This window comes from Psychrosphaera sp. F3M07 (assembly GCF_018860345.1).
GTDB classification, from domain to species: Bacteria; Pseudomonadota; Gammaproteobacteria; order Enterobacterales; family Alteromonadaceae; genus Psychrosphaera; species Psychrosphaera aquimarina.
In genome coordinates this window covers 115343-173013 of sequence record NZ_JAHKPJ010000016.1, presented here as the reverse complement: position 1 = coordinate 173013, position 57671 = coordinate 115343, and the positions used below count along the sequence as shown (strand labels likewise).

General features: G+C 37.8%; 45 protein-coding genes (2 of these 45 running past the window's edge). 24 read left to right on the top strand and 21 right to left on the bottom strand.

The features are described from left to right. The 5 genes from KO505_RS07785 to KO505_RS07765 all read left to right on the top strand — a co-directional run. Nucleotides 1-726: the 3' portion of a peptidoglycan DD-metalloendopeptidase family protein gene (locus KO505_RS07785; RefSeq protein WP_252731699.1), read on the top strand. It extends 573 nt beyond the left edge of the window; only the last 726 of its 1299 coding nucleotides appear in the window; its start codon lies beyond the left edge, outside the window; its stop codon occupies nucleotides 724-726. Between the two features lie 37 nt (nucleotides 727-763). Next, nucleotides 764-1936 carry an anhydro-N-acetylmuramic acid kinase gene (locus KO505_RS07780; protein WP_216054881.1) on the top strand — a complete coding sequence of 391 codons (1173 nt, stop codon included), beginning with the start codon at nucleotides 764-766 and terminating at the stop codon, nucleotides 1934-1936. Next, on the top strand, nucleotides 1937-3151 hold the full coding sequence (locus tag KO505_RS07775; RefSeq protein ID WP_252731698.1) for a diguanylate cyclase: 1215 nt from the start codon (nucleotides 1937-1939) through the stop codon (nucleotides 3149-3151). Between the two features lie 58 nt (nucleotides 3152-3209). Continuing rightward, nucleotides 3210-3896 (top strand): YoaK family protein, encoded by a 687-nt coding sequence (locus tag KO505_RS07770; RefSeq protein WP_216054880.1) that lies wholly within the window; start codon nucleotides 3210-3212, stop codon nucleotides 3894-3896. An 84-nt stretch (nucleotides 3897-3980) separates the two neighbouring features. Further along, the gene (locus KO505_RS07765; RefSeq protein WP_216054879.1) at nucleotides 3981-4847 is read left to right on the top strand and encodes a GyrI-like domain-containing protein; all 867 of its coding nucleotides are present in this window, start codon (nucleotides 3981-3983) and stop codon (nucleotides 4845-4847) included. Between the two features lie 77 nt (nucleotides 4848-4924). Here the strand turns inward: KO505_RS07765 and KO505_RS07760 are convergent, their stop codons facing one another. Together KO505_RS07760 and KO505_RS07755 are read right to left on the bottom strand one after the other, a co-directional pair. After that, on the bottom strand, nucleotides 4925-6442 hold the full coding sequence (locus KO505_RS07760; protein ID WP_216054878.1) for a tryptophan halogenase family protein: 1518 nt from the start codon (nucleotides 6440-6442) through the stop codon (nucleotides 4925-4927). A gap of 107 nt (nucleotides 6443-6549) precedes the next feature. Beyond that, entirely contained in the window at nucleotides 6550-9561 is a 3012-nt protein-coding gene (locus KO505_RS07755; protein WP_216054877.1) for a TonB-dependent receptor, read from the bottom strand. Between the two features lie 441 nt (nucleotides 9562-10002). Here KO505_RS07755 and KO505_RS07750 point away from each other — a divergent pair, with 441 nt between their 5' ends. Beyond that, nucleotides 10003-12702 (top strand): pullulanase-associated domain-containing protein, encoded by a 2700-nt coding sequence (locus tag KO505_RS07750; RefSeq protein WP_216054876.1) that lies wholly within the window; start codon nucleotides 10003-10005, stop codon nucleotides 12700-12702. 143 nt (nucleotides 12703-12845) lie between these two features. On the opposite strand, the gene KO505_RS07745 is transcribed toward KO505_RS07750, so the two are convergent. Genes KO505_RS07745 through KO505_RS07735 form a run of 3 tightly spaced genes read right to left on the bottom strand, consistent with a single transcriptional unit; the run spans nucleotide 12846 to nucleotide 15317 of the window. Continuing rightward, a complete protein-coding gene (locus tag KO505_RS07745) occupies nucleotides 12846-12998 on the bottom strand; it encodes a DUF5989 family protein (protein ID WP_216054875.1) in 153 nt (50 codons plus the stop codon). After that, nucleotides 12998-13405 (bottom strand): SxtJ family membrane protein, encoded by a 408-nt coding sequence (locus tag KO505_RS07740; protein WP_216054874.1) that lies wholly within the window; start codon nucleotides 13403-13405, stop codon nucleotides 12998-13000. The genes KO505_RS07745 and KO505_RS07740 overlap by 1 nt, the downstream gene beginning before the upstream one ends. A gap of 43 nt (nucleotides 13406-13448) precedes the next feature. Beyond that, a complete protein-coding gene (locus tag KO505_RS07735; RefSeq protein WP_216054873.1) occupies nucleotides 13449-15317 on the bottom strand; it encodes a carbamoyltransferase in 1869 nt (622 codons plus the stop codon). A 206-nt stretch (nucleotides 15318-15523) separates the two neighbouring features. Between KO505_RS07735 and KO505_RS07730 the strand changes: the two genes are divergently transcribed. The 5 genes from KO505_RS07730 (at nucleotide 15524) to KO505_RS07710 (ending at nucleotide 25179) form a co-directional block, all read left to right on the top strand. Beyond that, nucleotides 15524-17356, top strand: coding sequence for an SGNH/GDSL hydrolase family protein (locus KO505_RS07730; protein WP_216054872.1), 1833 nt, complete (start codon nucleotides 15524-15526; stop codon nucleotides 17354-17356). A gap of 2 nt (nucleotides 17357-17358) precedes the next feature. Beyond that, complete coding sequence (locus tag KO505_RS07725; RefSeq protein ID WP_216054871.1) at nucleotides 17359-19215, top strand: tetratricopeptide repeat protein; 1857 nt, start codon at nucleotides 17359-17361, stop codon at nucleotides 19213-19215. Between the two features lie 244 nt (nucleotides 19216-19459). Beyond that, on the top strand, nucleotides 19460-23680 hold the full coding sequence (locus KO505_RS07720) for an alpha-1,6-glucosidase domain-containing protein (RefSeq protein ID WP_216054870.1): 4221 nt from the start codon (nucleotides 19460-19462) through the stop codon (nucleotides 23678-23680). A 181-nt stretch (nucleotides 23681-23861) separates the two neighbouring features. Next, nucleotides 23862-24563, top strand: coding sequence for a VC0807 family protein (locus KO505_RS07715; protein ID WP_216054869.1), 702 nt, complete (start codon nucleotides 23862-23864; stop codon nucleotides 24561-24563). Nucleotides 24564-24666: 103 nt separating this feature from the next. Continuing rightward, nucleotides 24667-25179 carry a hypothetical protein gene (locus tag KO505_RS07710; RefSeq protein WP_216054868.1) on the top strand — a complete coding sequence of 171 codons (513 nt, stop codon included), beginning with the start codon at nucleotides 24667-24669 and terminating at the stop codon, nucleotides 25177-25179. A gap of 39 nt (nucleotides 25180-25218) precedes the next feature. Here KO505_RS07710 and KO505_RS07705 read toward each other — a convergent pair whose 3' ends face one another. Further along, nucleotides 25219-25443 carry a DUF2798 domain-containing protein gene (locus KO505_RS07705; RefSeq protein ID WP_216054867.1) on the bottom strand — a complete coding sequence of 75 codons (225 nt, stop codon included), beginning with the start codon at nucleotides 25441-25443 and terminating at the stop codon, nucleotides 25219-25221. 218 nt (nucleotides 25444-25661) lie between these two features. On the opposite strand from KO505_RS07705, the gene KO505_RS07700 reads away from it, so the two are divergent. From KO505_RS07700 to KO505_RS07670, 7 genes are all read left to right on the top strand, one after another. After that, nucleotides 25662-28151, top strand: a complete 2490-nt coding sequence (locus tag KO505_RS07700) for a TIM-barrel domain-containing protein (RefSeq protein ID WP_216054866.1) — start codon at nucleotides 25662-25664, stop codon at nucleotides 28149-28151. 149 nt (nucleotides 28152-28300) lie between these two features. Further along, complete coding sequence (locus KO505_RS07695) at nucleotides 28301-29836, top strand: PAS domain-containing methyl-accepting chemotaxis protein (RefSeq protein ID WP_216054865.1); 1536 nt, start codon at nucleotides 28301-28303, stop codon at nucleotides 29834-29836. Between the two features lie 192 nt (nucleotides 29837-30028). Continuing rightward, nucleotides 30029-31483, top strand: coding sequence for an MFS transporter (locus KO505_RS07690; RefSeq protein WP_252731697.1), 1455 nt, complete (start codon nucleotides 30029-30031; stop codon nucleotides 31481-31483). Between the two features lie 202 nt (nucleotides 31484-31685). Then, nucleotides 31686-32273, top strand: coding sequence for an NADPH-dependent FMN reductase (locus tag KO505_RS07685; RefSeq protein WP_216054864.1), 588 nt, complete (start codon nucleotides 31686-31688; stop codon nucleotides 32271-32273). Between the two features lie 106 nt (nucleotides 32274-32379). Beyond that, entirely contained in the window at nucleotides 32380-33600 is a 1221-nt protein-coding gene (locus KO505_RS07680; RefSeq protein ID WP_216054863.1) for a trans-acting enoyl reductase family protein, read from the top strand. A 156-nt stretch (nucleotides 33601-33756) separates the two neighbouring features. Next, on the top strand, nucleotides 33757-34785 hold the full coding sequence (locus KO505_RS07675; protein WP_216054862.1) for a LacI family DNA-binding transcriptional regulator: 1029 nt from the start codon (nucleotides 33757-33759) through the stop codon (nucleotides 34783-34785). 91 nt (nucleotides 34786-34876) lie between these two features. Continuing rightward, nucleotides 34877-35356 (top strand): glutathione peroxidase, encoded by a 480-nt coding sequence (locus tag KO505_RS07670; protein ID WP_216054861.1) that lies wholly within the window; start codon nucleotides 34877-34879, stop codon nucleotides 35354-35356. Between the two features lie 83 nt (nucleotides 35357-35439). On the opposite strand, the gene KO505_RS07665 is transcribed toward KO505_RS07670, so the two are convergent. From KO505_RS07665 to KO505_RS07635, 7 genes are all read right to left on the bottom strand, one after another. Beyond that, the gene (locus KO505_RS07665; RefSeq protein WP_216054860.1) at nucleotides 35440-37455 is read right to left on the bottom strand and encodes a methyl-accepting chemotaxis protein; all 2016 of its coding nucleotides are present in this window, start codon (nucleotides 37453-37455) and stop codon (nucleotides 35440-35442) included. Nucleotides 37456-37611: 156 nt separating this feature from the next. Further along, a complete protein-coding gene (locus KO505_RS07660; RefSeq protein ID WP_216054859.1) occupies nucleotides 37612-38421 on the bottom strand; it encodes a symmetrical bis(5'-nucleosyl)-tetraphosphatase in 810 nt (269 codons plus the stop codon). A gap of 8 nt (nucleotides 38422-38429) precedes the next feature. Then, on the bottom strand, nucleotides 38430-38795 hold the full coding sequence (apaG, locus tag KO505_RS07655; protein ID WP_216054858.1) for a Co2+/Mg2+ efflux protein ApaG: 366 nt from the start codon (nucleotides 38793-38795) through the stop codon (nucleotides 38430-38432). 2 nt (nucleotides 38796-38797) lie between these two features. After that, on the bottom strand, nucleotides 38798-39649 hold the full coding sequence (gene rsmA / locus KO505_RS07650; protein WP_216054857.1) for a 16S rRNA (adenine(1518)-N(6)/adenine(1519)-N(6))-dimethyltransferase RsmA: 852 nt from the start codon (nucleotides 39647-39649) through the stop codon (nucleotides 38798-38800). Beyond that, complete coding sequence (gene pdxA / locus KO505_RS07645; RefSeq protein WP_216054856.1) at nucleotides 39646-40644, bottom strand: 4-hydroxythreonine-4-phosphate dehydrogenase PdxA; 999 nt, start codon at nucleotides 40642-40644, stop codon at nucleotides 39646-39648. The genes rsmA and pdxA overlap by 4 nt, the downstream gene beginning before the upstream one ends. Before the next feature lies 1 nt (nucleotide 40645). Continuing rightward, nucleotides 40646-41935, bottom strand: a complete 1290-nt coding sequence (gene surA, locus KO505_RS07640) for a peptidylprolyl isomerase SurA (protein WP_216054855.1) — start codon at nucleotides 41933-41935, stop codon at nucleotides 40646-40648. Nucleotides 41936-41955: 20 nt separating this feature from the next. Continuing rightward, the gene (locus KO505_RS07635; RefSeq protein WP_216054854.1) at nucleotides 41956-44244 is read right to left on the bottom strand and encodes an LPS-assembly protein LptD; all 2289 of its coding nucleotides are present in this window, start codon (nucleotides 44242-44244) and stop codon (nucleotides 41956-41958) included. A 229-nt stretch (nucleotides 44245-44473) separates the two neighbouring features. On the opposite strand from KO505_RS07635, the gene djlA reads away from it, so the two are divergent. Further along, on the top strand, nucleotides 44474-45361 hold the full coding sequence (gene djlA / locus KO505_RS07630; RefSeq protein ID WP_216054853.1) for a co-chaperone DjlA: 888 nt from the start codon (nucleotides 44474-44476) through the stop codon (nucleotides 45359-45361). 42 nt (nucleotides 45362-45403) lie between these two features. On the opposite strand, the gene KO505_RS07625 is transcribed toward djlA, so the two are convergent. Continuing rightward, nucleotides 45404-46432, bottom strand: a complete 1029-nt coding sequence (locus KO505_RS07625) for a DUF3530 family protein (RefSeq protein WP_216054852.1) — start codon at nucleotides 46430-46432, stop codon at nucleotides 45404-45406. A 63-nt stretch (nucleotides 46433-46495) separates the two neighbouring features. On the opposite strand from KO505_RS07625, the gene hemH reads away from it, so the two are divergent. Beyond that, on the top strand, nucleotides 46496-47512 hold the full coding sequence (hemH, locus tag KO505_RS07620; RefSeq protein ID WP_216054851.1) for a ferrochelatase: 1017 nt from the start codon (nucleotides 46496-46498) through the stop codon (nucleotides 47510-47512). 92 nt (nucleotides 47513-47604) lie between these two features. Further along, nucleotides 47605-48960: a Na+/H+ antiporter NhaC family protein gene (locus tag KO505_RS07615; RefSeq protein WP_216054850.1), complete on the top strand. Its 1356-nt coding sequence runs from the start codon at nucleotides 47605-47607 to the stop codon at nucleotides 48958-48960. A gap of 76 nt (nucleotides 48961-49036) precedes the next feature. On the opposite strand, the gene KO505_RS07610 is transcribed toward KO505_RS07615, so the two are convergent. The 4 genes from KO505_RS07610 to KO505_RS07595 all read right to left on the bottom strand — a co-directional run bounded on the left by KO505_RS07610 (nucleotide 49037) and on the right by KO505_RS07595 (nucleotide 53102). Beyond that, a complete protein-coding gene (locus KO505_RS07610; protein WP_216054849.1) occupies nucleotides 49037-50230 on the bottom strand; it encodes an amino acid aminotransferase in 1194 nt (397 codons plus the stop codon). A gap of 17 nt (nucleotides 50231-50247) precedes the next feature. Further along, nucleotides 50248-50886 (bottom strand): GAF domain-containing protein, encoded by a 639-nt coding sequence (locus KO505_RS07605; protein ID WP_216054848.1) that lies wholly within the window; start codon nucleotides 50884-50886, stop codon nucleotides 50248-50250. Nucleotides 50887-51121: 235 nt separating this feature from the next. Next, the gene (locus KO505_RS07600) at nucleotides 51122-52795 is read right to left on the bottom strand and encodes a fused response regulator/phosphatase (protein WP_256447635.1); all 1674 of its coding nucleotides are present in this window, start codon (nucleotides 52793-52795) and stop codon (nucleotides 51122-51124) included. Between the two features lies 1 nt (nucleotide 52796). Further along, nucleotides 52797-53102 (bottom strand): STAS domain-containing protein, encoded by a 306-nt coding sequence (locus KO505_RS07595; protein ID WP_216054847.1) that lies wholly within the window; start codon nucleotides 53100-53102, stop codon nucleotides 52797-52799. 194 nt (nucleotides 53103-53296) lie between these two features. Between KO505_RS07595 and KO505_RS07590 the strand changes: the two genes are divergently transcribed. The 3 genes from KO505_RS07590 to KO505_RS07580 all read left to right on the top strand — a co-directional run bounded on the left by KO505_RS07590 (nucleotide 53297) and on the right by KO505_RS07580 (nucleotide 55256). Next, on the top strand, nucleotides 53297-53641 hold the full coding sequence (locus KO505_RS07590) for a stress response translation initiation inhibitor YciH (RefSeq protein WP_216054846.1): 345 nt from the start codon (nucleotides 53297-53299) through the stop codon (nucleotides 53639-53641). Between the two features lie 24 nt (nucleotides 53642-53665). Beyond that, nucleotides 53666-54472 carry a response regulator gene (locus KO505_RS07585; RefSeq protein ID WP_216054845.1) on the top strand — a complete coding sequence of 269 codons (807 nt, stop codon included), beginning with the start codon at nucleotides 53666-53668 and terminating at the stop codon, nucleotides 54470-54472. A 169-nt stretch (nucleotides 54473-54641) separates the two neighbouring features. Further along, complete coding sequence (locus tag KO505_RS07580; protein WP_216054844.1) at nucleotides 54642-55256, top strand: FKBP-type peptidyl-prolyl cis-trans isomerase; 615 nt, start codon at nucleotides 54642-54644, stop codon at nucleotides 55254-55256. Between the two features lie 73 nt (nucleotides 55257-55329). Here KO505_RS07580 and KO505_RS07575 read toward each other — a convergent pair whose 3' ends face one another. The 3 genes from KO505_RS07575 to KO505_RS07565 form a co-directional block, all read right to left on the bottom strand. Continuing rightward, nucleotides 55330-56850 (bottom strand): aminotransferase class V-fold PLP-dependent enzyme, encoded by a 1521-nt coding sequence (locus KO505_RS07575; RefSeq protein WP_216054843.1) that lies wholly within the window; start codon nucleotides 56848-56850, stop codon nucleotides 55330-55332. A 153-nt stretch (nucleotides 56851-57003) separates the two neighbouring features. Beyond that, complete coding sequence (locus tag KO505_RS07570) at nucleotides 57004-57462, bottom strand: Lrp/AsnC family transcriptional regulator (protein ID WP_216054842.1); 459 nt, start codon at nucleotides 57460-57462, stop codon at nucleotides 57004-57006. 127 nt (nucleotides 57463-57589) lie between these two features. Continuing rightward, a protein-coding gene (locus KO505_RS07565) for a DUF3379 family protein (protein WP_216054841.1) crosses the window boundary here: on the bottom strand, nucleotides 57590-57671 show its end. It continues 629 nt past the right edge of the window; only the last 82 of its 711 coding nucleotides appear in the window; its start codon lies beyond the right edge, outside the window; the stop codon is at nucleotides 57590-57592.

Below are 57671 nucleotides of genomic sequence, written 5' to 3'. Positions count from 1 at the left end.
TTGATCATGAACTTGGCAAACATATTTGCATGGGATGTGGATTTTGCGTTAGACCTAAGATCAGGCGACAGTTTTTATGCTTTAGTTGAGCAGATTTATATTGATGGTGAATTTGTTGGACACGGTGATATTTTAGCCGCTGAATTTATTAATCAAGATGAAGTTTTTACCGCTGTGCGCAATGACGATGGTCGTTATTACACACCAGAGGGGGATAGCATGCGTAAAACTTTTTTACGCTCTCCAGTGAATTTTAAATACATTAGTTCAAACTTCTCAAATCGACGTTTTCACCCTGTACAGAAAAAAATGAAAGCCCATCGTGGTGTTGATTATGCAGCGAACACTGGCACACCAGTATTTGCCGCAGGCGATGGTAAAGTAATAAAAGCCGGATACGACCGTTTTAATGGCCATCATGTCTTCATTGAACATGGCGGCGGCATTACCACTAAATACATTCATTTTTCAAAACGTAAAGTACGTCGTGGACAAAAAGTGAAACAGGGACAAGTTATAGGGTTAGTTGGTTCAACAGGATTAGCGGCAGGTCCTCATTTGCACTATGAATTTTTAGTTAATGGAGTTCACAGAAATCCTCGTACGGTTTCATTGCCAAAGGCCAATCCTTTAACGGGTGAGCAAAAACAACAATTTGTTCAATATGCCGAAGAACGTTTAAGTTTATTAAAACACAATAGACAACTACTTTTGGCGATGCGTTAGTCCTAATAAAAATTAATCATAAATAAGATGGACTTTGATGAATAACAAAACCTATTTTATTGGTTTAATGTCTGGCACAAGTTTGGACGGAATTGATGTTGCAATCGTTGATATTAAATCCGTTCAAAACTCTAAACACCACTCTATCGCACTAATAGCTTCCCAATCAGTTGCGTTACCTGACAGCATTAAGTCTCAGTTAATTCATCTATCATTTGAACAAAATGTGAATATGCAAACTCTTGGTGAAACGGGAGTCCAGCTCGCACAGTTATTTGCTCAAAGCATAAATGCCTTATTGGCTTCTCAAGGTATAGACAAGTCTCAGATAATGGCTATTGGTAGTCATGGATTAACAATCAGACATCAGCCCTATGGGGCATTTCCATTCAGTTTACAGATCACCGATCCAAGTTTATTGGCGCAATTAACTGGAATCGATGTGGTCAGTGATTTTAGAAACATGGATATCGCAGTTGGCGGACAAGGAGCGCCTTTAGTTCCAGCATTTCACCAAGCTCTATTAGGCGAAACTTCACAAGGTTGTATTGTTTTAAATCTAGGAGGCATTGCTAATATCACAGTGCTAAATCCTGGTGCGGATGTTATTGGTTATGATACTGGCCCGGCTAATACATTACTGGATGTTTGGTGTGAGAAACATACAAACAAGGCGTACGACAAAAATGGCATTTGGGCTTCGACAGGACGTGTCATTCCAGAATTATTAACTCTAATGTTAGCTGAGCCGTATTTTGCAGAGGCATATCCGAAAAGCACAGGGAAGGAGTTATTTAACTTAGACTGGTTGTTCAATAAGATTGATGAGTATCAGACTATTAGCAGTACAAAGCTTAATAAAAAGTTAATACCTCCAGAGGATATTCAACGTACCTTGTTAGAGCTAACTGTAGTGAGTGCTGCGTTACAAATTAAACAATTTACACATACACACACTTTATTTGTTTGCGGCGGTGGGGTCCACAATCAATGTTTAGTTGAGCAATTACAACAACAATTACCCGCACATCAAATTAAAGCAACAGATGAGGTTGGGATAAATAGCGATGCTTTAGAGGCAATGGCATTTGCTTGGTTAGCTTATTGTCGAGTCCATTTAATTAGCGCGAATTCCCCCTCTGTTACCGGGGCAAAAAGTAAAGTCATCATGGGAAGTTGGTATAGTGCCAAATCAAAGAAGGTTTCTTAATTGAATTATTTAGTTTCAAATTTTATTAAAGCAGTCAGCGTACCTGTCATCTTAATTTTTGCGCTGTTTTTAATTGTACAAAATGGCATGTTGGATTTAACCGTTTGGCAAGAGTTATTAACACAAACCCCAATGTTGTTATTTATTGGCGCTATTGTTGTCGCACTAAGATTTAAACAAAGTAGAGTGATTTATATACTGTTGTTTTTATTACTGAGTTGGGCTCTGTTTGTTGAAATTGACCATTTTAAATATCTGAACTTTAGTCCCTCCTTGTGGTTTTTAAGTCAGTTATTTATTTTAGTCTTGTTTACTTTTGACCAGAACAAGACTATTTGGGGACGCCACGGTTTGATTAGAGCATTGATCATTCTAGCTGTGATCTTAGTTAACTACCGTTTTAATCAATCAATCACCTTACACCAATTTTTGAACACTGAGTTTATCGCCGATCTACATTTAGGCGGCATGACTCAAATCGAACTTGTATTGTCCGTGTTAGCGTTATTAATGCTAGCGGTAAAACATATACTGTCACCAAGTAAAACCGTTTTGAATACTTGGGTGATCGCATTTTTCTTAGTGTATTTTAAATTAATAGATGCTGAGGTTTTGACTCACTTGGTTGCATTTTCAGTGTTTGGTTTGCTGTTAATTCAAGGTGTATTAACTGATTCATATCAGATGGCCTTTTCCGATGAATTAACTGGTTTATCGGCCAGAAGAGCATTATTACAATCGTCTATTTCACTTGGTAAAAAATATACCATTGCCATGTTAGATGTGGATCACTTCAAAAAGTTTAATGACACCTACGGGCATGATGTTGGTGACCAAGTATTAAAATTGGTGGCGAGCAAGATCAATGAAATTAAAGGCGGGGGTAAAGCCTACCGCTATGGTGGGGAAGAATTCACAATTGTCTTCCCAAATAAGTCAGTCAATTATGCCATTCCTTATCTGGAACAAGTCAGGGAGTCTATTGCCATTTACGCAATGACTATTAGGGACAACAATGAACGACCGGACGACAGTAAAACCGGTAAGTCACAACGTTCAAAAAACGATACGTCTAGCAAGGTTGTGAATGTCACTATAAGTATCGGAGTAGCGGAACGTGAAGGTGAGTTAAAAGACTTCGATCAAGTAATGAAACAAGCAGATGAAGCGTTATATCGTGCAAAACAAGCGGGTAGAAACTGCTTAGCTGAGTAATTTAACAATAATAGTGAATGCTTTTTTGCGTCTAATGTAATTGACTAGGGGATTGTAAATGATTTCAAAATTACCTCGTTGGGTAGAGTACGGATCATTTTTATTAGCATTAGTTGCCGGATTAGTTAATGCTATTGGATTGTTAGGTTTTAAACATCAATCAATATCACATCTTTCTGGTACAGCGACGTTGTTAGGTGTTGGTGTTGTTGATTCAACCTTTGCTGAAGTGTTTCATTTGTTCACCATTCTTGTTAGTTTTTTAATTGGTGCGGCTATTTCTGGCTACTTTTTACGAACGGGCGCATTAAAACTAGGTCTTAATTACAGTAAGTTGCTCTGCCTTGAAGCTCTATTTTTACTTGCCGCTGTCTATTTTCTCTCCAACGATTCCTTATTAGGCCATTATTTAGCATCTACCGCATGTGGTTTACAAAATGCGCTGGCCACAACTTTCAGTGGCGCCATTATTCGGACAACTCACGTAACAGGCATATTTACTGATTTAGGCATTATGTTAGGTGCTAAATTCAGAGGTGAATCATTTGATAAGAGAAAAGCATTGTTATTTATGCTGATCATTTTGGGCTTTATTTTAGGTGGCAGTTTAGGCGCTTTTTTCTTTGTTATTTTAAAATTCCAAGCGTTATACATCCCAGCATTAATATGTTTATTATTGGCGTTGTCTTACTCAATTTACAATACAAAATATGGCCGTGCGTCTTCTGAAAAACTAAATGGCTAACATTGAGCAAGCCTAGTCAAGCTCAATATGTCTTATGTCATTAACGTATAAAGCCTAAGAAGATCAAAACAGAGAACATGATAAATGGCCAATTATGAAGATAGGTTTATTACCGTTATTTCCTACATCGAAGCTAACTTAGATAGTCAGCTCGATATAGACAAACTTTGTTCTAAAGCCCATTTATCCAAGTTTCATTTCCATCGACAGTGCTCAATATTTTTTGGAATGTCAGTGATGTCTTTAGTTAAACTATTAAGACTGAAACGAGCTGCGCACCAATTGGCATATCGTGATAATAATAAAATCATCAATATTGCATTAGACAATGGTTATGAAAGTCACGAAGCGTTTTCCAGAGTATTTAAAAAGTACTTTGCCAAAAGCCCCTCTGATTTTAAACAGTTCCCTGATTGGTCTACTTGGCATAAACAATACGAACCTATACGTAAGCTGAGGACAAAGATAATGAACGCTAAAGATAAATTTCAAACTCAAGTTGTTGAGTTCCCTGAGACCTTAATTGCCGCCATGGAGCACAGAGGTGCTCCAAATTTGCTGGGGCAGACTATCCAACAATTTATTAGTTGGAGAAAAGAAAATAAGCTGCCACCAAGTAAATGTAAAACCTTTAATTTAGTTTATGACGATCCTAGCGTAACTGCTGCAGAGAAATATCGGTTTGATGTCTGTTGTTCCGTTGATAGTGCTATTGGCGCAAATCGCTATGGGGTAGTGAATAAAACAATTCCAGCAGGAAAATGTGCGGTGGTAAGGCATATTGGCAGTGATGACGCTATCGGCTCAGTAGTTGCTTATCTTTATTCGCAGTGGCTAACTGATTCAGCTTTTGAGTTAAGAGACTTTCCCATATTTTTTGAACGGGTAAGTTTTTATCCGGAAGTAGCGGAACATGAAATGATCACTGACGTATATTTGCCTATTCAATAAAAGCTTCAACTTAAGATATAACCCCAATAAATGCTGCGTTATTGGGGTAGCTTAAGTGTAAATACACTTTACCTTACTTAACGCTTTGGACGATAAGGGCAATGTTTAGCTAAATACATTTCATGACTTGTCGCATTCATGGTTATTTGTTGAAACTGTTTTTGCATAACATCAAAGGTTTTTTCAATATCCAGGTTATTTTTGTGCGTAACGATCGGGGCCATTTTTGCTGGCATTATTCCTTGACCCGTTAATACGGCCAACCAGTTATCTTGTTTGAATAAATCCTTTTCATGTACATCCAAATGACCAAACTGTTTAAACAGCTCAATTTGTTGTTTTAACGAATCAGGGATATCTAAGCCTTTACAGTGTTGCCAATATTCGCTGTCATCACGCTCAGTAGCCTTGTAGTGAAGAATAATAAAGTCTTTGATATGTTGATACTCTAGTTCTGTTTCTTTGTTATAAAGCGATTGAGAGAGCTGATCACAGTGGGTATCTGGAAAAAGTCGTATTAAGCGCATTATAGCTGATTGGATTAAGTGTAATCCGGTAGATTCTAAAGGTTCTAAAAAACCTGCTGATAGGCCAATTGCGACACAATTTTTATCCCAAAAAGAGTTTAACCTTCCGGTTTCGAATTTAATTTTATTGGGTTCAGTTAATACTTTGCCATCTACACTATTGAGTAAACAATCTAGTCCTTGTTCATCGGTCATAAACTGACTGCTAAATACATTGCCATTTCCCATACGAGTCTGTAATGGAATACGCCATTGCCAACCTGAATCATGCGCGATGGAACGAGTATAAGGTTGTAACATCTTAGTATGCGTTGATTGCACTGCGATGGCGGTGTCGTTAAACAAAAGATGAGACCAAGACTGAAAGGCCACGTTTAAGTTTTGGCGCATTAATACCGAACGTTGGCCGCTGCAATCGATAAACAAGTCGCCTTTAATTTCTTGATTGTCCTCAAGTTGTAACCCACTAATAAATCCATTAACTGGATGGTTAAATACATTAGCAACTTTACCTTCAATTCTTACCACCCCGAGATTCTCTGCATAAGTTCTTAAGAAATCGGCGTAGAGGCCTGCGTCAAAGTGATAGGCATAATCAAGGTTAGAGGCCAAAGATGTAGGATCAGAACTTGGCGTAATAAATTTATTAGACTGGCTTAAATGCCAAGCTAATGAAAACTCTTGTAGGGGGCGTTTATTACCCGTTAACTGTTGTCTCATCCAAAAATAGGGAAAAGACATGTAATCAAAGTCGGCACCAAATCGTCCAAATGGGTGCATGTATGTATGTTGTTTTTGTTTCCAATTTTCAAACTGAATGCCGAGTTTGATGGTGCCGTTACAGGCGGATAAAAACTCGGTTTCGGTTATACCTAATATACGATTGAAGTTTTGAATAGGAGGGATGGTAGCTTCACCGACACCAACGGTTTTTATTTGGTTTGATTCAACTAAGGTAATGGTACAACTTTGTTCAAGCTGCTTGGCTAACATGGCAGCGGTCATCCATCCGGCCGACCCTCCGCCTAAAATAACAATTTTTTTGATTTGATCATTTGGGTTATTCATTTTTCTACCATACTGCTTAGTGAATTAAATGATATAAAATTACAGCGTTAGATACAAAAACTGCCGCAAAGGCGGCAGTTTTTAATATTGTAAGTAAACAACTAATATTAGAACTTAGCGTTAAGACCTACGTAAAATTGACGACCAAAGTACTGTAATGTACCAGTCATCGCCTGAGTACCAAAGTATGAACGATTAGGTTCATCAGTCAGGTTGTTTACTGAGAAGATACCTTGTAACTCTTCACTGAACTGCCAAGACGCTTGATAATCAACAATCAATTCTTCTGCGAAGAAGGCTTTTTGTTCATCACCTAACGCGATTTGATTACCAACGTATTCTTCACGGTAGCGGGCATTAATTCGAGTAGATAAAGTATCATCCCAATCGAAGAATAATGCTGCAGTCCATACTCGTGGAGAAAGGAAAGGGTATGATGATTTAGAGTTTTCGCCACCTGCAACGGCAGTAAACTCAGATTCAACTTCACTTTCAGTGTAAGAGTAACTTGCGCTCACACCAAGACCTTGCCAAATACCAGGTAAGAAACTAAAGGTTTGAGTGTAAGTAACCTCAGCCCCTTTAAAGAAACCACCTTGACCATTGTTTAACAATACCGTGTAATCACCAGATACAACTGGAACACCATTGTTATCCACAGCAGGTACTTCTACGCCAGCGGCTTCAAAATTGTAATCAGGAATGGTTACACTTTCAGGGAAACTTTCGATGTCTTTGTAATAAAGAGCAAAGATAAGTGCACCTTCAGTTTCAGAGAAGTAATGCTCTAACGATAAGTCAAACTGGTTGGCATAAAACGGACGAACTTCAGGAGACGTTGCACGATTTAAGTTAGCTTTACGCAATAAATCTTCTTGGTCGATACCGTATGACCACTGTCCACTTACAGCCATGTCTCCCATTTCTGGACGAGCCATAACTTTTGCCGCGGCAAAACGTAATTGGTCATTTTCACTTAACTGTAGACTTAAGTTCATTGACGGTAAAATATCAGTGTAATCAACTTCTAATGTTGAATGTTTGTAGATAGTTCTGGCTACACCAAAATCATCATAGATTGGGTCGCCAGCGCCTTCAACTGCAGGGCTTTCAACACCAATTGCTTGTTGTGTTGAGTTAATAACACGAACACCAAGGTTACCTGATAAACCTAAACCAAACACTTCAGTATCTAAGTTAGCTTGGATATAAAAAGCAAGCGTCTCTTCTTTTATTTCGCTTTCTTGCCAAATAGTCCAGTCATAACGCCAGTCTTGACGAGCTTGAGTATCTTCGTTCGCTAACCATGTGTTTTCAATGTAATCATTATCAACTGAAATAAATGCAGGGAAGTCAGCAAAATCACCTTCTAATTGAACTACTTCATACTCGCCCGCTTGTAACTGGTATGGACGACAAGTTAATGATTCAATCGGATTACCGTTTTGGTCATAACCTAAAACATAATTACCATTACGTAAGTTATTACCGCTATTGCCAACATCACAGTAGTTGTAGGCTTGACGTTGTTTTTTGTAATTACGGTCAGACCAACGAATACCCGTTTCAAGTGATGAAACTACGGCACTATCAATCGCTAATTTAAAGTCTAAACGAGCTGAGTTCGCAGAGTTTTCTTCAATGTGTGGATACTTTTCTAAACTGCCCACCATCATACGACTTGGATCAGATAAAGCGTTCTGTATATCGTCATTAAATGAGATGCTTGGTAAATTTAAGCCATTTAACTCATAGTTAAGTACGATATCATCGGTAACAACTGGGTTAGTTGCTGATGCATCGTTAAAGGTAGCTAAACGCATAACTTCATCACGGTAGTTTGATTCACCCTCTGAGTGGGCAACGTCAATTGTCATGGTTAAGTCATCGTTAAGTATCCATTCAGCATTTAAGCCAAACGATAACACTTCACTATTGGTGGTATTGTCATCCGCTTGAACTTGCAATGTCATGGTATTAGCAAAACGTGGGTAAGGAGGGTTGTCTCTTACATCACCTTGATCACGGTAGTAAGTACCGCCAACAATAATTTCGCTATTATCACCTGATAATACTGGGTTTTCGAAATCTATGCTTGAACCGTCAAGAATAGAACCGATGCCGCTTACACGGAAACCACGGTCGATACCTTGCGAATCAAATTTTGAGTAAAAGCCATCAGCTTTTAATGTGAATGTATCATTTGGTTGATAAGTTATTGAACCCATTAAACCTTCACGTAACTCTTCACCGCCTCGGGCCATTAATTCGAAACCCGTTGGCGCGATATATTTAGCATATGCACCGGTTGCGTCTGGGTCTAAACCATCACAGTCTGTTGTAGACGTTGTTGGTGCGCCATTAAATGGCAAAATACCACATTGAGGCTGGTAACTAACAAACTGTGTAGAGATCTTAGGTTGTTGCAAACGCGCATAACCAATTGAAACACCAAGTGTTTCATCTAAGAATTTACCTTGGTAAGCAAAACTAAGACGATTACCCATAGGGTCAGCGTCTGGATGAGAGTCGGCAGCGTCGTTATAACTTAACTTGGTTTGAATAGTAAAAGTATGGTCTTGATCATTCTCTAATGCATTGGCTGTTTTTAGTTCAATTGAACCGGCAACACCTCCTTCTACTAGAGAGGCTTTTTGAGACTTGTATACTTGTACTTGATTGATTAGTTCTGATGGATATTGATCAAACTGAACCGAACGTCCACCTTGGTCAGTCACAATTTCGCGACCGTTTAATGTTGAAAATACAAAGCCACCTGACATACCACGAATATTTAATTCGCTAGATTGACCACCTGAACGTACGGCGGTAACACCTGGAAGACGTGAAATAGCATCTGCAATCGAAACATCAGGTAACGCACCCATGTCATCGGCAGAAACCGCTTCTACTACTGTGTCAGAATAACGTTTTGTATTTAGTGATTCGATTAAACTACGGCGAAAACCGCGTATTTCAATAACTTCTACTGCTGCTTCTGGCTCTACTTCTTTTTTCTTATCTTTATCATCATCTGCTGCAAAAGAAGGCATAGAAGCAAGTGTCACGCCGCTAAGCATTAGAGCAAGCGTAAGCGCACTAGGCTTAAAATTTTTCATGTGTGTTCCTCAAACAAGTTGTTGTTATTTTGTTTTGAAGAGTGTGATCACGTTTATTTTCGGACTAAACAATTTCACTTTAATTCGCGTTTATAATTTTAATTTTATTATTTTTGTAGGCAACGATGCTAAACATAGAGAAGTATGGATCAGATAACAAGTTGGAATTAACCGCATACGTATTCATACTCTGCAGAGCATAGCGCTTATATACAAACCGCGATTGCTTGGTTAAATTGCAACCGTTGAGTGAACATTTATCAACGTTATTCGGACAGGTAATATTGTATATAACTAGGCAACGATAGGTATATACAGTGTATTAGTATCAGCAGGGTTACTATTTACCAAAACTGTTACCGTTTTATTAAATGGCTAGCGGTACAATCATTTTAATAGCACATAACAACTATGTAACATTAGTTAAGTGGAGTTATTCATATGAATTTCAAGTTTACATCTTTGTCGGTTGTAGCTTTAGCTACTACTGCAGCTCTTAGTGGTTGTAGCACCGAAGAAGAAAAAATCGAAAAAGTATATCCGTTTGAGCAAGCGTCATCTACAGCTCACGGATCAAATGCAACAGGTCAAGGGCTTTGGTGTAAAGCACCAGATATAGTTCAAACTGTTGATTCAGATTTCCATCCGTTATCTACTCAAGAGATCACAGATCTTAAAGCTGTGGCGTTAGCAGCAGCAAATTCTGACAATGATTGGACGGATGCTGAAATTGCCGCATGGGAATCTTCATTTAATCCTTATACTTATGACTATGGCACAATTGACCTATACGATACGTTAGGTTTAACAAATGAAGAGATGGCTCGTCAGGCCGTAGCTAAAGAAGAGGCGCGTGCATTTAAGATAGAACAAGGTCAACAAGAAATCTTTGATGCCGAAGGTGCATTTGAAGGTGGTTTTGACGCTTGGTTTGATACTTGGTTTGCTACTGTACCTTACACAGATTATTTGGGTAAATCACAACGTTTAGATAAAGCGGCCCGTGGTAATGAACTTGCCTTATCGACTGCAAATAACGGTGAAGAAGCGTGTTATACCCCTCCTACAGAATGTCCAAATTATAAAGTATTAGACGAGTCTGGAGCTTACGATTGTATCGTACCTGAAACAAACCCTATTGCGGATGCGCCAGCGCCAATTTATGAAGCAGCAGCAAATGAAACCGTTGTTTACTTCCGTAAAAATGGTGTTCAGGATGAAGCTAATTATGCAGACATTACTATCCACGCTTGGGACAATGGTAATTGTACTTCGTACGGTGAAAGTACAGCATGGGGAACAGGTCGTGGTAGCGCAGGTATCGATCCTAACTATGGTATTTATTGGGTATTACCTCTTATCGATGGTCATTCTAGCTGCGGTAATATGATTATTTATAACAAAACATCAGGTGATAAATATATTACTCAGAATGATGGCATGATCCCACTAGGTAATTCTGGGGATGTGTTATTACATAATTTAGATAAGATCACTTATTACCAAGAAGGTTTTCCAGCTAACTTAATGGATGGCTTATATTTAGGCAATCAACATCCATATTTTGGTGCAGCTGCAGGTAAAAAGTCTTGTGGTTGGGGAACAGAATTAGATGAGTCTGGTGAGTCTTGTGTTGGTCAAACCTTATCTTGTCCAACAGGTACAACGGATGTTGGTGTAGCGCAAGTTGATATCGCTTCTAAATGTATCGAAGTGTTTAATCCGGATGAAACAACATTATTGTTACGTGGTGGCTTTAATGGCTGGGGTAACCCAACAGAAGGACAAGAGTTTGAATATTTAGGTGAAGGTACTAATAAATATCGTAAAAATTATGTTTATGGTGCTCACCCTGAAGATGCAACCGTTGAAGAAGACGGAACGATCAATTACAACTTCAAAATAGCAGACGCTGATTGGTCAGAAGCAACGTCGTTTGGTGGTGTAAAAGGTGGTGATTTACCAACCGTTGGTGGTTCAATGCAATTAACTGCTGGTAATGGTGTTGGTCAAGATATGGCACTTAAATTTGCAGAGAATAAAATCTACCAATTTAATGTTGATGCAACTGATCCAACAGCAGTACAACTGAATATTGAAGACGTTCCTGTCGCTGCATTTCCAAAAATCACATTTGGTTCGGAAGACCCTGTAGAGTTTGAATATGCACGTTCTGGTCGTTATCTTCATACTGCAACATTAGCAGCAGAAACGGTTTCTATCGTTATATCTGATGAGGCTAATGACTTTGCGTTAGGCGCTGTGACTGGCAGTGACGTTGCTTCATTAGATGTTGCATTAGCGCTAGTTAATGATGGAAGTGCGATTAGTTTTACAGCGCCAGAGGCAGCTGCATACAACATTACACTTGATTTATCTGACTTAGCTGCACCTACATTTAAAATTGAAAAAGCAAAACCACTTGGTTTAGATGCCGTGTATATTCGCGGAACAATGACTGGATGGGGTGACCCAGCGCCAGATGAAGACGAAATTGTTTACGATAAAGATTCTCGTACTTATTCTGTTGTGTATGGTTTAGAAGCGGTTACTGGCGAAGATAAACATCAGTTTAAATTTGCAAGTAAAGCTTGGGATGGCAGCACTGTTGATGTTGGTGCAGGAAACGTAACTTTCTCTGATGATGCAGAAGCTTTGCCATTAACCGGTACAGGTAATGTTGAAGTTAAGCCAACTAAGTCGACTTCTTATGAGTTCTCTTTAGACTTCAGTACCGCATCTGTTGGTGTTCTAAAAGTACAAGAAGCGCCAATTTATATCCGTGGTGGCATATACGGTTCAGGCGATTGGGCAGCTGATGACACAATGCGTTTAAACTTTGTTCCAACGGACGAGCAAAACACAACGGAAGCAGGTCATGTCTACACAAGTACAGTAACCACAACTGGAGAAGGTTTCTTCAAGATTGCTGATTCAGAGTGGGGCGATGCATTTGGCTTTAACTGGGGTATTGACCCAGATGAAGCAGAAGCTGGCAATAATGTTGTTGTGTTAGGTACGCCAATTCAATTAGCTACTGGAAACGATAGTCAAAACATCAGTTTCCCTCATCCTGCAGGACAATATGTGTTCTCGTTTGATGATGTAACTAAACAGCTAACCGTTACGGCAGCGCCATAAGTTCCTTAATGATAATGGACTTCTAGTGTAACGAGTTATTGAGTAAAAAATGAAAACCCAGCTTAAGCTGGGTTTTTTGTTTGTGTTCGTTAGCTTCTTTTTAAGAAGCTAGAAACTCGAAACTCGAAGCTCGAAGCTCGAAACTAAAACAAAGTATAGATAAACGAAGCTAATGCTGATTGTTGTGTGGCCACCACTAAAGCGCCTAATAAACTCAAAATAACTATGATAGGTAATAACCATATCTTCTTACGCACTTTTAAAAATGCCCATAAGTCTGTAATAAATTCCAACATTAAAAAGGGTACTCCAAGTTTTTCTTATCCGTTTTTGCTTCGCACTTCACGTAATTGGAAGTGGCTTTAGCAGCTAGTTTGTTTTTGTATTGTAATTGGTTAAACAGTCTTAATAACAAGCCTATTGGCATCATTAAACAATAAAAAGCCAACGATAAAATTATCCGTGTATTAATCCAACCTAAAATACCTGCAAAGGTTAACCAAACCATGGCAGGGTAATAAATCCAACTTGGTTTTATTGCCCAAAGGCTCAGTAATAATAAGGAAATAATTAACGGCCAAATTTGAAAGTTAAATGAAAATAACCAAGGTAAGGCAATTGAAAATACAGCCGGAAATGCCCAGCTCATGGTGACTGCAAATTTCTTTAATTGTGGCGTATCGTGTTTGTCTATTTTTAACATATCTGTCTCATTCTTAACTAATCCCTGATTGCTTAGCCAGACTTTAATCTTTGGCAAACTCAACCGCTTTTGCTTTTTCTATGGCATCTTGCGGCTGATCTGAGCGTTTCAAAATAATATTGTTCATGACTAGGTAATCCATTTCGGTGGCTAAAAAACAACGAATGGCATCTTCTGGAGTACATACTGGCGGTTCACCTCGGACATTAAACGAGGTATTTATTAGAACGGAACAGCCTGTTAATTGTTTAAAACTGGTTAACAATTTATGAAAATGTGGATTAGTGGTTTTATCAACGGTTTGGATTCTGGCGGAATAATCAACATGCGTAATCGCCGGCAAGGTTGAACGGTGCTGGTTTAATTTATCGATACCAAAACGTTGTTCATCTGTGGTTAATCTTAATTCTGGTTTAACGTCCGCCACCATCAACATGTAAGGGCTAGATGTTGTGTGCTCAAAATAATCTGCCACATCTTCGAGTAATACGGCAGGGGCAAATGGACGGAAAGATTCACGATACTTAATCTTTAAATTCATTGTGGCTTGCATTGTGGTATTACGCGGATCACCAATAATGGAGCGATTACCTAACGCTCTAGGACCAAACTCCATTTTTCCTTGGAACCAACCAATGACATTACCTTGTTCAATTAACTCTGCGGTTTTGTCGTATAAGACTTCTTCTTCAATAACTGTAAACTTTAGTTGTTGTAGATTAACGGCAGATATAATTTGTTCATTGTTAAACACATTGCCTAAATAAGAACCTTGCATAGCGTCATGATTAAGCATTCCAACAGGCGTTTGATTTTCAGGGCAAACTTCACGTTTGCCATCAAAAAAATGGTGCCAAGCCACAAGCGCAGCGCCTAACGATCCGCCGGCATCACCTGCTGCAGGTTGTACCCACACATTTTTGTAAGGGCCTTCACGTAAAATTCGGCCATTTGCCACACAGTTTAAAGCAACACCGCCGGCTAAACATAAGTTGTCTGAGGGCACTTGTTTATGCAGATGGTGTACGATTTTTAATACAATTTCTTCAGTCACCACTTGAATTGAACGGGCTAAATCCATTTCTTTTTGGCTCACATCGGACTCATCGTTACGTGGTTTACCACCAAACAATTGATTAAATTTGTTATTGGTCATGGTATCGCCAATAGCAAAATTAAAATATGACATGTCTAAATCAAAACTGCCGTCGTTGTGTACTGTGATTAAATTATCAAAAATGAGATCTACGTATTTAGGTTCGCCGTACGGGGCTAATCCCATTAATTTATATTCGCCTGAATTAACTTTGAAACCGCAATAATAAGTAATAGCTGAATATAAAAGCCCTAAAGAGTGAGGGAATTGAATCTCCCAAATAGGGGTGAGTGTATTTTCAATACCATGCCAAGCAGAAGAGGTTGCCCATTCACCCACGCCATCCAAACATAAAACGGCGGCATCTTTATAAGGGGATGGAAAAAAGGCAGAGCCAGCGTGAGATAAATGATGTTCGCTAAATAGCAGTTGCGGTAATTTTGTTTTTTTATCGCCGCCAGCTAATAAGCGCAATTCTCGGCGTAATACACTTTTTAAATACAGTTTTTCTTTTAACCATATTGGCATAGCCCGAATAAACGACCGTAATCCTTTAGGTGCATTTGCCAGGTAGGTTTCTAATAAACGTTCAAATTTTAATAGCGGTTTGTCATAAAAAATTATGGCATCAAGGTCGGTAATAGAACAGTCTAATTGGGTTAAACAAAACTCAATGGCAGAGGCTGGAAAACGAGGATCATGTTTGACTCTGGTGAAACGTTCTTCTTGTGCGGCCGCTATAATTTTACCGTCTTCAATTACCGCAGCGGCACTATCATGATAATAGGCAGAAATACCCAATATTTTCGATGTCATAAAATGCTCTAACTTATTATTTTTATTGGTTCTAACCATATTTATTAACATCAAAAGTATACCAGTAAAATCTTGCTTAAATAAGCCTTTTTAGATACCTTATTAGACTAATTGTTTAACAAAAAATACGGCTCATTTGTACCCTAAAAGTAAGCTGGATTTTGTGTTATTAACTTACGTGTTTTTTATATCTATTGGCCGTTATTTTGTCTAAATCGAAATCTAATTATCCACTGTTTTACCTTGTTGCTTTTTTGCTGCCATTCCTATTATTACTCTTAATTGAACTGACTCTTACAATGCTTAATGTGGGAGAAAAAATACCAGCGTTTGTAGAAAGTGACACTTTTAGCGGTTTTATGCAGCCAAATCCCAAATTGATCCAACGCTATTTCCCTGACTCAAGTATGGCTCCGGATGTCAGCCCGGATACGGTTTATTTTCATAAAGTTAAACCAGCAGATAGCTTCCGTATTGTTATTCAAGGTGGCAGTACCGCTGCTGGTTTTCCTTATGGTCGGTTTGGCTCTTTGCAAGGCATGTTACAGCAACGATTTAAACGACTTTATCCAAATAAAAATATTGAAATTATCAATACGGCCATGGCCGCAGTTAATACTTATACCTTGTTAGATATTGCCGATGAAGTTGTTGAGTTAGAGCCAGACTTGGTTTTGATATACAGCGGACATAATGAGTATTTAGGTGTTTTGGGTGTCGGTTCGAGTGTGGCTAGTAAAGGCGGACGTTTTGCTACTTTAACCTACCTTTGGTTAAAACAATTTAGGTTATATCAGTTATTAGAGTCGGTATATTTTAATTTAGTATTAAAAGACAATCCAGATTCGCAAAGTCATAACGATGTAAAAGATAAACGAACCTTAATGTCACATGTTGCTAAAGGGCAAACTATTCCATTTGAAAGCGATTTATTCCAATTGGGGGTTGAACAGTTTAAAGGTAATTTAACCTCAATAACGGATATTTACCGCGTAAATGATATTCCAGTGTTAGTGGGTAACTTGGTGAGTATTGAAAGTGGATTGATCCCATTTTCAATCAATCAAAAATTAGATCAAATAGTTCAAGAAGGATTATGTGACTTCAAGTCAGGTAATATATTGAGTTATGATTGCAAAGTTTTCAATGAATATTCAGAAGCTAAAAAGCTATTAAATGATGGTAAATTCACTGAAGCTCGCCGAAAATTCATTAAATCTAAAGATCTTGATGCGTTGAGGTTTCGGGCGCCATCGATATTTAATCAAGTGATCAAACAGTTAACTGAGCAACCCAATACCTATTTAGTGGATGTTGAAACCGCTTTTTTACAGGACTCATCTCATGGGATCATCAACCATGACTATATGCTTGAACATGTTCATCCAACCGTTAGGGGGTATTTTGTTTTAGCGGAAGCGTTTATTAGTAAAATAGTAGAGTTAGATCTGTTGCATCAACCAATTATCCCTTTTACGGTAGAGCAAGCTTGGTCAGAAATTCCAATTACCGATTTAGATAAATTGTATGGTGATGTGAAAATAGATGCATTGACTAAAGACTTTCCTTTTAATAAAGCCGAATACAAACCACTGTTATTAGATGACAACGCATTCATCTATCCGTATTTAATAGAAAAGTTAAAGGGCGAACCTTGGTTAGCGTTACAAAATAAATTGATGAAAGCTTATCAACAAAATGGGGAGCACTTACAAGCCGCTCGTGTTGCCGGAATTATTGTTGACGCATTACCTTTGTCTACTATTGGTGCGGCAGAACAAGCTAATTTGATTGCTGGTCAGTTATATATGAAAGTTCAGGATTATGGTTTAGCGCAGTATTACCAAAAAAGAGCAGTGTCATTAAATCCGACTAACTCAAACAGTATTTTGATTTTAGCTCAGAGTGCTTTTTTAAATGAAGAGTTTAAATACAGTTTAGACTTGTTAAAACAAGCCAAACAACTAGACCCAACTAACACCCATATTCAGTTTTTCATTGATAGAGTTTCGTTAGCGATTAAAGCCAGAGGACATTAAACATGGAAAATTCAAAGGCTAAAAAGCTAAGTAAAAAAGTCTGGTTGTTTAGAGGGATTATGATTTTAATCCCATTTTTATTTTTTGCGATATTGGAAATTGGGCTACGACTTGCCGGTTATGGCCAACAGATCCCTTTGTTTATGCAAAACCCATCAGCTCCTGAGTATTTGTTACCCACACCAGATGTGGTTAAACGTTATTTTGCTAAAGGTGCTGAATCACCCAATGTCACCATTGAGACTAACTTCTTTAAAAAAATAAAACCGGAAGACGGGATCAGGATAATTGTGCAAGGGGGGTCAACAGCGGCTGGTTTTCCTTATGGTTTTGGAGCCTCCATTGCCGGTATGCTTGATTATCGCTTAAAACAAACCTTTCCGGAACGTCCAGTAGAAGTGATCAATACCGCATTATCTGCAGTGAACAGTTACACATTATTAGATTTTGCAGATGAGATAATAGAGCAACAACCTGATGCCGTACTTATTTATGCAGGTCATAATGAATACTTAGGTATTTTAGGTGTTGGTTCTGCTTATACTGCAGCTAATTCCCATGGTGCTACCTTGTTGTATTTAAAGTTGAAAAATTCGCGTATTTTTCAATTAATGCAATCCATCTATTCTTCTTTCTCTTCAATTAACACAATGTCAAATTCTAAGCAAAATGACAATGTTAGAACTGTGATGGCTAAAGTAGCAAAACACAAAAATATCCCTCATGATTCGGCGTTATTTAAACAAGGCTTAAATCAGTTTGAGCAAAATATGTCTTTGTTATTAGGCAAATATAATAAGGCCGGTATACCTGTATTTATAAGTACCATTGCGAGTAATTTGGCAGATCAGAAACCTTTTAGTTCTGCCCTGTTATCAGAGGAGGAGGAACAATTAGTTGCAACTGTGCAAACTGACCCATCGTCATTTGAGTTAAAACAACGAGAGCAGCTTGAGCAACTGTCTATTAGTAATAAAAGTGCAGATGGTTATTACGCGTTAGGACAAGTTTGGCTAAAGACTCAAGAGTATGACAAGGCCAAATATGCTTTTGTTCAAGCGCGTCAGCATGATCTATTACGCTTTAGAGCGCCAATTGAAATTAATCAAATAATTGAAACCTTGGCACAAGAGAACAAGGTGTATTTAGTTGATGCCGAAGCCGATTTATCTAAAGTCGCAGAGCAACATATAATTGGTAAGTCGTTGATGATTGAGCATTTACACCCAACGATTAAAGGATATTTTGAGATTTCTAATAGTTTTTATCAGGCATTAAAGTCAACTAAAGTCTTTGGTGAATTCCCCCACCCAATCTCTAAATTTAATGCGCAACAAGAGCTACCTGTTTTTGATGCAGAAGTGGTCTGGGGCAATGCCAAAATAGCTGGTCTAATGGCTGATTACCCATTTACTAAGCAACCACAACAACCAGACTACCCTGAACTCAAAAGTTGGAGCGATAAGTTAGGCTTTGCTGCTTATAAAAAACAAGTATCTTGGTTAGATATCGCCAATCAGTCATTACAATACGCAAACAAAATACAAGATCAGTTAACAATAATTAAGGCGGTAAAATTATTGTCTGACGCCATGCCTGATAATGAATCATATGCATACCAAGCTGGTGTGACGTTAATATCACAGAAACGTCCAAAAGAGGCGATACGTTATTTAACGAGAGCCATGGATATACAGCCTAATAATACCAACTCGAGACTTGCACTTGCTCATGCTTATACTCAACAAAGCGATTATTCCACGGCATTGATCTGGTTGGATAGCGTATTAAAAATTGAACCCAACAATACAGTGGCCTTGTCGGTGAGCAAGCAAATAAAAGCCTTATCTGTGCAGTAAGTGACTGAATACTTAATAAAATTGGTTTTGTTAAAGCTCTAAATAATCGAGCAATAAATACCGATTTTTATACAGGTTCATTAGGTTATAAAATGTAACAACATTAGTCTTTACGTTAATTAATGTTGTTATTTCCTTTGATATTTTCTGAAATTAGCTACATACGTATTCAACAATCATCTTCGTCGATTCTTTTTTATAGTGCCCTTCATAAATATAAAAATAATATCAACGGGACAAAGAAATGAATGTTAATTATAAGCTGGTCAATCAGCTATGTTTTCTTATTATAACCTCGACCTTAACCGCGTGTGGTTCTGGCGGAGGGGATGATGCAAATAAACTCGAATGTGCCGCACCTAAAGTGGTATCCAGTGATTTAACTTCCTGTGTGTTACCCAATACTGCACCCGTAATTAGCTCGGTAAATTCATTAACCTTAAGTGATGATGTACAAAATGGGATTACGGTTTATAGCGCAACCGCAACAGATGTGGATGGCGATAGTTTAGTATGGTCAATGCAAGACCCTCAGAATATCTTTGCGATAGATGCTGCAACAGGTGAAGTGACGGTATCTGATAATTCAAATTTAGACTTTAGCTTAACGAACTATCAAATAACGCTTACCGTGACAGACAATGGTTCAGGCGCATTATCCAGTTCGATTGTGATCAATGTTACCGTTACAGATAGTACCAACGGTGTTATCCAGCCAAGTATTACGCCAAATGCACAACAAGGGATTATTTATTACCAAAGAGCGGATAATGATTACACTGGCTGGATATTACATGCTTGGAATAATGCAGAATGTAATGGTTATAGCGATTTTGCTGATGATGTAGGTACTGATTGGGCAACTGGCTTAACCCCAACCGGTCAAGATGATAACTATGGCATGTATTGGCTATTTGATACAAAAGAAGCGGCTGAATGTGCTAATTTCATCGTACATAAAGGTGACACCAAAGATCCAAGTGAGGGTGATCAAAAGCTAAGTTTAACTGACGGGCGTTCTGCGTTTGTGGTCTCAGGTGTGGGAGTATTTGATTCCCCAGACAAGGTAACTACCGATGTACCTTTTGCTATTACCGATGCTTCAGCACATTGGATTGATGCCAATACTTTAGTTTGGAACGGTACGGGCGATAATGTTCAATTGTTATTTTCAGCCGATGCAACGTTAGATGAGAATTTTAATAATAACAATACTATCCCGCTAACAGAAACAACATTAACCACTGAGCAAAAAGCACGTATACCACACATTGCCACATGGAATGCGTTTGCGATTGATAAACCGCTTTCAGAAATTAAGTCACTATTAACACACCAATTAGTTTTAGCGTCATTTGATAATAACGATGATCCGCTTGCGGCCACTTTTGTACAAACAGCTAAAGTGCTGGATGACATTTATACTAACGGTACTGGCGATGCAGACGAAAAAACATTAGGGGTTGTATATAACAATGACACTCAATCGGTTTCTGTTTGGGCGCCAACAGCGAACACAGTTAAATTAAATCTGTATAACGACAACAAGAGCTTGGTATCGACCGAAGACATGACGTTAGATACGACGACAGGTATTTGGTCCTTCACCAATCCAAGCTCTAGCGACTCTTTAGATAGACTTTATTACACCTTTACCGTGAACGTGTATCACCCAATTACCAAAGCGCTAGAAACGTTAACGGTCACAGACCCTTATTCAGTAAACACATCAGCCAATGGTCTATATTCACAATTTGTTAATTTATCCGATGATGATTTAAAACCGGCAGCATGGGAAAGTCATGATATTGCAACGCTGGATGAAATCGAAGATGCCATTTTATTGGAAGGTCATATCCGTGATATGAGTATCTTAGATTTAACAACGACAGAAGCAAACCGCGGTAAATATTTAGCCTTTACCGAACAAGGTACAGATTCAATGGATTACTTATCTTCCATGGCTGAAGCCGGTGTGACTCACTTCCATATGTTGCCTGCCAATGATATTGCCAGCATAGAAGAAAACAGTGCAGATAGAATTGAATTAACTAGTACGGTAGCTCAGTTATGCGCAAAAAATTCAACCGCATCGGTGTGCAGTTTGTCTGATAAAGCTCAAACCTTATTAGCGGTTATGGAGTCTTTTGATCCGTCTACTGGCGATGCTCAAAAATTAGCATCAGAATTAAGTGGTTATGATGGCTTTAACTGGGGATACGATCCGCAGCACTTTAATGTGGTGGAAGGCAGTTATGCATCTGAAGCTGATGGCGTTGCTAAAGTAAAAGAATTCCGTCAGATGGTGCAAGCTCTGCATGAAAAAGGGCTTAGAGTTGCATTAGATGTGGTTTATAACCACACCAGTTCTTCAGGTGTTTGGGACAAATCGGTATTTGATAAGTTAGTACCAGGTTATTACCACAGATACAGTGAAGTAACGGGAGAAATTGAACGCTCTAGCTGTTGTGAAAATACGGCCACAGAACATAAGATGATGGCTAAGTTTGTACAAGAGTCTCTGGTTCATTGGGCTAAAGAATACAAAATCGATAGTTTCCGTTTCGATATCATGGGGCTTATGCCAAAAGATTTATTGGTAAGCAGTCGTGCCGCAGTACAAGCAATCGACCCTGATACCTATTTTTACGGTGAAGGTTGGAACATAGGTGAGACCGCAAACGGACGATTATTTGAAGACGCGAGTCAATACAATATGGCCGGTACTGAAATTGGAACCTACAACGACCGCCCTCGAGATACCATAAGAGAAGCGGCGTTATCTGCAGATACAGTAGATTTAAATAAAGTTGACTACGTTCGTTTAGGTTTAGTGGGTACACAGCAAGATTACAAACTTGAAGATAGCAGTGGCCAAGTTAAACAAGCATTAAACTTTGGCCAGTCTTCTTATGCTAAAGATCCTGCGGACATCATTAACTACATCTCTAAACATGACGGTGAAACCTTATGGGACAAATTACAATATAGTTTGCCAACCAACATGTTAGCGGAACAAAGAGTCCGTGTTCATTCGTTATCAGCTGCAATTCCAGTATTAAGCCAAGGCATTCCATTTTTCCAAGTCGGTATTGATCTATTACGCTCAAAATCAATGGACAGAAATACTTATAACTCGGGAGATTGGTTTAACAAAATTGATTTCACTAAGATGAGTAACAATTGGAATATTGGTTTGCCTATGCAGCAAGATAATTCAGATTGGGATACCATTGGTGCCATCAGTGGCAACGCCAACACCGCGGTTACGGCTTCAAACATAGCCTTGTCTGAGCAGGTATTTAAAGAGTTTGTTAAAATTCGTAGCACAAGCAAGCTATTTAGATTGAACGATAGCGCGCAAATATCTCGTCGTATTGGTTTTCATAATACCGGCGCTTCTCAAACGCCAGGTGTTATTGTTATGAGTATTGACGATGGTGTTGGGGTAACTGATTTAGACGCTAACTATGATGCCATTGTTGTAGTGATTAACGGCACTGACGCTGACGTAACTCACTCTGTCACCTCAGCAACAGGATTTACGTTACATCCGATTCAAGTGAATTCGGCTGATAGCCAATTAACTAATGCGAGTTTTACATCAAATGAGACTCAAGGTACGTTCTCTGTACCGGCTTACACTGCAGCGGTATTTGTTAAAACACAAAGTGGTGCACAAGGTACTGGTTTAGCGGCTGATCCTGATTTCGTAAATTCGCCATTTACCGATACGCCAATTTATATTAGTGCGTTAGGCAATAACACTGAGTTAGCTCAAATGACATATGACGACCGCGGCAGTTACAAAGTCAGCCAAACATTAAGCAGTGGTGATTATGAATTTAATCTTGGTGATAGTGAGTTTACCAATATTAATGTTCAAATGAGTGATGTGGATGTTACTGGTAGCGAAATAACAATCAGCCAAGGTGACAATGAAAGTTTTGCCTTCAGTATAGAAACATCAGGAAGTTATCAATTTGAATTAGAGGTGAGTGAAGCAACGTATGTGCTAAAAATCACTTTGCTTAACTCTCTTGTTTCTTGTGAAATACCGACCTCTGCTGGTACAGGCCCATTAACGGTCGCAGGTGATGGCTCATTATACGTTAAAGGTGATCATTCCGGTTGGGGGGCAGACGCGAAATACAAATTAACTTATATAGGTGATAACCAATATCAAGCCATTGCTGATTTTGATGGCGATATCCAATTTAAATTAGCGTCAAGTGATGGTGATTGGGCGACGCAGTTGTGGGCTAACAAAACCGACGGAACAATTGAAACTAGTGCTTTATCCTTAGGTACTAATTACAACGTGAGCTTAGGTAATGCTGGAACAGATAACAACAAAGCGACGTTAACCAAAGGGACTTATAAATTTTTACTGTCGTTAAATGAGGATGATCCTCAAGCCGGTGCCGATGTAGGGACGTTAAATATCCAACAGTGCTCTGAATAATCGTTTTATTCATTTCAAAAAAAAGCCGCATTAATTGCGGCTTTTTGTTTTTAACCTATTTATTAACCGTGCTTGATTAACACTTTGAATAACTCGGGAAAATGACCAACACAAATCATTGGTATTCCTAGGCGAGCTTGTTAGAATTCTTTCATCATTTTACTTAATTACAAAGTTGTTCATGAACCAAGTAGATATCCCACGTAAACCTAATACGTTTTTAGAATTGATCATCAATGTGGTTATTCCCTCAATTATCCTGATGAAACTATCAGGTCCTGAGTTTTTAGGCAGTGTAAACGCCTTAGTTATTGCCTTATTATTCCCTACCGTTTACGGCCTGTATGAACTGGTTAAATTTAAGTCGTTTAATTTCATTTCTTTATTAGGCTTTTTAAGCACCTTATTAACGGGGGGCATTGGACTGTATGAGCTGGATGTTGAATGGTTAGCAATCAAAGAAGCGGCTATACCATCGGCTATTGGACTTGTGGTATTTTTATCCGGATTTAGTCAAAAACCTATCATCGCTAAAATGTTATTAAATCCGGTTATTTTTAACCTTAATTTGATTTATGACTCGCTTGCTAGATTAAATAATACGGACGCGTTTAAGGCAAAAATAAACCGCGCTAATCACTTTTTAACCATGACCTTTGTATTTTCAGCGGTTATGAATTATTGGGTAGCAAAATGGATAGTGACCAGTCCAACAGGCACGGTAGAGTTTAATCAGCAATTAGGTGAGATGACTATGTTAAGTTATCCAATAATCGCGATTCCTTCTATGTTGATGTTAATTGCCATTCTGTTTTATGTGGTGAAAACCATGAAGCAATTAACGGGTTTAAAATTAGAAAAGTTATTTAATAACGAAGAGTAAATTTGCCTAAATGTGAATTATGCCATAGGTTTGAATCATGATAATTTCCTTCAATTAAGTGAATTCAATTTTGTTCACTTAATTGAGGTATGTATTGGGGCTTATGAAAATTAAACAATATTGTTATTTATTGATCGCCACTAACCTGCTTTTTCAATCCCTATTTGCCTATTCAAATGCCAATGACGAGCCATTAAACCTGTCCCTAATGTCAAATATGATTGGCGGCAAGTGGTGGCTAGGAACCGACAACTATAAAACATTTGAGTGGGGCTTAGGTCGTACTCAGATAAAAATGAAACACGTCATAATTGAAGAGAATAAAGAGTACGTGGTGGCTGAAGGTTTTTTCTACTATTCCCCGAATAGCTTTTCCATTAAAGGGGTGTCCACTTTCCAATATAAAAATCAACAACCTCGTTTATTAGAATACTTTGGTAACGTGGAAGAGGGCTCTTTGGACTTTGTTTATAAATCAATTTTACCCAGTGGTGAAACAAAGATTTATACAGAAAAGTGGCAATGGGTTGATGACAACCAATATCGTTGGACGTTAGCAAGCTTGGAAGATGATGCTGACGCAAAAAAAGGCATCTATATTAGAAAATATAATTAATGCATTCAGCATTCTAGAACTAACTCAGTTAAAACAGGGTTAGTGTTTAATAACCGCAGCCGTTAATTTTTTTACTAATGGCGCAACGGTTACCACCGCTGGAAACGCCACGATAAATGCAAAACTCCATGCCTGTAACCATAATGTTAATAAGTTGTCAGTAAATCCCACATTAAATATAGTGATCACAAATGACATTAAACATGACATTAACAGCGCCATAAAAAAGGCGAATACTAAATGTTGATGTTTTGCGGAGATCATAGCAGGTGTCCAAATTTTCTATTAGTAATCAGAGTTGCGCATTATAAGTGCCAGCTTGATGTGTGTCTATCAGATAACATATGATATGAATGCATACGTATTAACTCCCATCAAATTTTAAATTGAATTACTCTCTAACTCTTTATTTATTCATTGTTATTTAACCTATCGGCACAGGTTATCAATTTGCAATGTTCAGCTATTTTTAAGGATGCTCCATGCTAAATAACAAAAAACGTTCCATAAGCCTTCTGAGTTGTTGGTTGTTATTCTGTGTGTCATTCATCAGCCTTACGGCTAATGCGGCAGAATACATAAATCATAAACTTGCGAATAATAAAGTTGTGATCCAATCTGACTCTGAAGTGATGACCATAACGGCCTTAACCGGATCTGCGTTTGAGGTTTTGGTTCACAAACGTAATAACGACACCCCATTTCCATCGTTTGCTATTGATAAAAATCGAACAACTCCCCTAGTACCTATCAAATTTACAGATGGTGAAGACTCACTTACTTTTTCCAGTAAAGAAATGGATGTCGTCGTCACTAAGTCGCCATTAAAATTAGCCTTTTATAAAAATGGTCAATTACTTTTGCAAGAAGACACTGGCTATTTTAATCATAATACGGTGCAAGGGTTTAGGTTCAAACTTGATGAAAATGAAAAGTTAATGGGAACTGGCGAGCGAGTGTTAGGGATGAATCGTCGAGGTCATCGTTTACCTTTATATAATAAAGCCCATTATGGATACGGTACTGAATCAAGCCAAATGAACTTCAGTATACCCGCGGTTATGTCGGATAATAAATACATACTTTTATTTGATAACAGTGCCAATGGTTGGGTAGATTTGGCTAAATCGGAAGCTGATATTTTACAGTTTGAAGCTAATGGTGGGCGCAGTAGTTATATTGTTTTTTCGGGCGATGATTACCCTAGTTTAATTAATAATTACGTCGATGTAACAGGAAAACAGCCACTGCCGCCTCGTTGGGCTTTTGGCAATCATGCATCAAGGTTTGGTTATAAAACACAACAACAAGTATTGGATACAATTGCACAATATAAAAAAGACGATATACCAGTTGATTCAATCATCTTAGATTTATATTGGTTTGGTAAAGACATTAAAGGGCATATGGGGAACTTAGCATGGGATCAAGAGACCTTCCCGCAGCCCGTATCTATGATTGACCAACTGACACAACAAGGTGTTAAAACTGTTTTAATTACAGAACCTTTTATATTGACCTCATCGAGTCGCTGGCAAGAGGCCGTTGATAGTGATGTTTTAGGTAAAAATGCTGGTGGTTCTGCGCCTATGACCTTTGACTTTTATTTTGGCAATACCGGCTTGTTGGATGTATTTAATGACAAGACTCAACAATGGTTTGGGGATATTTATCAAGAATTAGCCAAACAAGGAGTCGCTGGCGTATGGGGGGATTTAGGCGAACCTGAAGTACATCCAGCCACTATGGTGCATACGTTATCGGAACAAAACATGACAGCAACAGCAGATGAGATCCATAATACATTTGGTCATCAATGGGCTAAGTTAGTTAACACAGCGTTAACTGAATATCAGCCAAACAAAAGACCGTTTATTATTATGCGCTCAGGGTTTGCTGGTTCTCAACGTTACGGCATGATCCCGTGGACTGGAGATGTGAGTCGTTCATGGGACGGCTTAAAACCACAAGTTGAGTTGTCATTACAAATGAGCTTATTAGGAATGGCATATACCCATTCTGATTTAGGTGGTTTTGCTGGTGGTGAGACCTTTGATCAAGAAATGTATATTCGATGGTTACAATACGGCGTATTCCAGCCTATTTACCGACCTCATGCTCAGGACTCAATTGCGCCAGAGCCGGTTTTTCATGACAAACAAACAAAAGATATCGTACGTGAATATATAAAATTACGTTATCGAATGCTGCCGTATAACTACACCTTGGCTTATCAAAACACAAAAACGGGAATGCCTTTAATGCGCCCAATGTTTTTTAATGATGAGTCTAATGCCGCTTTGATTGATGTAGCTGATCAATATATGTGGGGGGAAAGCTTTTTAGTCAAACCGATTACAGAACCAAACTTAACTTCAATTGCAGTGAATTTACCACAAGGAAATTGGTTTGATTTTTGGACCGGTAAAAAATATCAGGGTAATCAAGCGATAAATTATCCATTGTCACTTGCTACTATTCCAGTATTAATAAAAGCAGGTGCTATTATTCCGACCGCAAAGGATATGGGCAATACCGAGCAATATGATAGTTCGGCAATTAAGTTAGATTATTATTTTGATCCAGAAGTCACTAGCTCTAACGCACAGTTTTATGACGATGACGGCATAAGCCAATCCAGTGTTGGACAGAGGCAATTTGAACTTTTAAATTTTGTCGCTCAACACCAAAATATAAACAAGCGTACGCACTTAAACTTCGTCGTTAAAAAAGATGAAAAAGGACTTGGTTATGACAATATGCCTACTAAAAGAGCATTCGAATTAGTTGTACATAATTGGACTGCTGCAGGCAAAGGTGTTTATGTAAATGGTAAGGCTATGGCATTCATGCAATCACATCAAGAATTCCTTTTAGCTGGTCAGGGTGTATATTTTAATAAGGCAAACAATACCTTAATTGTGAAATTTAACTTAGATGAAAAGCAGATACATTTACAATTAATAAAGTAACTTCATCTCGATTGATTGGTTTTTATTGATTCATATCATAAAGTTCAAAGGGAAATTGCCGATATAACAAGATATAATCAATGCCCGAGTTCAGTTTAGTTACTAGAATTTAACTAAACTGTACGAAAACCGATATCAGAGAGTGCCAAATGTCTAGACGAAATCAGTCAATTGTCGACGAAGAAGTTACGTTCCAACAAGGAGATGAGCTAGTTTCTACCACTGATTTACGTGGGGTAATCACCTATGCAAACAAAGTGTTTTGTCAAGTTGCTGGTTATGAATTAGATGAACTTGTTGGAAATAACCATAATATGGTTCGCCACCCGGATATGCCTAAAGCGGCATTTAAAGATCTTTGGGATAAATTGAAAGCTGGGAAAAATTGGCGTGGAGCAGTCAAAAACCGTTGTAAAGATGGTCGTTATTACTGGGTAGATGCGTATGTTAGCCCAATTTTTGAAAATGGCACTTTGATTGGTTATCAGTCGGTTAGAGTTAAATTAGATCAAAAAGCAAAAGAAAAGGCGATCAAAACATACCAAGCGCTTAACCAAGGAAAAACCATTGAGAGCTGGTATTCATCACTATCCAATCGTCATATTATATTTGCTTTAATCAGTTTAATGACGTTAGGCGGAGCCTTAACTCAGTTTAATTGGTTGGCATTATTGTTACCTATTCTTCCTTTTGTTTTCTATTATGATGAACTTGTCACGACACCAAATTACTTCAAAAAATTAAAATCTGCTTATGATAGCCCGTCTCGATGGGTATATTCAGGTACTCAGTCTCATAGTGTTGCTGATTATCATCTTAAAATTCAACAAGGCAAAGTCAGAACCATTCTTGGCCGAGTTGTCGATATGGCTAATATACTCGAAGGCGGCGCTGCTGAATTGAAAAATGCCGCGCATTTGTCTAAAAATGGGGTTGAAGCACAAACCCATGAATTACATCAAGTGTCTACCGCGGTTGAAGAAATGGTAGCAACCATTTCAGAAGTGGCACAAAACACAACCAGTACTTCAGAAAAAGTACACCAAGCGCATGGGGACTGTGAAAAAGCTAATGAGTCCATGACAAACACCATGCAACAGGTTTCTGCATTAGCTGAAGACGTAGCTAAATCGTCAACTTCAGCAGCTGAATTAGCTCAAGAAGCTGAAAAAATTGGTGCCATCATGCAAGAAATTCAAGGTATTGCTGATCAAACTAATTTATTAGCGTTAAATGCGGCGATTGAAGCTGCAAGAGCCGGCGAACATGGCCGTGGTTTCTCAGTGGTTGCGGATGAAGTAAGAGCTTTATCAAGTCGTACCCATGGTGCAACAGAGCAAATTCATAAATCTATTAATGAAATTCAAAGTACGCTGCATTCTTGGTCTGAAACCATGGCACAAGGAAAAGTGGCAGCAGAAAATTGTGTTTCCGATACACAACGTACTCAAGGTGTCGTCACTGAGGTGTATGGCGCAATAACAGATATTGCTGATTTAACAATGCAAATATCGACTGCTGCAGAAGAGCAGAATGCGGTATCGTTAGAAATTAGTAAAAACATTGTCAATATTAGCGATGCTTCAATTGAAAACTTAACGCAAGCAGAGACAGTTGAAACGGAAACAGACGCGATTGAACGACGAGCTGCAAGATTAAAATCGTTAGGGCTTTCTTTTAATTAATAAGCGCTAGGTATTTATAAAGACCTGATATTACATCAGGTTTTTTTATACCTGCGATAAATCGACTTGACTTAAAACACGGTTTTTATAGCTGAGTATTGTTTTGAATACGTATGTTTGAAGTTGTTACTCTAGTCGCGCTCAGGCTAATCTAGCACGATCAAAATTATAATAATAAAACAGGATATTTTCATGAAACAACCAAAGTTATCATTTTGGCAAGTTTGGAATGTAAGTTTTGGCTTTTTAGGTGTGCAATTTGGCTTCGCACTACAAAATGCCAATGTAAGCCGAATATTGTCCGACCTAGGCGCTGACTTACACTCACTTTCTTTGTTCTGGTTAGTCGCACCAATTATGGGTCTGATCATCCAACCGATTGTTGGTTCAGCATCTGACCGAACTTGGAATCGCTTTGGTCGCCGAAACCCATATATTTTAGCGGGCGCTGGGGCCGCAGCCGTTGGTATGTTATTAATGCCAAATGCACCTATGTTTACTGTTTTCATGGCTCCAATGATGTTTGGGGCGATGATGTTAGCCTTAATGGATGCGTCTTTTAATGTGGCGTTTCAACCATTCCGTTCGTTAGTTTCTGACATGGTGCCGCCAGAACAAAGAACCATAGGGTATTCCGTTCAGTCTTTGTTAATTAATATCGGTGCGGTGATAGGTTCTATTCTTCCTTTTGTATTAACCAATCTTGTTGGGCTTGATAATGTGGCAGAAGCTGGTCAAGTTGCCCCTTCTATTACTTGGGCATTTTATATCGGTGCTACTGTGTTGTTAGGTTCTGTTTTGTGGACGGTATTTAGAACGAAAGAATATTCACCTGAACAATATAATGCTTATAAAGGCATAGAGTCTGAAGCCGTTGAAAGTGAAGAAGTAAAACCGTCGCTTATAAAACGTTTAATCGGATTCTTTAAGTTGATGGCTGAGATGCCAGATACGATGAAGCGTTTGGCCGTAGTGCAATTTTTCTCTTGGTTCTCACTATTTATTATGTGGGTATACTCTATGCCTGCTATCGCTCAACACACATGGGGTGTTGATGTTAAATGGTTTGACCCTGCATACCTAGCTACAGTTACGGTTCCTGCTGAAATTGCAGCGGCGAAAGGCGCTGCAGGAGACTGGGTTGGTATTTTATTCGCAGGATATTCATTATTCGCGGTGTTGTTTTCATTAGTGATAGGTAAGATGGCTGATAAGTTTGGTCGCAAACTTGTTTATGGTTTATCACTTGCGTTAGGTGGGTTAGGTTATTTAAGTTTTGTTTTATTCCAAAACCCAGAGATCACCCAATTAAACTTATTAATCACTCATGTTGAAGTACCAAAAGGCGCGGTTGGCTTATTTATACCTATGATTGGTATTGGTATAGCTTGGGCTGCGATACTCGCAATGCCTTATGCTATTTTGGCGGGGTCATTACCTGCTAACAAAACAGGGGTGTATATGGGGATATTTAACTTCACCATAGCCGCACCACAAATAGTGTCAGGTATTTTAGCCGGTTGGATATTAAGTTCTGTTTTTGATAACGAAGCTATATACATCATAATGTTAGCGGGTGTATGTATGTTATTAGGTGCGCTATCTGTCTATTTTGTGAAAGACACACAAGAGCAATATAACCAATAATTACTCAAATAAATTAATCAACATAATGCCTTAGAATACGTCTAAGGCATTTTTGTTTCTGCGCTTTAGATTAACAAACTGGTATAAATTATTTACTAATTTTAGTTTTATTTAGCCTTCTAATTTTACTCACAACTTGAAACTAATCATCAGCTAGATACACTCTTGCAATCATTTCAATAATCAATAAAAGTTAATCTCAATGAAAATAACAATAATATCCGGTAGTACTCGTCAACAATCAGCATCTAGTAATGTGTCTTTATACTTACAGACCCAATTAAAGAGTATTTCTAGTGAAGTCAGTACTGACATCTTTGATTTAGCCAATATCGATTTACCAATGTGGGATGAAAATACTGATTTAACTCAGTTTGCAGAACAAACTAAACAACTCAATGAGGCGGATGGTTTTGTTTTTGTAATACCTGAATGGCATGGTATGGCACCACCGGCAGTGAAAAATTTATTTTTCTTATTTGGTTCGGTATTCCGTCATAAACCAGCGTATTTAGTGACCACTTCAGCGGGCTCTGGTGGTCGTTATCCGATCCCAGAAATGCGAATGTCAACTTACAAAAATAGCTTTATTAACTATATTCCTGTTAATACGGTAATAGACCGTGTGAACGCGACTATTTCAGCAGACGGTGAGTATATTGCAGAGAAAAGCTTTGTTGCTAACCGTTGTGACGAAGGTTTACGTATTTTAGTTGAATACACAAAAGCGTTTAAACAGATCAGAAGTTCTGACATTGTGATGGAAAAACGTTTTCCAAATGGTGTATAGGTTTACTGATTAAAGTAAGTTAAATTAAAATAGGTACGTTAATACGTACCTTTTTTATTTTAGTCGTTGCGTCACAACTACGTTGTGAAATATTGGAGTTGTTTTTATGAAATTTGATATTGTTGTTTGGGGCGCAACCAGTTTTGTTGGCCAATTAGTCGCTGAATACTTAGTTGAACATTATGTAAAAAAAGGCGAATTAAACATTGCCTTCGCCGGTAGAAATAAGCAGAAGCTTGAACCCTTAGCTCATAAGCTTAATGTTCCTACACTGCCAATATTAATTGGTGAAGCCCAAGATGAAACGTTTTTAACTGAACTAGCTAAACAAACTAAATTAATTATTTCTACGGTTGGACCATATGCATTATATGGCGAACCACTCATTAAAGCATGTGTCGAGCAAGGTATAGATTATTGTGATTTAACTGGTGAGCCTCAATGGATTTGGCTGATGTTGCAACGCTATGAAGCGGCAGCAAAAGCTTCAGGCGCGAGAATAATGCACTGCTGTGGGTTTGATTCGATACCTTCAGATCTTGGCGTGTTAAAGCTACAACAGCTTGCAATGCAAACACACTCTCAACCTTGCCAACAAATACACTATCGATTTAAAAACAGCAAAGGTGGCATAAGTGGTGGGACTTTTACCAGTATGTTAACGGCTTTAGAGCAGATTGGAAAAGATAAAAAACAAGCTCGTGTATTAAAAACACCATATTCATTGATGTCAGAAAAAGTCGATAATATGCCTTATCAAACGGCGGTGAAAGGCTTAGAAAAAGACCCTGTTAGTGGGCAGTATCTAGCACCATTTATTATGGCGAGTATCAATACTAAAATAGTGCACCGAACAAATTCATTATTGGGCATGCCTTGGGGTAAAGATTTTTTATATGATGAAGCTATGCAGCTTGGTGCCGGTTTTAAAGGTTGGCGCAAAGGTATTGCTTTAGTGAGCGGGTTATTAACGTTTGGGGTTCTGGCGTCGTTTTCTTTTACTCGTTCAATCTTACAACGGTATATCGTCCCTAAACCGGGTCAAGGTCCTACTATGGATACGGTTAAAAATGGATTTTTTAATGTTGAGCTTTACGGAAGTACAGCTAATGGCGGCAAGGTAACGCTAAAAGTAACCGGGCAGGGTGATCCAGGTTATGGATCAACCTGCCAAATGATCAGTGAAACCGCTATTTTATTGTTACAAAAAACACCAGAGCAAACCGGCGTTGGTTTTATTACGGCTGCATCTGGATTAGGTTTAGACTTAGTTGATCGTCTGCAAAAACATGCTCAAGTGACATTTACACAACTGTCAGTTGATTAACGGATTGATAGTTAGATATTATTTCAATAATTGTAAATAAGGGGCAACATAATACTCGTTAGAGTAAATGGTTAAACCCTTGTAATAAATATCATTTTACAGCACTAGTTAATGCCGCTAAGATGAAAAAAACTTAATAAACTAAGTGATTAATAAGTGAAAGGTAAAGCTACTTCTTTTGACATCGCCTATGAAGCGGGTGTTTCTCAATCTACTGTTTCTAGAGCTTTAAGGCATAGCCCTTTAGTGAGCGAAGAAACGCGAAAAAAAATTCAAGAAATTGCTAAAAAATTAAATTATACGGTAGATAAAAACGCCAGTAGTTTACGTTCACAAACGAGCACTACTTTGGCTTTATTATTGTTTGAAGACCCCACCAGTGATGACTCATTGGTTAACCCATTTTTCTTATCTATGTTAGGTAGCATTACTCGTGAATGTGGTTTAATGGGATATGATTTATTGGTGTCTTTTCAAGAATTGAACACAGATTGGCATTCAGTATTTAAAGATAGTAATAAAGCCGACGGCTTAATATTACTAGGCTATGGTGATTATACGGATTATGAATCTAAACTAAGAGAGTTAGTGGATCATGGTACGCCGTTTGTTCGTTGGGGCGCTGCTACTGAAAGTATTGAAACGACTTCTATTGGTTGTGATAACAACCATGGCAGTCAGCAAATTACAGAACACTTAATTAAATTAGGGCGTAAAAGTTTTGCTTTTGTTGGTAACGCTGGTGATGGCTCGCCAGAGTTTATGGCCCGTTATCAAGGACATTGTGAATCGCTCAAAAAAGCAGGCATTGATGTTAATACTGAATTGCAAGCTGATGCGGGTAATACAGCTGAAGAAGCTTATGATGCGACGATAACACTGTTGGATAAAAACATCCCCTTTGATGCCGTTGTCGCTGCCAGTGATGTAATAGCCCTTGGTGTTTTAAACGCGTTAAAAACAAGAGGGTTAACCGTACCGGGGGATGTCTCTCTGGTTGGTTTTGATGATATCCCTATGGCCAGTTATATGAGTCCAAGTTTGACAACTTGCAGGCAAGATTCAGCCATGGCAGGGCAGTTGCTCGTTGATAAGTTAGTTGAGCTTATTAAAGGTGAGCCTGTCAGTAATGCCTTTATAAAAACAAAATTGATAGTCAGAGAATCTTGCGGTGCTAAAGCATAAATAGTAACAAACAGCCTCGTAAAGAGGCTTTTTTATATCCATTTATTAAACCGCTTAGTGTTTATTCCAATTAAAGATTGTAAGGAAAGTCATGAGTAAATTTTACCAGTTAAATGCCACGAGTTTACAAGGGCAGAAAATAGATATGAACGACTATAAAGATAAAGTAGTCCTTATCGTAAATACGGCAAGTAAATGTGGATTCACTTACCAATACGAAGGATTACAGAAGTTACATGAACAGTATAAAGATCAAGGTTTAGTTATATTGGGCTTTCCATGTAATCAGTTTGGGCAACAAGAGAAGGGCGATGCCAGTGAAATATCTGAGTTTTGCCAAATCAATTATGGTGTTGATTTTCAAATGTTTGAAAAAATAGACGTTAATGGTGACAATGAACACCCAATATATTCGTTCTTAAAACAACAGAAGTCTGGTTTTTTGGGCAGTAAAAAGATTAAGTGGAACTTCACTAAGTTTTTAATCAATAAACAAGGTCAAGTTGTGGATCGTTTTGGCTCAACAACTAAACCTCAAAAATTAGAGAGCAAGATTAAAAGCTTATTATAATTATATTCTTTAGTTATAAAAAAACGCCAACTAATAAGTTGGCGTTTTTATTTTTACTTTATATTAAAACATGACTTTAGCGTTTATAACCTAAATTGGTCAACCGACTGTCTTAATTCTTCAGCGAGTTTTGCGACTTCTTGTGAAGACATTTCAGTTTGATTTGCACCGGCGGCTGTTTGTTCCGCAATGGTAACAATCGACTCTAAACGTTCACTAATTTCTGAACTAACTTGATTCTGTTCTCTTGCTGCCGATACGATTTGTTCACTCATATCATTGGCTTGGTGTACAGAGTCTGTAATGCCATCTAAGGCAATTGTTGCTTGTTCAGATTGTTCTACACATCTCTCAGCTTGTGATTTACTGTTGTTCATTACAGCAACCGCTGAAGTTGAACCATTTTGCAACTGTTCAATCATGCTTTGAATTTCTTCTGTTGATTGCTGAGTTTTACTCGCTAATGAACGGACTTCATCTGCAACGACAGCGAATCCTCGACCATGCTCACCAGCACGTGCAGCTTCAATAGCGGCATTAAGTGCTAATAAGTTAGTTTGGTCAGCTACGCCACGAATAACGTCTAATATGCCACCGATAGCCGCACTGTGTTGGTTAACTTCGTTAATAACACCTGAAGCTTGCTCAATTTCACTTGCTAAGGTCAAGATGGTTTGTTTATTAGTGTCAGAGATACGTTTAACTTTTTCAGCTTCTTCATCAGCGTGTTTGATATCTGCCAATGCTTCGTTCGCACGTTCCATTACTGACTCAGATGTACTGGCCATTTCAGACGTTGCGGTTGCGGCTTGTTCTACTTGAGAACGTTGATCATTAATAGCAATAGTTGACTCTTTCACTACCATGGATGTTTGTTCAGCAGCGGTAGCCAATTGATTTGAACGGTTAACTATACCGTTAATTAAGTCTCTTAGATTGTCAATTAAGGTATTACAGTTTTTAGCTAACGTACCAAATTCATCGGTACCAGACTCATCCAATTTAGTGGTTAAGTCACCAGTAGAAACGATGTTTAATACACGATTAACTTCAGAAAGTGGACGAGTTACTCGGATAACGGTAATAAAGGCAATAAAGATTGAAACCACAACAGCGAACAACATAACGACCCAGCTGCGTGATACCCCATCACTTACATCTTCGCTAAGCTCAGTTTTCATCAAGGCTAATTGCTCTTTTACTACTTTTGCTAAGCTCGCTAGTGATTCTAAACCTTTTTTAATTTCAAGGTTAGTTTCTTCTAATAAACGATCTGTTGTTTCTAATTGGTTTAACCAAGCCACTTTTAAGCTTTGAATTGATTTACTACCGGTTAATAAATTGTTAACGATATCAATTTGCTCAAGTACGTCATCAAAGCCTTCTAAATCGGCATTGCCAACTAATGCTTTTAATTGTCCAGTTGTCGCCTTAATACTGTCTTGGGTATAAGCTAATTCCTTAACAATGACGTTTACGGTTAATTTTTTAGTCTCTTTCCTAATATCCGTCACGGCACTAATCACACTAACCATATTGCTTTCTAGTTTAGAAGCTAGTTCTCTAGCTGCTGGGTTAGTTTCACTTAAGTCGTTTAAATCTATGAAATCCAAAATATACGTTGCCGCATCGTCGGCCGCCATTTCAGTATCGTCAAATGCAGTGACGACAGAATCAGCTAATTTTAATGTTAATTCTTTAGACTCAGCTAATAAATCGGCTTTTTCTCTAAACGACGTGTAACTAATTTGAACACTAGGTAGTGCTTCATAAAGTAATTCGTCTTGAGAAACAATTTCACTTAGTAGAGCAAAATCGGTATCAAACTCTGAAGACTGAACGCTAAACGTGGAGATTGAAGATTCGATAGTTTCAAAGTCACTGGCATAATATTCTAATAATGCCGTTTTACTCATTTCAATAAATTTTTGCTGTAACTTGGCACTAGTATCTAATGCAGGAACAGAAACTTGATTAACCTGAGTGGTCGACTCTGAGATACCATTTAATACATTAACCGAGTTTATGCCAAGGAATAACAGTAAGGTGGACGTGATTGCAAATCCGCCAATTACTCTCATAGCAATGGTTAAATTCATAGTAGCTCCTATATCGTATATTTTTTTATATTTCTTTGAATTAGCTATCGGCAATAAAAGAAATACATTTAGGGATTAATTAAGAATTCTAACATGTAATCATCAATTTGTGCTTTAGACCAAGTATATAACATGATTTTTAGCAATTTAGTTATTCTATGCTGGAATTTGAATATAAGTGTTTTTGTCCAAATTATATACCGTTAAGTATTGTCCCCAGACAAAACCGGTATCTAATGCAATAACATTTTTATTGTTGGTTACCCCCATCAATGACGCCCAGTGTCCAAATAACCATTTGTTTTGTTTAAACCTTTTATTGTCGTACTCAAACCAAGGTAACAAATTTTTATCGGTTAATTCGTTTGGTGAGTGTTTAGAATTAAATTCTAAATCACCGTTTTGAGTACAAAATCGCATACGGGTAAATGCATTTATGCTGTATTTTAATTTATCGGTGTCAGTTAAGTTATTATCCCATTTGGTTGGTTTTTTTCCGTACATAGAAGGGAGGAAATCAACATAGTTGGAGGACAATAGAATGTCATGTATTTGCTGCGACCAATATATAGCATCTTCTACTTGCCAATCAGGGGCAAGTCCCGCATGACTCAGGTAGCCAGAATTATCTGGTAAAGGTAATAATAAAGGTTGTTCTCTTAACCAATCAATATACTTAGGCAGTTTTGGACTGTTTAAAAGAGGGGATAATAAGTCTTTAGGATTTTCTTTTTTTAATTTATTTGCGACCGATAAAAAGTGTAAGTCGTGATTACCCAAAACGGTTTTTACACAGTCTTGGTGACTAAATAAATAATCGAGTGTTTCGAGTGACTGTTTTCCTCTGGCTATAAGGTCGCCTGTTAACCAAAGTGTATCTTTACTTGTGTTGAATTCTACGGTGGCCAAGGCTTGTTGTAATCCGTTAAAACAGCCTTGTAAATCACCGATAAAATAATTTGCCACGGTAACCCTTAGTGCACCATGTTAGGAACACAAAGGCGAAATACAGGGATAGAAGCTTTATGTTTATTTTTAGCACTGTCAATCATTTCATAATAACCTTCCATTGTACCAACTGGGGTCTCTATAATGCAGCCACTTGTATAGGTATAACTTTCGCCAGGTTTTATATGAGGTTGTTCACCAACCACACCGGCACCTTGCACTTCTATCTTCTTGCCGTTTGCATCGGTGATCAACCAATAACGATTTAACAATTGTGATACAGCATCACCTTCGTTAGAAATAGTGACAGTGTATGCAAACACAAAACGATGATTGTTTTCATCAGATTGCTCTTCAATATATTTAGTTTGTACTTGAATATTAATTGTCATTATTAGTCTTTTTTATCTTTATTTTTGTCCAACCACTGAGCGAGCTCAATGAATTGCAATAACGTTAAGTTTTCAGCACGTAAGTTCGGATCTATACCTAATTCAACCATTACTTCTTGGCTAATAATATTGCTTAAACTGTTTCTTAAGGTCTTTCTTCGTTGGTTAAACGCTTCTAAACAAACGGTATTAAGTGTTGCTGGGTTCACTTGATTACGTTCTTCATGTGGCTTTGGAATTAAACGAATAACCGCTGAATCCACTTTAGGTGGTGGAATAAATGCACTTGGTGGTACTTCAGTAACGGGTATGGTTTTACAGTAATATTGTGTCATAACACTAAGACGACCAAATGCTTTACTATTTGGTGCTGCACACATTCGATTAACCACTTCTTTTTGCAACATAAAGTGCATGTTCTCAATACTATCTAAATAGTTATAAAGGTGGAATAACAGAGGTGTAGAGATGTTATACGGTAAATTACCAAAAATTTTAAACTTTTCACCTGGTTTGATAATTTCATTAAAGTCAAACTGTAACGCATCGCCTTCAAAGATATTTAATTTGCTGCCGTAAAATGGGTGCGTTTTTAATCGGTGTGCTAATTCACGGTCTAATTCAACCACATTTAATACATCGGTTAATTCAGCTACTGGTTCTGTGATAGCGCCTAAGCCAGGACCAATTTCTAGTAACTTATCACCTACTTTTGGGTTGATAGCACGAACAATACGGTCAATGATGTCGGCATCATTAAGGAAGTTTTGACCAAACCTTTTTTTTGCCTTATGCCCTAAATGAACCCCTTTTTTTACATTGGTCACTTTTTTTGATGGTCTATGTTTGCTCATTTAGAGGTTCTCGCTAATTTTTCATTTGCCATTTTAATAGCATGTGTAATGGCAACTTTCATGCTGCCAGTATCTGCGTTACCAGTTCCCGCTAGATCTAAAGCGGTACCATGATCGACAGACGTTCTGATATAAGGTAAGCCTAAGGTGATATTTACTGCGTTACCAAATCCCTTATATTTTAATACAGGCAAACCTTGATCGTGATACATAGCTAAAACGGCATCTGCATCTTGTAAGTATTTTTCTTGGAATAAGGTGTCAGCAGGTAAAGGGCCAATCAGGTTCATGCCTTGATTTCTCAAGATCTCTAATGTCGGCTCTATCACCTCGATTTCTTCACGGCCAAGGTGGCCACCTTCACCAGCATGTGGATTTAAACCACAGACAAAAATTGCTGGGTTTTTAATACCAAACTTAACTTGTAGTTCACTATGCAAAATACTAGTGACTTTATGTAATCGTTCTGGCGTAATTGCTTTTGACACATATTGCAAAGGAATATGTGTCGTAACTAGAGCGACACGTAATCCTTCAGTTGCTAATAACATCACAACATCAGAGGTATTTGAGTGCGTGGCAAAAAACTCAGTATGTCCGCTAAAAGGAACACCTGATTGATTAATAATGCCTTTATGAACCGGCCCTGTGACCACCGCATCATAAATGTTATCCATGTTACCTTGACTGGCAATTCTTAATGTCTCAACAACATAGTGGCCATTGGCTTCATTTAGTTCGCCTGCAACGGCCGTTTCACTCAGTGGCTCATGGGCAATAAAGAGTTGTCCCGGGACATGTTTAATGACTGGACTGTCTGCATCAAAGTCAACCAGAGTTAACGGCAAACCAAGCTTTCTTGCTCGTTCACGCATCATCTCTTTATCCGCCACAACAATAAGTTGTGTATCCCATTCTAATTGGGCAACTTGAATTGTTATATCAGGGCCTATACCGCCTGGTTCGCCCGGTGTGATGGCTATTCTACTAAGCATATTATTCCGCAATTACTTCAATAAAGGCTTGGTCACGAATTTCTCTTAACCAGTTTTCTGTTTCTTCCGCAAATTTACGTTTATATAAAATTTGATAAGCTTGATCTTGTTTACTTTTCTCTGTTGCATCAGCTGTTCTTTCTTCCATTAGTTGCACTACGTGCCAACCAAACTGAGTACGAAAAGGTTTACTGTATTCACCTACCTTTAAATTTGCTAAAACTTCTTTAAACTTAGGGGCATAAATATCAGGGTTTGCCCAACCTAATTCACCATTTTTTAACGCTGAACCTGGGTCTTCAGAATGTTGTTTTGCTAATTTACCAAAATCAGCTGAACCATCTTCAACTTGCGCTAAGAATTTATTTAGCATGTTTTTAGCTTTTTCTTCGCTTAAGATAATTGAAGGCGTTATTAAGATATGACGGGCTAATACTTCTTTTACTTCAACAGTTTGACGTCCACGGATATCTAAGATTTTAACAATGTGGAAACCCGCGCCAGAACGAAGTGGACCAATTAAATCACCGGTCTTCTTGCCACGAACACTTTCTGAGAATAACGAAGGCATTTCATTAATCCCCATATAACCCCAGTCACCACCTTCTAACGCTTTAGCACCTGATGATGACGCGATTGCTACTTTTTTAAAGTCGCTGCCATCTTTTAATAGTGAGATAACTTTGTCAGCAATGTCTTTTTTTGCATCGACTTCAGATTGTGCAGCTTTACTTGGAACTGATACGAGTATGTGACCAATTTGATATTCTTCTTTACTAGAGTTTTCATCCATTAAACCAATTAACGTAGTCACTTCTTGTAATGAGATATTAACGCGTCTGTGAACATTACCTCGACGAACTTCATTAAGCGCGACTTCTTCTCTTAATTTTTCACGATAACGTTCATAACTCTCACCACTTTTTACTATCTCTTGGCGCATTTGTTCTACGCTAATATTTTGGCTTTGGGCGATGTTTTGTAAAACCGAATCAAGGTGAGCATCACTCACTTGAATCCCCATACGCTCAGCCATTTGCATTTGTATGCTATTTAAAATTAATCGGTCAACGGCCTGGGCTCTAAGGGCGCGATCTGAAGGTAAAGATTGGTTATTTAGTAACGCTGTACTTTTAACTTCGTCAATGATTGCTTGAATTTCACCTTCTAATATAACGCCGTCATTTACAATAACAGTGACATGGTCAATAGGTTTGGGTTCAGCTTGAATTGCGGCTGAGACAAACAGACTGCACAATAAAGTTAGACTTATAATTGATTTGTTTATCATTACTTTTCTCTTATATTTTTTTAATTTGTTATTAAATAAGGGCGACGGTAGGCAAAAATACTTTCTGAGAATAAATTTGCAATGTTTGACGATAAGTCGCCGCCTAATCCACTAATTTTAAAATTGAAACTAATTCCGTTGTCGTATTGGACATCTGCACCGGACTCAATTTGGTCGTTATTTAAATCGACAACAATTTGTCGTTTGGCTGCTAACTGTATGCTCCAACAGCAGGATCTATATTCAAAACCTACTAAGGCATCCATATTGGTATCTGATTCTAAGTCTTGGTGATAGCTTGTTGCCACCGCCCAGGTAGAATTAATTTGGTAACTTGCAAAGATGCCCGCTTGGTTTATTTTTATCCCGGCGACATCCTTGGCGTATCTATGATTGAACTGAAAGTTTTTATCTTTTGCTAACCAATAATCCAAAGAAACAAAGCCGGTATCAATATTTTGGGTATCTTGATTATATAAAATACCCCCGTCTAACTGCCAGTTATCCGTTAATTGTCCAAACCACTCAACCGCAACTGCCGGCTTAGAGCTCGTTAGTGAATCATTAGTTCCATCTTTATCTTTATTAAATTTATATACCTGACCTAGACCAAAACGAAACAACTCTTTATTGGATTTATCAAAGATACTGGTACTAAATCCAATCGTTGCTTGATTTGCTGCGGATATGTTATCTATACCTGAGTAATTATTATCTCTGAACAAAGAAAAATAATCTTCTTTTAATAACTGAGAATCATATAAACCAATATTACTTTGGTCGACATCTTCTACATATAAATATTGAATCTTAGGTTCCAGCGTTTGACGTACATCTTGTTTAAAGTAGGTGGTTTCTTTTTCTAGACTAATACCAGCCAAAATTCGAGCTTTTGCTAAATTTCGCGTTAATTCCTGTTCTTGCTGTAATGTACTGTTACTTTGCTTGTATAAAGTTGATAAGTAACTGCCACTGGCTAATAACTGAAATGCTGGGGTATTAAACTGATAGGTTATTTCAGGCGCTAAATGTAAACGTTGAACTTCATCAATTTCTCTGTATTCATTTTCAAACAAGCTGTATTGACTGTTAATTAACAACTTAACCGGATCAGCCGTGTCACTTGCACTCCAGTCGACTGTCATTTGGATTGGCAGTCGATAGGATTGTATATGAGGGCCAAGTTCATACATATCTTGAGATAACAAAGACACGTTTGTGTGTTCGCCATAGTAATTTAACATAACAAAATTATTTAAATGGGTGTCCGCTTGATGATGGTAATCACTCGTGAATTCACTGATAAAATTATCATCGCTTAAGTCAGTCCATTGTAATTGAACATTCCATTTATCTTGCCAATTTGATTCGTGTTGCCAATACGCGAGATGCCTAGCTCCTAAGTCAACTTCTGACTTGTCTTCATTTAAATATTCTAATTGTAAAATATTGTCAGAGTTATGGTTTATATGGCGGAAATTAGACTGGAATAATAACCCTCGATCTGACATGTATTTAGGCGTTAATGTGAGATCATAATTGTCAGCTAAATTAAAATAGATAGGTTGGGCGATATAACTACCGTATCGTGTCGAGTTACCCACCTCTGGGAATAACAACCCTGTTTTTCTTTTATCTGAGATTGGAAAGGTGATATACGGAACGTAAATAATTGGCACGTCAGCGATTTTAAAAACGGTATTCCATGCTTCGCCCCAGCCTTTTTCTTGGTCGATTTGGATTTCATCGGCCGAGAATAACCAACTAGGATCATCACCAGGGCAAGTGGTAAACGTCGCCCCTTTTAATTCAAGTTCATTACTGCTTTCAATTGAAAATACTTCGGCTTGACCTCTTCCAGCATTAAAACCAAATTGGTAGTCAGCGCCTAACAGTTCTAAATCTTGATTTTCTTCATCTAGAAAAATGGATAAGCCGATGACCGTTGCTGCATCGGCCACTAATTTAATATTGCCAGTTGCTCTAAATTGGTTTGATAATTCATCATAAATGGCATTGTCGGCTTGAATGGTTTGTTCTTGCTGGAATATGGTGACATTACCATTAAACTCAGTGTAGTTACCTCTAATCAAATCGGCACTTTCGCTGGTAACAATGACTTCGTCTGGTTTATGAATAAAGTCATCAATGGTTGATTTTTTAGGTGATTTGATAGGTTTTACTTCACAAACCGGTTCAGCGTTAACATGAGAGTTTACTGATAGGAAAGAAGCAACAATAAAAATAGATTGTCGTGGTAGGGCAAAGGTTAATTTAGATAACATATTTGCGAAACGAGTAGACGACAATTTAACCCCTAAAATTCAAGATGTGGAACAACAAAATAAAGTTTAATTTTTACGATTTAGTTAACCATGGAATTCTATCTGATTTTTTTGCGCTATACTACGCGCGCTCTGCAATTTAATGTATTTCAGGGCTTATTTATTGATACTTTTGTAATTAATCTAAATTGAAACTTTTGAATTTGAACCCATATTGATTGGTGAATATTTAAAGTCAACAAAGTGAGTAGTTTTGACGGGTAAAATTGTAGGGGCTTTTTTTGGTTTCTTATTATTAAGAAACATTGTGGGTGCTTTAATCGGCTTATATCTAGGACACTTGTTTGATAGTGCGGTTAAACGCTTTGCGAATAAACAAAATGTAGAGCAATGGTTATCAAGTGGCGACTCCAAGCAGGCTATCTTCTTTTACACCACGTTCTCCGTTATGGGGCATGTCGCTAAAGCGAGTGGCAATGTAACACCTGAACATATTCAAACTGCGAATGAGTTTATGACACATATGGGCTTGTCTAAAGAACAAGTCGCTGAAGCTAAAGAGGCATTTAGGGAAGGGAAGTCATTAGGTTTTCCAATCAAGAAAAAAATCAATTTATTTAAACAATACTTTGGTAAACGCCAAGACTTATGTCAGTTCTTTATCGAAATTCAAATTCAAACTGCCTATTCAGATTCAATCTTAGAACCCGCGGAATATGAGTTGCTACTCAACATCGCCAAGCAATTAGGTTTCACTAAACGTCATTTAGGGCAATTGATTGTGATGTGGGAAGCGGAGCTTAGATTTCAAAACTATAAAAAAGACCAGCAGCAAAAAAATAGAAAATATGAACGCCGAAGATCGAATAGCAGTAGTAGCGATAGCGGCGATCGTCAACGCCAAAATAATACACGAGATATTAGTTCGCCAAGTGTGGCAGACGCATATGCTTTATTGGGTATTTCTGAGAACGAAACCACGAAAGAAATTAAACGAGCTTACAAACGGTTAATGTCGCAAAACCATCCAGATAAGTTAGTTGCAAAAGGTTTACCACCAGAAATGATGGAAGTGGCAAAACAAAAAACACAAGATATTCAATCGGCATACGAGATTATTAAAAAAGCACGTAAATTCTAATCAGTTTTGACTGTAAATTAGAAAAGAGTTGTCGGTTTAAGGTTACATGCCAACGGCGGTAAGAAATCCATATATTTCTTTAACTGTCCTTAAGTTTGAATCACCAAAGGCAACATGACTATTCAGTTTTCGTTGTCGGTAATCGGTTTTGTAGTTTTTTCTGGCTAATTTCTTACGATAGTGAATCGCACTCGTCACCCACTGGTTATCCATTGGCTTGAATAACTCTAATACTGGAAATTCCGTTTCACTCAGTTGTTGCGCAAATTGCCTATTTAAATTGGATTGAGGCATGTGTGCACTTAACATAACCAATGCATCAGGCTGCATTAACTTCTGTTGTTGAAATAAGCTGGTTAACCAAGCGCAACTTTTACCTTGGCAGATAAAAATAAAATAACCTGGAAATTGTTCAGCGTATTGCCATGCGGTTTCGACACGTTTTAAAATTTCCTGTTCAATTTTAGTATTCTCGACTTCCGAATATATATCTTCTTGATGAAAGGCCTTTATATTAAGGTTTGGTTCTGTAGTTGTTTGACTATCATTTGAAGCTGCCATTTCTTGTCCGGGCTCTTCTGGAAGGGTTGAACTTGTCTCTGGTGATTGACTGACATCAGGCGCACTTGGTGACTCTTCAGTATCTGCTTTTTGTACGTCATGTAAACTCCCATTGTTTTGTTCTAAGTTGGGCATAGTTAATAATAAACTGCGCCAGCCGTATTCCGTTAAGTTGTCGTATAACATCTTTATTGCAGGTTGTTGGGTGATTGGTTGATTTATCTCAGGAACGATAAATGCGATACCACGGGGAAAACCTGTGGTTTCTTCTTTTTCTAAAGTTAAATAGTCATGATCATCAAGCGATAAAATATTTATCTCTTGATCTTGAACATAATGCCTAATGTCTATAGCTTGAAGTGCACTGAGACTTATTGGCGCAGTGTGATCCACCGAGCTGGCAAAAGCGTACTTTACGCTTAAGCAGATCAACATCAGCAGAATATGACGTTTCATATAAAACTCTGGTGGATTAAAAAGAATATCTTTATTATCGGCAACTATTGCCATAACTGAAACAATTCACACGCTATTTCTTATTTTTTGCGTAAACCTAGGTATAAAAGCAACGTTATGAAAACTCCTGACAGTACAAACTTCGACCATAAAAAGCCTATGAAAACCGGTGTATTATTAGTGAATTTAGGCACACCTACCGAGCCAACCCCCGCCGCAGTAAGAGTGTATTTAAAAGAGTTTTTATCTGATTCACGAGTCGTTGAGATCCCTAAAGTGATTTGGTGGTTTATTTTAAACTTAATCATCTTGCCATTTCGTAGTAAACGATCGGCTGCCGCTTATCAATCTATATGGCAAAAAAGTGGCTCACCTTTATTAATTAACACCAAAAACCTAACCAATAAAGTCGCGCAAAAATTATCACAGAAAAGTGATCAGGTTATTGTGGATTACGCCATGCGCTATGGTTCAGATAATATGGTTGAAAAACTTAAGCTAATGGAAGAGCAAGGGGTCAATAAACTTTTAGTTATCCCTTTATACCCTCAATACTCAGCGACAACGACCGCATCTATTTTTGACGTTGTTGGCCAATATTACCAACAACAGCGACGTATACCTGACATTCGTTTTGTTAGCCATTATCATGACAATGACAATTATATAAAAGCACTCGTTGATAAAGTGAAACACCATTGGGAAGTGAATGGTAAAGCGGAAAAATTAATGTTGTCGTTCCATGGTATTCCACAAAGGAACTGGGATAAAGGTGACCCATACGCTTGTGAGTGTTTTAAAACGGCACGATTAGTTGCTGAGCAGTTAGAATTGTCTAGCGATCAAATATTGACCACGTTTCAATCTCGTTTTGGCAAAGCACAATGGATCCAACCATATACAGAAGCCACCTTAAAAGCGGAAGCAGCAAAAGGCACTTCGTCTATGCAAGTTATTTGCCCTGGTTTTGCAGTGGATTGTTTGGAAACGTTAGAAGAGATCGCTGAAGAAAATAAAGAGTACTTTATTGAAGCCGGTGGTCAAAAGTTTGAATACATTGAGTGTCTAAATGACGACGATAGCCATGTTGATATGATGTGTAAGCTGATTGAAGAGAATACACAAGGCTGGTAATACCCAATTAACACATATGTTTATTTAGACGTCTAGATGTTCATAAGGCTTTGTGTTACATTCCAACTTTATTTATTTGGAGCTGTACTGTTGTGAGCGAATCAACCAATGGTTTTGATGAGTTAACTCATCCTAATTCTTCCGGCTTAGCTATTTTGCCTTTGCTGTTATTTGTACTTATTTTTTTAGGAACCGGGGTTTGGTTACATATACAAGGCGTTGAATTTGCTTTCTACCAACTGCCTGCACCTGTTGCCATTATTCCTGCCATTATCTTAGCCTTATGTTTAGATAAATACCTTGCCAGTAGACCCATCAAACTTGAAAACAGTCTAACCACCTTAATCGAAGGTATGGGCAATGATAAAGTCATCACAATGTGTTTGATTTACCTTTTAGCGGGTGCATTTTCTTCGGTTGCGCAAGCAACAGGCGGGGTGGATGTTATGGTCAACTTAGGTTTGCAATTTATCCCTGCACCTTTAGTTATCGCGGGATTATTTTTAATTTCTGCACTTATTGCGACAGCAATGGGAACCTCAATGGGAACGATAGGTGCAATAGCACCGATTGCGGTTGGGATTGTCGGTAATGTTTCCATTGATCCTGCCATCATTGCTGGTGCTGTCGTAGGCGGTGCCATATTTGGTGATAACTTAAGTTTAATCTCAGATACCACAATAGCTTCTACCAAAACTCAGGGCGCTGAATTAAAAGATAAATTCTATGAAAATCTTATCTTTGCAATTCCTGCCGCATTAATTTGTATAGCGCTTTATGCGTTCATTGGATTTAATAACCCAGCTGAAATCTCTTCGTTAGAGGTCTCTAACATTTGGTTAGGTTTACCATATTTGTTAGTTATTATCTTGGCTGTAATGGGGGTAAATGTATTTCTCGTTTTACTGTTAGGTACTGTACTGTCAGCACTGACAGGGTCTTTACTCGGTGATTATCAATTGTCCTTAGTTGGCAAAGATATTTTCACAGGCTTTAGTAATATGCAGGAAATATTTTTATTAAGTATGTTAATTGGTGGGTTAAGTGAATTAATGAAACGACAAGGTGGGTTAGGTTATTTAGTCGGAAAAATTAATCAGCTTGTGCACGTATTTAGTAAAAAATCGTCATCTTCAACTAATCAAGTTGCAATAGCTAGTTTGGCCTTTACAACAAATTTAGCGGTAGCCAATAATACCGTGGCCATTATTGTTACCGGTGATACTGCAAAACAATTGGCTCAAGAAGGCAATATAGAGCCGAAACGCAGCGCGAGTTTATTGGATGTTTTTAGTTGTATCGCTCAAGGTTTAGTGCCTTACGGAGCACAAGCATTGTTAGCGGCAGCCACTTTTGGTATTTCACCGTTAGATGTAGTAGCTAATGTTTGGTATTGCATGATATTAGCGGTCGTTTCTATTGTGGTAGTGAAGTTACGAAAGTCGTAACGTAACAGATTTATAATCTGTAAATACTAAAAAAGCCGCTTAGCGGCTTTTTTAATGTTCTGAGATGACAGAAGTCTTATTTATTAAGTACTTTTGCTAAGGCGTCTGCAAGGTAATCTGCATTACTGTCGTTTACACCAGCAACGTTAACACGGCTAGAACCAACAATATAGATGCTGTAATCTTTCTTCAGAGTCGCTATCGATTCTTTATCTATTCCTAAGAATGAGAACATACCATTTTGCTTTGCAATAAAGTCAAAGTTACCTGGTACACCTTTCTCTTTAAATTTATCAACAACAAAACTACGTAAGCCGTTAATGCGAGTGCGCATTTCATCTAACTCTTGATGCCATAAAGAGGTTAACTCTTGGCTGCTTAATATGGTTGCGACTATATCGGCACCATGTGCAGGAGGCATAGAGTAAATCGCGCGGATAACGCCTAATGCAACGCTAAACGCAATCTCAGTTTTTGCCGGGTCAGTACCAATAATACTAATAGCACCAATACGATCACGATATAAACCAAAGTTTTTAGAACATGAAGAACACACAATCATTTCTTCTACTTGAGATGCTAATAAACGCAGACCCGCCGCATCTTCATTTAATCCTTCTCCAAAACCTTGATAGGCAGAGTCGATTAAAATGGTAAAACCTTGTTGTTTAGCGATATCTGCAACGGTTTGCCATTGTTCAAGGTTCAAATCCATACCACTCGGGTTGTGGCAACAGGCGTGTAATAAAACGATATCGCCAGCAGGTACTTTGCTTAACGTCTCAACCGTTTGGTCAAATTTCAGGCCCATAGTGTCAAAGTCAAAATAAGGGAATTCTTCAACTTGTAAACCTGCAGCATTAAAGATACTAATATGATTAGCCCAAGTTGGGTTAGTTACCCAAACTTTTGCAGTTGGATTACAACGTGCAATAAATTCAGCTGCAACTCGTAAAGAGCCAGTGCCGCCAGGTGTTTGTGCCGTTTTTACACGTCCAGACTTAACAACATCATGTTCACCAAATAATAAATTGGTCATCACTTCATTAAAACGAACATCACCAGCCATACCTAAATAGGCTTTAGATTGTTCGTTATTAAGTCTGTATTCTTCCGCTTTTTTAACTGCAGCCAATACTGGTGTATCACCTTGTTCATTTTTATAAACACCAACACTTAAATCGACTTTTTTAGGGTTGTTGTCGGCTTTATACTCAGTCATCAAGCCCAATATTGGATCGGTAGGTACTGGCTGTAATTGATTAAACATGAAATTGTCTCTTCATTTTAGTTAGTTAGGTTTTCAGACAAAAACAGACAAACAGCTTCAAATAGCGCTTGTGTCTTTTCGTCAAAACGGTCATTTTCAAAACATTCTGCGTCTATGATACCAAGTATTTTTGGTTGTGGGTGAATGCTTGTATTATTTTTATTAGAAATAATTGGCCAGCATAACTCACTCTTTACTTTAGGATCACAAGTATAATATTCACCACCATTTTGGCGGTATTGCTCAACGTTGTTTATGGTGCGTTTATCACCATGTAAACCCACGTAGGCGTTATTACTCAATGTGGAAAATTCTTCATTTAATGGAAATTCTGCTCGACTAGGGTTACCAAAATAACTCATTTTGGTTAATACCTTTTCACCATTGGTTTGTGTTCTACTCAAATAGATACCAAACCAGTCAACTTCGCAATTATGCGCAACCCAATCGGTGATATTTTGTAATAAGGGTAATAGCGCTAGTTCTTGTTCGGTAAGCGTTGAGGTTAAATCAAATTCAACAGGGTCTAACTCACCAAATAATGAGCATGTGCCGCCTTCCCCTAATAAAGGAACTTGGAATTGGTAACGAACTTTTGGCTGTTTTTCTGTACACCAAGTTGAAAGTTCATCATAAAGTTTATTGGTAAGTTTCAATTTTACACCTCTAGCCGTCTAAACGTCCTTGATGCTATTGTTATTTGTTTAAGATGTAAATACTTTATTTCAATATTTATCTAAGTTTTTATCAAACAGTGAACCTAAAATGTAAGTTGCTAGATGGTTTGCCGATAAACTTGATTATATTGCTCTCGAGCATGACTAAATTTTGGATTGGCGTTGATAAAAAAGAGGTCGTAATCAGCAAGCAGAGGAAGGGGGGATCGTTTATTTAATCTGAAACGTTAAGTTGGTAACCTATTTTCATTTGATTGCCTTTGTCATTATATTGAACAGAAGCGGCCAGTTCATTTAAGATTAAAAAACCACGGCCATGTTTTTCATAATTATCTAAGTCAGACGTTTTTCTAGTTACATCAAAACCTTTACCGCTATCTGTAATGGTTAAATAGAGCATGGTTTCTTGAGGAATATATTTTACGTCGATGGTGATACTTCCTGAATTTAATTCATTAAGTTTGTAATCTCTTTGTAAATAGTAATCAACAAATCCATCTTCACTGTCTTTTATACTCGATGATAAATCCAATAATCCATGTTCAAGCGCATTATTGTAGGCTTCTGATAGAATTAAAAATAAGGTTGATCTATGTTCTTCAGCCCCTTTTATGTGGGTGATCATGTCAATGACTTCTAATACCGGGTCTGATGTTTTAATACTGTTAGCGTTTAACACTAAGTTGAAATGATGGGGGAGGTTTGAGTAGCTGTTTTCAACTTGTTCCAAGCTAGAGTTCACTTCAGCACAGCGTAACGATAAAATTGAAATATCATCATCTTGCTCCACACCAGCGGAAAAATCATATAACTCTTCTATTATTAGAGGCAATTCACGATAATCTGGAGAAGTTAACAAATTTGTTAAACGTTCATAACCAAACATTTGCTCGTTTTCGTCTGTAATTTCAACGACACCATCAGTAAACATGATCAGTCTTTGATGTTTATGGACGGAAAAGTTTAATAGATCTGAGTCAAACTCTTGATTATCCAATATGCCCAGTGCCATATGTTGCGAATGTATTGTCATTAATTGACCATTTCTATCATTGACAAGGTACATGTCTGGCGTACCGCCAGCCCAAACAGACAAACTTTTTCCATTATTGTGCAGTTCGATAATACTGGCAGCGCAAAACATATCGTCAGGTAATAATTTTAATAAAATCTCATTAACTTCAATGGCAATATCACCAACCGCTAATCCTTTCTGTACCATAGAATAGAAAGCACGCGATACTGGTAAAGTCCCTATCGCTGCAGCAAGACCATGCCCGGTAAAGTCTCCCATCATAATATACAGGTTTCCGGTCGGCCCTAATGCAACTAACATTAGGTCGCCATTAAACATGGATGCAGGTGATAGGTGGTATTCTAATAAATGCGGTACTTGATAATTACCTTCAAGTGCACGGTCAAATATATGCTCAACTATTTGATGTTCTCGTTCTGTTTTAAGACGATAAAAGTCGAGTTCTTTTTTCTGCTCAAACGTTTTTTGGCTTAAATCACGAATTCGAGAGTGCGCTTTGATTTTTGCTTGTAAAATAACCCGGTCAAAGGGTTTGCTTAGAAAGTCATCACCCCCAACATCTAAACACCTAGAAAGACTATCTTGATCTTCTAAAGCCGTTATAAATATGATGGGTAAATAAACTTCACCGGCAAGTTCTTTTAAAATGGGAGCCGTTTCATACCCATCTAAATTGGGCATGACAACATCTAATAAAACGAGGTCTGGTTGTTCAGTTTTGTAAAGTTCTATCGCTTGTAAACCGTCGCTGGCTAATACAACATCAAATCCATCGTGATTTAACATATGATGTAAAAGCTTACGGTTTATCTCTTGATCATCAACGACAAGAACTTTTAAATGTGTTTTCAAATCAATCTATATCGAACTTTTTATCAAATCGTGAAATTTGTAAGATTTTTTTAATTTGTGGTTTGCAGTTTGCTATTTTTATTTTGTTTACTCGTCCTGTCATGCTTTTTTGCATGTTTAATAACATACCTAAAGCTGAACTATCCATGTATTCGGTTTCGCGAAGATCAACAACTATAACATCAATCGCACCTTCAATAGAGGAGTACGCACTTCTAAAATCTTGCACAAAATTGAAATCAAACTTACCTTTAATTTCAATGGTAACTATTTGTCCGTCTGCAGACGTAGAGGTAGATAGACTCATTCACTGGCTCCTAATTAGCTTCTATAGTATAAAATTACACTAGAGCTAATCTATTATGTATTATTTAATGAACAAAGCCTACTTCTGGAATGATAAAAAATCCAGTTTAAATTACCGTTTTTAAACAGAATTCTATAAATGTGGTGTTTGATTATGATAAATTTGTATTGTGTTAAGTAATCGAGAAGTTAGTGATGTCTGATTGGCAAGATAAATTGAGTACTCTAGTATATTCTACTGATGGTGGTAAAGTTGATAACAAGCCCAAAGGCCCTGTAATACTAGGGGAAAGCCTTAAAGATGGTGTTGTTAAGTTGACTAGGCAAACGAAAGGGCGTAAAGGTAAAGGCGTCATTATTATCGAAGGTATTGTATTACCTGAAAGCGAATTTAAAAAAATGGCCCAAACCATTAAAAAGAAATGTGGCACTGGTGGAGCGGTAAAAGATAACACTATTGAGATCCAGGGAGATGATCGCGAAAGAGTAAAAAGCGTGCTTGAATCATTAGGCTACGTTTGTAAATTAGCTGGCGGTTAAGCCAATTTTATAGAGAATAAATGAATGTCAGAATTGACTCCTGCGGATTTATCCATTTTGTTAGTTGAACCTTCAACGACGCAACAAAAAATTATTGTTAATTTATTAAAAACTGAAAATATTACTCACATTCAATTAGCCAATAATATAGAAAGTGCACTTGCATCAATTAAGTTAAGTGCACCTGACTTAGTCGCTAGTGCAATGCATTTTACTGACGGCACTGCTTTGGATTTAGTTAAATTATTAAAAAATGATCCCATGACCGAAGATGTTCCTTTTATGCTTGTTTCTAGTGAACATAGAAAAGAACAATTGGAAGAGTTCAGGCAATCGGGTGTGGTGGCAATATTACCAAAACCATTTAACCACGATCATTTAGCTAAAGCGATTAACTCAACGTTAGATTTATTAACGGCCAATGAACTCGAATTAAACTTTTTTGATGTTCACTCGATACGTGTTTTAGTGGTTGATGATAGTAAAATGGCACGTAACTTTGTTTCTCGAGTGTTACGTAGTTTAGGGATAGAGCGTATTACCGAAGCGGCCGATGGTGCAGAAGCTATCTCTATTATTAAAGACAACATGTTTGACTTGGTTGTAACTGATTACAATATGCCTGAAGTGAACGGTCAAGAATTGACTGAGTATATTCGTAAAGAAAGTGAGCAATCTCATATACCTGTTTTAATGGTGAGTTCAGAAGCTAATGAAGCCCATTTATCAAACATTGAGCAGTCTGGTGTGAATGCTATGTGTGATAAGCCATTTGAACCAGAAAATGTTAGACGGATATTATTCCGCTTGTTCGAAGGCGAAGAGGATTAAACATAAATATCGATAATAAAAAAAACAGGCGCTTTGATGCCTGTTTTTATATATTTGTTTTTTGCCATCCCTAAGTATCCGCAGTAAAAAGCCACCAAATTTATATTCATCTATGATAACATCGCGCCTTTATTTTTTTATCCCATCAAAATGAAGAGTGAGTGATTATATGTCTCAGTTTACTACTGTTGAACAACAAGCAAGTTACGGTATTGGCCGTCAAATCGGCGACCAAGTTGCCAGCAACCCTTTTGAAGGTTTAGATGCTAATGCAGTTGCACAAGGTGTAATGGATGCATTAAACGGTAACGAATATGCAGTAGAAGTTGAAGACCTTCGTGCCGCATTTGGTGTTATCAACGAGAGAATGCAAGCACAACAAGCTGAACAAGCAAAAGAAGCTTCAGCTGAAGGCCAAAAGTTTTTAGATGAAAATGCAAAACGTGATGAAGTAACGGTTACAGAATCAGGTCTACAATATGAAGTACTTACAACTGGTGAAGGCGAAAAACCTACAGCAGCAAGTACTGTAAGAACGCATTACCATGGCACTTTGATTGATGGGACTGTTTTTGACAGCTCTTACGATCGTGGTCAACCTGCTGAATTCCCAGTTGGTGGCGTTATTGCTGGTTGGACTGAAGCATTACAAATGATGACTGTTGGTTCAAAATGGCGTTTAGCTATTCCTTACCAATTAGCATACGGTGAGCAAGGTGCTGGTGGCGCAATTGGTCCATTCCAAACATTAGTATTTGATGTTGAATTATTAGAAATTCTTTAATTTTTTAAAGATGTAAAAAAGGAGCTTAAAGCTCCTTTTTTTATGTCTGCATATTAATTTATTAAGGTAACGGTTAACCAACTAATTTTTGCCACCAAGACTTATGTGATGATGTTTGAGTATTGGTTGTCTCTTCTAGAGGATTAAAGTCTTGCAAGGTCACAAACTGAGTTGTTTGATTAATTGGTTTAAAGTCACCCGATAATAAATCAAATTGATATTCTTTAGACCAAGAATTTGCGTTTTCAACCACTTGTCTTAGTGAATTAACGACATATTGTGCTTCAGCATTGGTGGTGGTTGGATGCAAGGATAGTCTTACCCAGCCTGGCTTATCGGTTAAATCCCCATTATCAATTTTATTGGTTATTGAACCCGACATGTCTTTATCTACATTTAAAAGAATATGGCCATATGTGCCTGCACAACTGCAACCTCCACGGGACTGAACACCAAATTTGTCGTTCAATAACCTAACAATTAAATTGTAATGTAAGTTAGGGACATAAAAAGACACAATGCACAGACGTTCGGTAACGTCTTTTTCTAACACTTCAACTCCGTCAATATTATTTACGCCTGACATTAAGATTTGCGTTAATTCCGTTTCTCGTTGTTGAATATTGTCAGTACCCATTTGGTCTTTTACTTTTATAGCTAATGCTACTTTAATCGTTTGTAAGAAACCTGGTGTGCCACCATCTTCTCGGGTTTCTATATCATCAAAGAAGCCTTGTTCACCCCAAGGGTTTGTCCAAGTTACTGTGCCGCCACCAGGCTGATCAGGTACCTTATTCGCGTATAAGGTCTTATCAAATACTAAAACACCTGAACTTGCTGGGCCGCCTAAAAACTTATGCGGTGAGAAAAATATCGCATCTAACTTTTCTTCCGGATCAGCAGGGTGCATATCAATATCAACATAAGGCGCAGAACAAGCAAAGTCGACAAAACAAATGCCGCCATGTTGGTGCATAATTTTAGCCAACGCATGATAGTCGGTTTTAATACCTGTGACGTTACTACAAGCTGTGAATGAACCTATCTTCATAGGTCTGTCAGCATATTCTATTAATTTTTGTTGTAGATCATTTGCACAAGGTTTGCCGTTTACACCTTTATTGATCACAACGACAGTTACATTACAGGCATTCCAAGTAGTTTGGTTAGAGTGATGTTCCATGTGCGTAATAAATACCACGGGCTTTTGAGTATCGGGTAAATCACATTGGGTTTGAAACTGTTCTGGTATTCTTAAACCAAGCATTCTTTGTAGTTTATTAACCACGGTTGTCATGCCCGAACCTGCACAAATTAAGGCGTCATCATCGCTGGCATTAACATGTTTTTTTATAACATGTTGAGCATCATGGTAAGCCTGAGTCATAGTGCTACCAGTTAAATTAGTTTCAGTATGAGTATTGGCAACAAAGGGACCTAATGTATTAGTTAGGTAATCTTCAATAGGGCGATATAAGCGGCCGCTGGCCGTCCAGTCAGCATAAATAATATCTTGTTCAGTCCCATTGATAGTATGAGTTAATGACTGACCGATAATGTGCTTACGAAAAGGAGAAAAATATTGTTCTAACATAATGACTCTCTGAAGAATGTAATGGAGATATTATGTCGAAATATGAAAAAATGTTTTTTCTGATTTTGTCTGTTTTTATAGTATATTAAAAAATATAACTAAAAAAATGATATTAGTTAGTTAATAAATTCAAAATGTTTTTATTTTGTAGAATCAGCAGTATGATAATGGTACTTCAGTCGAATATTTCATTTGTTCCATTGAAAAGCTTGAACTGACATCAGAAAACCCAGCTTGGCCAATTAAACGTTTATAAAATTCGTCATAGGCTTTCATATCAGGGACTAATACTTTTAACAAATAATCAGTGTCACCACTCATGCGATAAAATTCGGTGACTTCAGGGGAGTTATTGGCAAATGTATTTACTGAGTTTAACCAGTCTGGGTTATGTTGGTTGGTTTTTAGATTTACAAAAACCGTTAAACCGACGTTGAGTTTGTCAGAGTCTAAAAGTGCAACGCGTTTACGAATAACACCACTCTTTTCTAATTGTTGGATGCGTCGCCAGCAAGGGGTTTGGCTTAAGCCTACTTTCTCTGAGATCTCGGCTAAAGATAATGAACTGTTTTGTTGCAGGAGTGACAGAATGTGTTTATCAAAATTGTCCATATATCGCCTCTTAGATGTATATTGAGAATTTTATCTAATTAAGCATAACATTTAAAATAATTTTCTAGGTAAGTATATTAATAAGAATAATTTAGCCAAAGTTGTCATCAACTTTGGCTAATAACGGTTAAACGTTTTTCCACTTAATGGATTGGGTTAATTGTTTTGACCAATCTTTATTCGGATCGTCTTTATGCGTAATGATCAAT

Coding starts and splice junctions, on each gene's coding strand:
- KO505_RS07770 (WP_216054880.1), top strand. CDS start 3,210: ATGATTTCAAAATTACCTCGTTGGGTAGAGTACGGATCATTTTTATTA.
- KO505_RS07715 (WP_216054869.1), top strand. CDS start 23,862: ATGAACCAAGTAGATATCCCACGTAAACCTAATACGTTTTTAGAATTG.
- surA (WP_216054855.1), bottom strand. CDS start 41,935: ATGATAAACAAATCAATTATAAGTCTAACTTTATTGTGCAGTCTGTTT.
- KO505_RS07570 (WP_216054842.1), bottom strand. CDS start 57,462: ATGGACAATTTTGATAAACACATTCTGTCACTCCTGCAACAAAACAGT.
- KO505_RS07690 (WP_252731697.1), top strand. CDS start 30,029: ATGAAACAACCAAAGTTATCATTTTGGCAAGTTTGGAATGTAAGTTTT.
- pdxA (WP_216054856.1), bottom strand. CDS start 40,644: ATGCTTAGTAGAATAGCCATCACACCGGGCGAACCAGGCGGTATAGGC.
- KO505_RS07625 (WP_216054852.1), bottom strand. CDS start 46,432: ATGGCAATAGTTGCCGATAATAAAGATATTCTTTTTAATCCACCAGAG.
- hemH (WP_216054851.1), top strand. CDS start 46,496: ATGAAAACTCCTGACAGTACAAACTTCGACCATAAAAAGCCTATGAAA.
- KO505_RS07680 (WP_216054863.1), top strand. CDS start 32,380: ATGAAATTTGATATTGTTGTTTGGGGCGCAACCAGTTTTGTTGGCCAA.
- apaG (WP_216054858.1), bottom strand. CDS start 38,795: ATGACAATTAATATTCAAGTACAAACTAAATATATTGAAGAGCAATCT.
- KO505_RS07580 (WP_216054844.1), top strand. CDS start 54,642: ATGTCTCAGTTTACTACTGTTGAACAACAAGCAAGTTACGGTATTGGC.
- KO505_RS07720 (WP_216054870.1), top strand. CDS start 19,460: ATGAATGTTAATTATAAGCTGGTCAATCAGCTATGTTTTCTTATTATA.
- KO505_RS07670 (WP_216054861.1), top strand. CDS start 34,877: ATGAGTAAATTTTACCAGTTAAATGCCACGAGTTTACAAGGGCAGAAA.
- KO505_RS07710 (WP_216054868.1), top strand. CDS start 24,667: ATGAAAATTAAACAATATTGTTATTTATTGATCGCCACTAACCTGCTT.
- KO505_RS07585 (WP_216054845.1), top strand. CDS start 53,666: ATGTCAGAATTGACTCCTGCGGATTTATCCATTTTGTTAGTTGAACCT.
- KO505_RS07695 (WP_216054865.1), top strand. CDS start 28,301: ATGTCTAGACGAAATCAGTCAATTGTCGACGAAGAAGTTACGTTCCAA.
- KO505_RS07595 (WP_216054847.1), bottom strand. CDS start 53,102: ATGAGTCTATCTACCTCTACGTCTGCAGACGGACAAATAGTTACCATT.
- KO505_RS07665 (WP_216054860.1), bottom strand. CDS start 37,455: ATGAATTTAACCATTGCTATGAGAGTAATTGGCGGATTTGCAATCACG.
- KO505_RS07755 (WP_216054877.1), bottom strand. CDS start 9,561: ATGAAAAATTTTAAGCCTAGTGCGCTTACGCTTGCTCTAATGCTTAGC.
- KO505_RS07685 (WP_216054864.1), top strand. CDS start 31,686: ATGAAAATAACAATAATATCCGGTAGTACTCGTCAACAATCAGCATCT.
- KO505_RS07700 (WP_216054866.1), top strand. CDS start 25,662: ATGCTAAATAACAAAAAACGTTCCATAAGCCTTCTGAGTTGTTGGTTG.
- KO505_RS07760 (WP_216054878.1), bottom strand. CDS start 6,442: ATGAATAACCCAAATGATCAAATCAAAAAAATTGTTATTTTAGGCGGA.
- KO505_RS07575 (WP_216054843.1), bottom strand. CDS start 56,850: ATGTTAGAACAATATTTTTCTCCTTTTCGTAAGCACATTATCGGTCAG.
- KO505_RS07780 (WP_216054881.1), top strand. CDS start 764: ATGAATAACAAAACCTATTTTATTGGTTTAATGTCTGGCACAAGTTTG.
- KO505_RS07590 (WP_216054846.1), top strand. CDS start 53,297: ATGTCTGATTGGCAAGATAAATTGAGTACTCTAGTATATTCTACTGAT.
- KO505_RS07725 (WP_216054871.1), top strand. CDS start 17,359: ATGGAAAATTCAAAGGCTAAAAAGCTAAGTAAAAAAGTCTGGTTGTTT.
- KO505_RS07765 (WP_216054879.1), top strand. CDS start 3,981: ATGGCCAATTATGAAGATAGGTTTATTACCGTTATTTCCTACATCGAA.
- KO505_RS07610 (WP_216054849.1), bottom strand. CDS start 50,230: ATGTTTAATCAATTACAGCCAGTACCTACCGATCCAATATTGGGCTTG.
- KO505_RS07750 (WP_216054876.1), top strand. CDS start 10,003: ATGAATTTCAAGTTTACATCTTTGTCGGTTGTAGCTTTAGCTACTACT.
- rsmA (WP_216054857.1), bottom strand. CDS start 39,649: ATGAGCAAACATAGACCATCAAAAAAAGTGACCAATGTAAAAAAAGGG.
- KO505_RS07745 (WP_216054875.1), bottom strand. CDS start 12,998: ATGTTGGAATTTATTACAGACTTATGGGCATTTTTAAAAGTGCGTAAG.
- KO505_RS07735 (WP_216054873.1), bottom strand. CDS start 15,317: ATGACATCGAAAATATTGGGTATTTCTGCCTATTATCATGATAGTGCC.
- KO505_RS07740 (WP_216054874.1), bottom strand. CDS start 13,405: ATGTTAAAAATAGACAAACACGATACGCCACAATTAAAGAAATTTGCA.
- KO505_RS07705 (WP_216054867.1), bottom strand. CDS start 25,443: ATGATCTCCGCAAAACATCAACATTTAGTATTCGCCTTTTTTATGGCG.